Annotated in this window: 44 protein-coding genes, 2 tRNA genes and 1 pseudogene (2 of these 47 cut by a window edge); 7 read left to right on the top strand and 40 right to left on the bottom strand. The window is 71.2% G+C overall.

The window, feature by feature from the left end:
- The 5 genes from ACF08W_RS10195 to proB all read right to left on the bottom strand — a co-directional run.
- A protein-coding gene (locus ACF08W_RS10195) for a hypothetical protein (RefSeq protein WP_392279003.1) crosses the window boundary here: on the bottom strand, positions 1-823 show its 5' portion. 242 nt of this gene lie to the left of the window's left edge; 823 of the gene's 1065 nt are visible here — the first part of the coding sequence; it begins with the start codon at positions 821-823; the stop codon falls past the left edge of the window.
- Between the two features lie 292 nt (positions 824-1115).
- Positions 1116-1700, bottom strand: coding sequence for a hypothetical protein (locus tag ACF08W_RS10200; protein WP_392279004.1), 585 nt, complete (start codon positions 1698-1700; stop codon positions 1116-1118).
- Positions 1701-1767: 67 nt separating this feature from the next.
- Positions 1768-3051, bottom strand: a complete 1284-nt coding sequence (locus tag ACF08W_RS10205) for a glutamate-5-semialdehyde dehydrogenase (protein WP_392279005.1) — start codon at positions 3049-3051, stop codon at positions 1768-1770.
- 82 nt (positions 3052-3133) lie between these two features.
- Positions 3134-3634 carry a hypothetical protein gene (locus ACF08W_RS10210; RefSeq protein ID WP_392279006.1) on the bottom strand — a complete coding sequence of 167 codons (501 nt, stop codon included), beginning with the start codon at positions 3632-3634 and terminating at the stop codon, positions 3134-3136.
- 154 nt (positions 3635-3788) lie between these two features.
- Entirely contained in the window at positions 3789-4922 is a 1134-nt protein-coding gene (gene proB / locus ACF08W_RS10215) for a glutamate 5-kinase (protein WP_352275276.1), read from the bottom strand.
- A gap of 428 nt (positions 4923-5350) precedes the next feature.
- On the opposite strand from proB, the gene ACF08W_RS10220 reads away from it, so the two are divergent.
- Together ACF08W_RS10220 and rfbC are read left to right on the top strand one after the other, a co-directional pair.
- Complete coding sequence (locus ACF08W_RS10220; protein WP_392279007.1) at positions 5351-7390, top strand: glycosyltransferase family 2 protein; 2040 nt, start codon at positions 5351-5353, stop codon at positions 7388-7390.
- Between the two features lie 60 nt (positions 7391-7450).
- Positions 7451-8050 carry a dTDP-4-dehydrorhamnose 3,5-epimerase gene (gene rfbC / locus ACF08W_RS10225; protein WP_366291030.1) on the top strand — a complete coding sequence of 200 codons (600 nt, stop codon included), beginning with the start codon at positions 7451-7453 and terminating at the stop codon, positions 8048-8050.
- Between the two features lie 62 nt (positions 8051-8112).
- Here rfbC and ACF08W_RS10230 read toward each other — a convergent pair whose 3' ends face one another.
- From ACF08W_RS10230 to ACF08W_RS10340, 23 genes and pseudogenes are all read right to left on the bottom strand, one after another.
- Positions 8113-8907: a class I SAM-dependent methyltransferase gene (locus ACF08W_RS10230; RefSeq protein WP_392279008.1), complete on the bottom strand. Its 795-nt coding sequence runs from the start codon at positions 8905-8907 to the stop codon at positions 8113-8115.
- 142 nt (positions 8908-9049) lie between these two features.
- The gene (gene rfbD / locus ACF08W_RS10235) at positions 9050-9898 is read right to left on the bottom strand and encodes a dTDP-4-dehydrorhamnose reductase (RefSeq protein ID WP_385205163.1); all 849 of its coding nucleotides are present in this window, start codon (positions 9896-9898) and stop codon (positions 9050-9052) included.
- Between the two features lie 32 nt (positions 9899-9930).
- Positions 9931-10917 (bottom strand): dTDP-glucose 4,6-dehydratase, encoded by a 987-nt coding sequence (gene rfbB, locus ACF08W_RS10240; RefSeq protein WP_392279009.1) that lies wholly within the window; start codon positions 10915-10917, stop codon positions 9931-9933.
- The gene (locus ACF08W_RS10245; RefSeq protein WP_352275286.1) at positions 10914-11984 is read right to left on the bottom strand and encodes a glucose-1-phosphate thymidylyltransferase; all 1071 of its coding nucleotides are present in this window, start codon (positions 11982-11984) and stop codon (positions 10914-10916) included. The genes rfbB and ACF08W_RS10245 overlap by 4 nt, the downstream gene beginning before the upstream one ends.
- A gap of 135 nt (positions 11985-12119) precedes the next feature.
- Positions 12120-13346: a glycosyltransferase family 2 protein gene (locus ACF08W_RS10250; protein ID WP_385204221.1), complete on the bottom strand. Its 1227-nt coding sequence runs from the start codon at positions 13344-13346 to the stop codon at positions 12120-12122.
- Between the two features lie 142 nt (positions 13347-13488).
- Positions 13489-15519, bottom strand: coding sequence for a hypothetical protein (locus tag ACF08W_RS10255; protein ID WP_392279010.1), 2031 nt, complete (start codon positions 15517-15519; stop codon positions 13489-13491).
- Between the two features lie 150 nt (positions 15520-15669).
- Complete coding sequence (locus ACF08W_RS10260) at positions 15670-17169, bottom strand: bifunctional cytidylyltransferase/SDR family oxidoreductase (protein ID WP_352275289.1); 1500 nt, start codon at positions 17167-17169, stop codon at positions 15670-15672.
- Between the two features lie 329 nt (positions 17170-17498).
- Positions 17499-18935: a GTPase ObgE gene (gene obgE / locus ACF08W_RS10265; protein WP_392279011.1), complete on the bottom strand. Its 1437-nt coding sequence runs from the start codon at positions 18933-18935 to the stop codon at positions 17499-17501.
- A gap of 179 nt (positions 18936-19114) precedes the next feature.
- Positions 19115-19372, bottom strand: a complete 258-nt coding sequence (rpmA, locus tag ACF08W_RS10270) for a 50S ribosomal protein L27 (RefSeq protein ID WP_018103204.1) — start codon at positions 19370-19372, stop codon at positions 19115-19117.
- Positions 19373-19386: 14 nt separating this feature from the next.
- A complete protein-coding gene (gene rplU, locus ACF08W_RS10275; protein ID WP_042812502.1) occupies positions 19387-19707 on the bottom strand; it encodes a 50S ribosomal protein L21 in 321 nt (106 codons plus the stop codon).
- A gap of 394 nt (positions 19708-20101) precedes the next feature.
- Complete coding sequence (locus ACF08W_RS10280; RefSeq protein ID WP_392279012.1) at positions 20102-24013, bottom strand: ribonuclease E/G; 3912 nt, start codon at positions 24011-24013, stop codon at positions 20102-20104.
- Positions 24014-24245: 232 nt separating this feature from the next.
- Positions 24246-25028: a TIGR03936 family radical SAM-associated protein gene (locus tag ACF08W_RS10285; protein ID WP_352275294.1), complete on the bottom strand. Its 783-nt coding sequence runs from the start codon at positions 25026-25028 to the stop codon at positions 24246-24248.
- A gap of 408 nt (positions 25029-25436) precedes the next feature.
- Positions 25437-27362: a TIGR03960 family B12-binding radical SAM protein gene (locus ACF08W_RS10290; RefSeq protein ID WP_352275296.1), complete on the bottom strand. Its 1926-nt coding sequence runs from the start codon at positions 27360-27362 to the stop codon at positions 25437-25439.
- A gap of 51 nt (positions 27363-27413) precedes the next feature.
- Positions 27414-28307 (bottom strand): annotated as a pseudogene (locus ACF08W_RS10295) (CHAD domain-containing protein); the annotation flags it as partial.
- Positions 28308-28386: 79 nt separating this feature from the next.
- Positions 28387-29577, bottom strand: a complete 1191-nt coding sequence (gene rodA, locus ACF08W_RS10300; protein ID WP_352275297.1) for a rod shape-determining protein RodA — start codon at positions 29575-29577, stop codon at positions 28387-28389.
- Positions 29577-31742 (bottom strand): penicillin-binding protein 2, encoded by a 2166-nt coding sequence (mrdA, locus tag ACF08W_RS10305; RefSeq protein WP_392279013.1) that lies wholly within the window; start codon positions 31740-31742, stop codon positions 29577-29579. Before mrdA ends, rodA begins: the two co-directional genes overlap by 1 nt.
- Positions 31739-32401 carry a rod shape-determining protein MreD gene (gene mreD / locus ACF08W_RS10310; protein WP_352275300.1) on the bottom strand — a complete coding sequence of 221 codons (663 nt, stop codon included), beginning with the start codon at positions 32399-32401 and terminating at the stop codon, positions 31739-31741. Before mreD ends, mrdA begins: the two co-directional genes overlap by 4 nt.
- Before the next feature lie 11 nt (positions 32402-32412).
- The gene (gene mreC / locus ACF08W_RS10315) at positions 32413-33444 is read right to left on the bottom strand and encodes a rod shape-determining protein MreC (RefSeq protein ID WP_352275301.1); all 1032 of its coding nucleotides are present in this window, start codon (positions 33442-33444) and stop codon (positions 32413-32415) included.
- Positions 33445-33542: 98 nt separating this feature from the next.
- On the bottom strand, positions 33543-34562 hold the full coding sequence (locus ACF08W_RS10320) for a rod shape-determining protein (RefSeq protein WP_352275303.1): 1020 nt from the start codon (positions 34560-34562) through the stop codon (positions 33543-33545).
- Positions 34563-34851: 289 nt separating this feature from the next.
- Positions 34852-35265 (bottom strand): nucleoside-diphosphate kinase, encoded by a 414-nt coding sequence (ndk, locus tag ACF08W_RS10325; protein WP_352275304.1) that lies wholly within the window; start codon positions 35263-35265, stop codon positions 34852-34854.
- Positions 35266-35367: 102 nt separating this feature from the next.
- Positions 35368-35721 (bottom strand): DUF4233 domain-containing protein, encoded by a 354-nt coding sequence (locus ACF08W_RS10330; RefSeq protein ID WP_352275306.1) that lies wholly within the window; start codon positions 35719-35721, stop codon positions 35368-35370.
- 3 nt (positions 35722-35724) lie between these two features.
- Entirely contained in the window at positions 35725-37257 is a 1533-nt protein-coding gene (locus ACF08W_RS10335) for a bifunctional folylpolyglutamate synthase/dihydrofolate synthase (RefSeq protein ID WP_385204201.1), read from the bottom strand.
- 112 nt (positions 37258-37369) lie between these two features.
- Entirely contained in the window at positions 37370-39991 is a 2622-nt protein-coding gene (locus ACF08W_RS10340) for a valine--tRNA ligase (protein WP_385204198.1), read from the bottom strand.
- A gap of 152 nt (positions 39992-40143) precedes the next feature.
- Here ACF08W_RS10340 and ACF08W_RS10345 point away from each other — a divergent pair, with 152 nt between their 5' ends.
- Entirely contained in the window at positions 40144-41139 is a 996-nt protein-coding gene (locus ACF08W_RS10345; protein ID WP_385204195.1) for a hypothetical protein, read from the top strand.
- A 72-nt stretch (positions 41140-41211) separates the two neighbouring features.
- Here the strand turns inward: ACF08W_RS10345 and clpX are convergent, their stop codons facing one another.
- From clpX to ACF08W_RS10370, 5 genes are all read right to left on the bottom strand, one after another.
- Entirely contained in the window at positions 41212-42510 is a 1299-nt protein-coding gene (clpX, locus tag ACF08W_RS10350; protein ID WP_352275312.1) for an ATP-dependent Clp protease ATP-binding subunit ClpX, read from the bottom strand.
- Positions 42511-42668: 158 nt separating this feature from the next.
- A complete protein-coding gene (locus ACF08W_RS10355; RefSeq protein WP_352275313.1) occupies positions 42669-43349 on the bottom strand; it encodes an ATP-dependent Clp protease proteolytic subunit in 681 nt (226 codons plus the stop codon).
- A 79-nt stretch (positions 43350-43428) separates the two neighbouring features.
- Positions 43429-44034, bottom strand: a complete 606-nt coding sequence (locus ACF08W_RS10360) for an ATP-dependent Clp protease proteolytic subunit (protein WP_392279066.1) — start codon at positions 44032-44034, stop codon at positions 43429-43431.
- A gap of 268 nt (positions 44035-44302) precedes the next feature.
- A complete protein-coding gene (gene tig, locus ACF08W_RS10365; protein WP_352275314.1) occupies positions 44303-45694 on the bottom strand; it encodes a trigger factor in 1392 nt (463 codons plus the stop codon).
- A 248-nt stretch (positions 45695-45942) separates the two neighbouring features.
- Positions 45943-46019: transfer RNA gene (locus ACF08W_RS10370), tRNA-Pro, on the bottom strand.
- Positions 46020-46197: 178 nt separating this feature from the next.
- Here ACF08W_RS10370 and ACF08W_RS10375 point away from each other — a divergent pair.
- Positions 46198-46271: transfer RNA gene (locus ACF08W_RS10375), tRNA-Gly, on the top strand.
- A 143-nt stretch (positions 46272-46414) separates the two neighbouring features.
- Here ACF08W_RS10375 and ACF08W_RS10380 read toward each other — a convergent pair.
- Positions 46415-46609: a hypothetical protein gene (locus ACF08W_RS10380; protein WP_352275316.1), complete on the bottom strand. Its 195-nt coding sequence runs from the start codon at positions 46607-46609 to the stop codon at positions 46415-46417.
- Between the two features lie 470 nt (positions 46610-47079).
- Between ACF08W_RS10380 and ACF08W_RS10385 the strand changes: the two genes are divergently transcribed.
- Positions 47080-48252, top strand: a complete 1173-nt coding sequence (locus ACF08W_RS10385; RefSeq protein ID WP_385204190.1) for an acyltransferase family protein — start codon at positions 47080-47082, stop codon at positions 48250-48252.
- A gap of 37 nt (positions 48253-48289) precedes the next feature.
- Here ACF08W_RS10385 and ACF08W_RS10390 read toward each other — a convergent pair whose 3' ends face one another.
- From ACF08W_RS10390 to ACF08W_RS10400, 3 genes are read right to left on the bottom strand one after another with little or no spacing between them, the layout of a single operon-like run.
- The gene (locus ACF08W_RS10390; protein WP_392279014.1) at positions 48290-48796 is read right to left on the bottom strand and encodes an HD domain-containing protein; all 507 of its coding nucleotides are present in this window, start codon (positions 48794-48796) and stop codon (positions 48290-48292) included.
- 9 nt (positions 48797-48805) lie between these two features.
- Complete coding sequence (locus ACF08W_RS10395) at positions 48806-51280, bottom strand: FtsX-like permease family protein (protein ID WP_392279015.1); 2475 nt, start codon at positions 51278-51280, stop codon at positions 48806-48808.
- On the bottom strand, positions 51280-52179 hold the full coding sequence (locus ACF08W_RS10400; protein ID WP_392279016.1) for an ABC transporter ATP-binding protein: 900 nt from the start codon (positions 52177-52179) through the stop codon (positions 51280-51282). The genes ACF08W_RS10395 and ACF08W_RS10400 overlap by 1 nt, the downstream gene beginning before the upstream one ends.
- Positions 52180-52553: 374 nt before the next feature.
- On the opposite strand from ACF08W_RS10400, the gene ACF08W_RS10405 reads away from it, so the two are divergent.
- The gene (locus ACF08W_RS10405) at positions 52554-53765 is read left to right on the top strand and encodes a cation:proton antiporter (RefSeq protein WP_392279017.1); all 1212 of its coding nucleotides are present in this window, start codon (positions 52554-52556) and stop codon (positions 53763-53765) included.
- A 199-nt stretch (positions 53766-53964) separates the two neighbouring features.
- Here the strand turns inward: ACF08W_RS10405 and ACF08W_RS10410 are convergent, their stop codons facing one another.
- Positions 53965-55110 (bottom strand): PP2C family protein-serine/threonine phosphatase, encoded by a 1146-nt coding sequence (locus ACF08W_RS10410; RefSeq protein ID WP_392279018.1) that lies wholly within the window; start codon positions 55108-55110, stop codon positions 53965-53967.
- Between the two features lie 104 nt (positions 55111-55214).
- Between ACF08W_RS10410 and ACF08W_RS10415 the strand changes: the two genes are divergently transcribed.
- Positions 55215-56447, top strand: coding sequence for a GNAT family N-acetyltransferase (locus ACF08W_RS10415; protein WP_392279019.1), 1233 nt, complete (start codon positions 55215-55217; stop codon positions 56445-56447).
- On the opposite strand, the gene ACF08W_RS10420 is transcribed toward ACF08W_RS10415, so the two are convergent.
- Together ACF08W_RS10420 and ACF08W_RS10425 are read right to left on the bottom strand one after the other, a co-directional pair.
- Positions 56444-57253: a DNA-formamidopyrimidine glycosylase family protein gene (locus ACF08W_RS10420; RefSeq protein WP_352275328.1), complete on the bottom strand. Its 810-nt coding sequence runs from the start codon at positions 57251-57253 to the stop codon at positions 56444-56446. The two genes, ACF08W_RS10415 and ACF08W_RS10420, sit on opposite strands and share 4 nt — an antisense overlap.
- A gap of 90 nt (positions 57254-57343) precedes the next feature.
- Positions 57344-57671: the 3' portion of a ribose-5-phosphate isomerase gene (locus tag ACF08W_RS10425; protein WP_352275330.1), read on the bottom strand. The gene runs 161 nt beyond the window's last position; only the last 328 of its 489 coding nucleotides appear in the window; the start codon falls outside the window, past its right edge; its stop codon occupies positions 57344-57346.

Raw genomic sequence — 57671 nt, forward strand, 5'->3', positions numbered from 1 at the left:
TGAAGAGGGAGGCGTCACCCGTCCGGTGGGGGCCTCCGGCGGCCGGGCGCAGGGTGTAGGTGAAGGTGTGGTCCGAGGTCACCTGCAGCGTGTTGGCTCCCTCCTCCCGGTACTTCAGCGTTCCCCGGACCTTCACGTCCGGAGCGGCCAGCGCCACCTTCGCGGGGTCGAACCGCACCAGCCACCCGGCGGTGGCGTGCGCGCCGTCGTCCTTCGGCCGGTCCACGCTCCGCTCGAACTGGGCGGTCTGGCTCGGGTCCAGCAGCATCTCCACGGGGCGCACCTGGGCTCCGGTGAGGACGTCGGGGTCGAGCGAGGAGGCGACGAGGTACTCCTTGGCGGTGTTCAGGGCCGCCATCACCTGGCTCTCGGAGAAGTTGTCCGTCGGGCCGGCCGGAGGCAGGTTGATGCCGTCGGCGCCGGTGTCGAACTGCGCGGCGGGGCTCCTGGCGAGGAGCGCGGCGGGGGTGCCGCCCGGCACCGTGCCCCGGGGCGCGAGGGGGATCACGGTCGATCTGAGCGGCTCGGCCGGGCGGGCGGAGGATGCCTGGTAGGGCCTGCTCAGCCCCATGAAGACGGCGGTGCCGAAGGCCAGCGCGATCAGGAGGACCAGGACGACGGCGGCCCTGGGGCCGGTACGCCAGCGCCGGGACGGCAGGCTGCGCACGGCGGGAGCGTGGTCCTCCATGCGTTCCTGGGCGGAGAACTCGCGCAGCCGGGCGGCGCGGACGAACGACTCGTCGAAGACCAGTGACCGGTACTCGTCGTCACCGCCTCCCGCAGGGTTGCCGGGCCCATCCGGTGGTTCTCCGCGGTCTGCCATGACTTCTCCCGACTCCACGTCACCGACCACGGCCGGAACGCTTCGCTCCGCCCCGGCCGAGCGGCCTCGGACAGGGCCTGCCCGTCATGAATGCGCATGGCGCCGCCCGGCTACGCGTACGACGGACGGCTGAGGAGCCCTCTCGGTGAAAGGGGTCACACTTTCAGGGTAGGTCGATCGGGGCCTGGGTAAACGCCCGGTCGCCGAGGAACCACGGAGGACCCTGAAGAACCACGGGCGAGCGTGGGGAACGGTGGAGGCGGGCCGGACCGCGGACGGCCGCCGGTGCGGCTCAGCTGTTCCCCGGGGCCACGGACGCCGTGGGGCGCGGATAGTCCGGCGAACTCCGCGGGGCGGTACCCGGAGCGGTGTCCACCCCCGTCGTGGCGGGTGGCGGGGCGGGGTCCTGGCGGCCGCCCGAGTTGTTCCGGTAGACGGCGCCGAAGGCCAGCGCGACCATCCCGATGCCCATCAGCACCGCGAGCAGCCAGGCCACCGGCCGGTGCCAGCGTGCGGCGCCCCGGTACGGCCGCAGACCGCCGCCGTGCCGCCCGTAGGGGCCGTCGTCGTACCCGTCGTCGTCGAGCTCCGGGGGGTCGCCCTTGGGATGGCGCGCGTACCCGCCGGAGCCGTACCCCTCGTCGGGGAGGTCGTCGTCCAGGGGGCCGCCGCGCGACGCGGCGCGGGCGGCCTCGGCCTCGGCGCGCGCCTGGGCCGCCGCGAGCAGTCGCTCGACGGCGGTCGGCTCATGGATCTCGGCGGCCCGTACGAAGTCCTCGTCGAACACCACGGAGGCGAAGTCCTCGTCCGCGCCCCCGCGGTCGTCGTCGGGCTCCCAGCCGTCCGGGAACGGCCCGCCCCCCACGTCGTCCGGCACGTCTCCAGACTAGACCCGCCGGGTCGTTCTGGGCAGGGAGCCCGCGACATTCACCGTGCCCGGATCGTCACCGCACGTGTCCGTCGCCGGTGACGATGTACTTGGTCGAGGTGAGCTCCGGCAGCCCCATCGGGCCCCTGGCGTGCAGCTTCTGCGTGGAGATGCCGATCTCGGCGCCGAAGCCGAACTGGCCGCCGTCGGTGAAGCGGGTGGAGGCGTTGACCGCCACCGTCGTGGAGTCGACCAACTGGGTGAAGCGGCGGGCCGCGGCCTGGGAGGTGGTCACGATGGCCTCGGTGTGGCCGGAGGACCAGAGCCGGATGTGCGCGACGGCGGCGTCCAGCGAGTCGACGACGGCGGCGGCGATGTCGTACGAGAGGTACTCGGTCTCCCAGTCCTCCGGCACCGCCTCCACCACCGTGGCCTTGGAGCCCTCGGCGTGGGCACGGACCCGCGCGTCGGCGTGGACCGTCACTCCGGCGTCGGCCAGCGCGTCCAGGGCGCGGGGCAGGAACCGGTCGGCGATGTCCTGGTGGACCAGGAGCGTCTCGGCGGCGTTGCAGACGCTCGGGCGCTGCGCCTTGGAGTTGATCAGGATGTCCACGGCCATGTCGAGGTCGGCCTCGGCGTCCACGTAGACGTGGCAGTTGCCGGTGCCGGTCTCGATGACCGGAACGGTGGACTCCTCGACGACGGTGCGGATCAGCGAGGCGCCGCCGCGCGGGATGAGGACGTCGACGAGACCGCGGGCGCGCATCAGCTCCCGCACCGATTCGCGGCTCTCGCCCGGGACCAGCTGCACCGCGTCGGCCGGGAGCCCGGCGCCGCCGACCGCGTCGCGCAGTACCCGGACGAGGGCGGTGTTGGAGGAGTACGCGGAGGAGGAACCCCGCAGCAGGACCGCGTTGCCGGACTTCAGGCAGAGCGCGGCGGCATCGACCGTCACATTGGGCCGGGCCTCGTAGATGATGCCGACCACGCCGAGCGGTACCCGCACCTGCCGCAGGTCGATGCCGTTGGGGAGGGTCGAGCCGCGGACGACCTCGCCGACCGGGTCGGGCAGCGCCGCCACGTGGCGCACGTCGGCGGCGATGGCGCGGATGCGCTCCGGGGTGAGGGTGAGCCGGTCGATGATCGACTCGCTGGTGCCGGTCTCGCGGGCGCGGGCGACGTCCTCGGCGTTGGCCTCGACGATCTCGGCGGTCCGCACCTCCAGCGCGTCCGCGATCGCGAGCAGTGCGTCGTCCTTCGCCGCGCGCGGCAGTGGCGCGATGTCGGCGGCGGCGGCGCGGGCCCGGTAGGCGGCCTGGGCGACCGGGGACATGTTGTCGTACGGCGAGAGCGTGGTCATGCCCGCAGGGTAGTGCGCCCACTGCGGGCATCCGGCGCGTATCCCGTGATGCGAGACGACTCTCCGCCGACGGCCCCGGCGCTCAGTAGGGATGCACGCCGACCGGGGCGGCCGGGGGCGGCCCGTACCCCTCGGCGACGCGCTGGTGGTACGTCTCGCGGTCGATGACCTCCAGGCCGACGATCTTCCAGGGCGGGAGTCTCGCCGTGGAGCGGTGCTCGCCCCACAGCCGCAGGGCCACGGCCGCCGCGTCGTGCAGGTCCCGGGCCTCCTCCCAGTAGCGGATCTCCGCGTGGTCGTCGGCGTACCTGCTGGTCAGCAGGAAGGGGTGGTCGTGCGCGAGCTGTTCGAGTCCGCGCCTGACCTCCTTCAGCGGCGTGGCGTCCCCCGAGACGCTGAGCGTGATGTGCCACAGCTTCGACGGGGTGCGCTCCTCCCGCGCCGTCTGCTCGGGCGCGGTGGCCCGGCCGTCGCCGGCCCGGTCCGCCGTCCGGCTCCCGTCGCAGTCGGCCCCCGTTCCGACGCTGGTCAGGGCCCGGCCACTCGTTCCTCGGGGCGCCGCCCCCGGGCGCGCTCGTCTCACCGGCGGCCTCCTGTGAATGCGTTCGCTGTGCTGTAACCCCGCTGTTCCCCACTACAGAGTTGACCAGTCCGCGGCGGGAAATGGGGCGGTTTTCGTGAAGGTCTCCGTCCCGAGGCTGGACTTTCAGCCGATTCAGGGTGTCTCCGGGCGGACTTCAGCGGTCCAGGACGACCAGATCGTCCCTGTGTACGATCTCGCGTTCGTAGGCCGGGCCGAGCTCCCGCGCCAGATCGCGGGTGGAGCGGCCGAGCAGCTGCGGGATCTCCTTGGCGTCGAAGTTGACGAGCCCGCGGGCCACCGGACGGCCTTCGAGGTCGCGCAGCTCCACCGGGTCGCCGGCGGTGAACTCGCCCTCGACGGAGGCGATCCCCGCAGGCAGCAGCGAGCTGTGGCGCTCGACGACCGCGGCCACGGCGCCGTCGTCCAGGGTCAGCGAGCCCTGCGGGGTGGAGGCGTGGGCGAGCCAGAGGAGCCGGTCGGCCGAGCGGCGTCCGGTGCGGTGGAAGTACGTACCGGTGTCGCGGCCCGCGAGGGCGTCGGCGGCCCGGCTGGCCGAGGTGAGGACGACGGGGACCCCGGCGGCCGTGGCGATCCGGGCGGCCTCGACCTTGGTGACCATGCCTCCGGTGCCGACCCCCGCCTTCCCGGCGCTGCCGATGACGACGCCCGCCAGGTCCTCGGGGCCGGCCACCTCGGCGATCCGCGAGGTGCCCGGGGTGCTGGGGTCGCCGTCGTAGAGGCCGTCCACGTCGGAGAGGAGGACCAGTAGGTCGGCGCGGACGAGGTGGGCGACGAGCGCGGCGAGCCGGTCGTTGTCGCCGAACCGGATCTCGTCCGTGGCCACGGTGTCGTTCTCGTTGACGACCGGGAGCGCGCCCATGTCCAGGAGCTGGTCGAGGGTGCGGCAGGCGTTGCGGTAGTGGGCGCGGCGGCTGGTGTCGTTGCTGGTGAGGAGCACCTGGCCGACCCGTACGCCGTACCGCGCGAAGGAGGCGGTGTAGCGGGCCACGAGCAGCCCCTGGCCGACGCTGGCGGCGGCCTGCTGCCTGGCCAGGTCCTTGGGGCGGCGCAGCAGGCCGAGCGGGGCGAGCCCGGCCGCGATGGCGCCGCTGGAGACCAGCACGATCTCGCGTTCCCCGCCGCTGCGCACCTTGGCCAGTACGTCGACGAGCGCGTCGACGCGGTCGGCGTCGAGGCCGCCCGCCGCGGTGGTGAGGGAGGAGGAACCGACCTTGACCACGATCCTGCGGGCCTCCGTGACGCCCTGCCTTGCCCCTGACACGTCCATCCCCAAATGTTTCGGCCGCTCCGGCCCACGCAATCTACGCGAGCCGGGGCGGGGGCGCTCGGGTGTTCCGCCCCCTGGACCCCTCCCGTCGGCCCGGGTCCCACCAGCGGGCCGCCCCGTCCACCCTCTCCGCACGCGGACGTACCGGACGGGCACATCGTTGCCCCGCCGATGCGAAGGAATCGTGAATATCAAAATACCTGTTCTTAACCTGCCCCGGCGCCGGACGGCTGCCCGGCGAACATCTGTTGGACGCCGGTTCACATATGGCCAAATCACAACTGTCCGTACAGGCAACCATTGGGGCGTCCGGATCATCTAACAGCCGATAGGGTGCACGGCGGGCGACGCGCCATGCCCGTTTCCAGCGGCATGGACCCCGTATCGAACGCCGCCAGAGGGACTTCTACAGACATGGGACCGCAGCAATGCCAGTCAAAGTAAGTGTCGTCATTCCTGTGTACAACCCGGGGGAATACATCACCCCCTGCATCGACTCGCTTCTGCGGCAGACCCTCCCGGCGGAGGAATTCGAAGTCCTCTTCGTCAACGACGGCTCGACCGACGACACGCGTGAGCGGCTGGAGAAGCTGGCCGGGGAGCACCCTCATTTCCGCGTCATCACCATCCCGAATTCCGGCTGGCCGGGGAAGCCCCGCAACATCGGCGTGGGCGAGGCCAAGGGCGAGTACATCCAGTTCGTCGACCAGGACGACCACCTCGCCCCCGACGCCCTGCGGCGGCTGTACGAGATGGGGCGGCGCAACGGCTCCGACATCGTCATCGGCAAGGTGGCCAGCAACTTCCGCGGCGTCCCGCACGGGGTGTTCAAGCAGAACCGCGAGAAGTGCACGCTGCACGACGCGCCGCTGTACGACAGCCTCACCCCGCACAAGATGTTCCGCACGGAGTTCCTCCGGAAGAACGGCATCGCCTACCCCGAGGGGAAGCGCCGCCTGGAGGACCAGCTCTACATGATGGAGGCGTACTTCCCGGCGGAGGTCGTCTCCATCCTGGGCGACTACACCTGCTACTACTACTCCCGCCGCGACGACGGCAAGAACGCGGGCTCCGCCCGGATCGTCCCGGACGCCTACTACGGGAACCTCCGCGAGGTCCTGGACGTGGTGGTCGCCAACACCGAGCCGGGCGACTTCCGCGACCTGCTGCTGCGCCGCTTCTACCGGGTCGAGATGCTCGGCAGGCTCAGCGAGCCCGCGGTGGTCAAGTACGACCCCGAGTTCCTCGACCAGATGTGCGAGGCGATCCGGCCGCTGGCCCTGGACTTCATGGGCGACGGGGTGCACGACGGGCTCGGCCCGCTGCTGCGGCTCCGCTCCGACCTGCTGCGCGCCGACGACCGGGAGGGGCTGCTGCGGATCGCCCGGTTCGCCGGCTCCGTCAAGGCCGCGGCCCGGCTGGAGGAGTTCGCCTGGCAGCCGGACGGCAGCGCCACCCTCACCGTCACCGCCCGGCTGGTCCGGGGCGAGGACGAGGAGCCGGTGAAGCTGCTGCGCCGGGGCGACCGCTACTTCCTGCACCCGGACAACGAGGGCGCGCAGGCGGCCGGGGCCGAGCTCCTCGACGTCACCGACGACCTCGGCTCCTTCTCCGCCGAGATGTCCGTGCGCAACCGTGAGACGGCCGTCGAGTGGCCGTGCCCGTCGACGTTCACCCGGCGGATCGAGGATCTCGGCGACGGGGCCTGCGAAGTGGTCCTGCACGGCAGCGGCCGGGTCTCCCCGGAGGCGGTCAAGGGCCGCGGCCGGCTCGGGCGCGGCTTCTGGGACATCTGGGTGCCGCTGCGCGGCCTCGGTCTGGTCCGCAAGGCCCGGCTGGGCGCCGACCGCGCTCCGGAGGTGGACGCCGCCTGCCTGCCCGCCTCGCTGGGCTCACCGGCCCGCGCCGTCATCCCGTACTTCACCGATCCGTTCGGCAACCTCACGCTCGATGTCGCCCGGCGCAGCAAGACGCTCGCCACCTACCTGGCCGACCGGCCGGTGATGCGGGCCGCCGGGCGCGGCAACGAGCTCCGGCTGGACCTGCTCACCACCGCGGCGACCGCCGCCTCCGACGTCGAGCTGGTCCTGAGCCCCGCCGACGGCTCCGGCGCGGCGGCGCACACGCTGCGGACCTCGCTGCGCCCCACCGGGGGCCGGGCCCACATCGACGTACCCGGCCGCGCGCCCGGCGTGACGGCGGGGTCCTGGAAGCTCGCCGTCCGGCTGGACGGCGAGAAGCGCCCCGCGCTCGACCTCTGTGCCGTCACCGTCACCGGGGACGGCCGGCTCAAGGTGGACCCGGGGCTGCCCGAGATCCCCGCGGCCCTCATGGCGGACGTGGCCGCCAAGCGCCGCAAGGCCGCCCTGCGCCGCGCGCTGCGCGCCGTCGGCGGCCCGGTCGTGCGCCGGCTCCCCCCGGCGGGGCGCAAGAAGGTCCGGCGGCTGGCCGCCCGGTTCACCGGCTGAGCGCCGCCCCTCCCCCGTACCCCACATCAGCACCAGAACACAGAACAAGGACGTGATCGCATGCGGCAGCTCTCCATCGACGGAGCCTGGGTGCATGAGCCCAAGGTCTTCCCGGACAGCCGCGGCAGCTTCCACGAGTGGTTCAAGGCCGCGGAGCTGGAGGAGGCCGTCGGGCACACGCTGCGGCTGGCGCAGGCCAACTTCTCCGTCTCCAGCCGGGGCACGCTGCGCGGGGTGCACTTCGCCGACGTGCCGCCGAGCCAGGCGAAGTACGTCAAGTGCGTGCGCGGTGCGGTGCTCGACGTCATCGTGGACATCCGGGTCGGCTCCCCCACGTACAAGCGGTGGGAGGCCGTCCGGCTCGACGACGTCGACCACCGCTCCGTCTACCTCGCCGAGGGGCTCGGCCACGCCTTCATGGCGCTGACCGACGACGCCTCGGTGGCCTATCTCTGCTCCGAGGGCTACGCGCCCACCCGCGAGCACGGCCTCCACCCGCTCGACCCCGACCTGGGCATCGAATGGCCGTCGGACATCACCCCGCTCCTGTCCGACAAGGACGCGGCGGCCCCCTCGCTGGCCGAGGCCGAGCGGACGGGCCTGCTGCCCACGTACGCGACCTGCCAGGAGTACTACGCGCTGCTGCGCGCCCGCGGCTGAGCCCCGGACGGTACGCCGAAGCCCCGCGGGCCGTCCCGCGGGGCTTCGGCGTACGGCCGGTGTCAGCCGGTCACCCGCTCGATGCGCGGGCGCAGGGAGGTGAACGCGGAGCGCGGGCGGCGCAGATCGCGGGCCCGGACGAGGGCCGGCCAGAATTCGGCGCGGAGCAGCGCCTCGGGCCGTACGGCGCTCTTCCGGCCCAGCACCTCCTCGGGCACGTCCTGCGGGTCGGGGACGACGTACTCGTCGACGATCCGGTCGTACGCGTTCCTCAGGGTGGTGTCCGCCGGGTCGGCGCCGAACACGACGACCACGCCGGTCGGCTCCGTGTCCACCTCGACGACCAGCAGATCGGGCCGGTGGCGGCGCAGCACCCGCACCAGCTTGTACACGTCGCCGGTCCAGTACTTGGTGTGCCGCTCGCGGGCGGCCTCGTCGACGTCGCGCGGCAGCATGTCGTCCAGCACGATCACGCTCGACCAGCGGGAGTGCCGCTCGACGTTCATGAAATCGCGCAGGGCGTATTCGAAGAGGTGTATCCCGTCGATGAACGACAGTTCCACCTTCGGGTCCCCGCCGAACAGACCGAACGCGTCGCGACGGGCGAGGGCGCGGAACGGGTTGCGGCCGATGCGCAGATGAATCAACGGATCCGCGCGGGCGAAGAAGTCGTCGCTCGTCGCCCTGATCAGGTGGACGTCGCAACTGATGGCGGTCACCACCCGGAAAGCGGGGTCGACGGCGACGGAAGGAACCCGTGAAAGGGCCAGGCTTCTGCCGTCGTTGACCCCGATCTCCAGATAGTTCCGGGGGCGGTAGACACGGTGCAGCTGACGAAGGAAGTCATGGCGGTTCACGTGGAGCGGCCCTTCGCAGAAACCAAAATGACTTGGTGTCCCGCGAAGTTATCTCATGACCACTTCACGACCTGAGCATTCGTCAATAGGTAAATCCGTGTTGTGTCTCTTTCGTGTGGGCCGGTCGGTCGATGCTCCGCACTCAGGGGCGTTCCGCCGCGAGCAGCGCCGGGAACGCCTCCGTCAGCGCCTCCCGCCAGTCCCGGACCGGTTCGATTCCGGCCGCGGCCCAGCGGTCGTGGCCCAGCACGCTGTACGCGGGCCGGGGCGCCGGCCGGACGAAGGCAGCGCTGGTGGTGGGGCGGACCCGTTCCGGGTCGGTGCCGAGCAGTCGGAAGATCTCCCGGGTGAAGCCGAACCAGGTCGTCTCGCCGCCGCTGGTGCCGTGGTAGACGCCGGCGGGCGCGGTGCCCGCGAGGGCGGCCTGCCCGAGCCGGACCAGCCGGTCGGCCAGGTCGACCGTCCAGGTGGGCTGGCCGCGCTGGTCGTCCACCACGTCGAGGGTCTGCTTGACGCCCTCCAGCCTGATCATCGTCCGGACGAAGTTGCCGCCGCCCGCGCCGTACAGCCAGGCCGTGCGGACCACGTAGCCGGTCTCCGGCAGGGTGCCGAGCACGGCCCGCTCGCCGGCGAGCTTGGTGCGGCCGTAGGCGCCGCGCGGTCCGGTCGGGTCGTCCTCGGCGTACGGCTTGTCGGCGTCGCCGGCGAAGACGTAGTCGGTGGAGACCTGGAGGAGTACGGCGCCGTGCTCGCGGCAGGCCCGGGCGAGGACCTCGGGGCCCGTGCCGTTGACCCGCAGCGCGGCCTCCTCCTGGGACTCCGCGTCGTCGACCGCGGTCCAGGCGGCGCAGTTCACCACGACGGCGGGGCGGTGCTCCTCGAAGGCGGCCCGCACCGCGTCCGCGTCCGCGACGTCCAGCGCCGCGCGGTCCGCGGCGACCGCGGTCACGTCCTCCGCGGCGAGCCGGGCCAGGACGTCCCGGCCCAGCATCCCGGCGGCGCCGGTGACCAGCCAGACGGCGCTCACAGGGCGGCCCTCTCCTTCAGCGGCTCCCACCAGGCGCGGTTGTCGCGGTACCACTGGACCGTCTCGGCGAGGCCGGTGCGGAAGTCCTTGCGGGGCTCGTAGCCCAGCTCCGCGCGGATCTTGGTGCAGTCGACCGAGTAACGGCGGTCGTGGCCCTTGCGGTCCTCGACGTAGGTGACGCTGGTGTTCCAGTCGGCGCCGCAGGCGTCCAGCAGCAGCTGGGTGAGCTCCTTGTTGGAGAGCTCGGTGCCGCCGCCGATGTTGTAGACCTCGCCGGCCCGGCCCCGGGTGCGGACCAGCTCGATGCCCTGGACGTGGTCGTCGATGTGCAGCCAGTCGCGGACGTTGGCGCCGTCGCCGTAGAGCGGGACCGTCTTCCCGTCCAGCAGGTTGGTGACGAAGAGCGGGATGACCTTCTCGGGGAAGTGGTGGTGCCCGTAGTTGTTGGAGCAGCGGGTCACCCGCACGTCGAGGCCGTGGGTGCGGTGGTAGGAGAGCGCGATCAGGTCGCTGGACGCCTTGGCCGCGGAGTACGGCGAGTTCGGCGCCAGCGGGTGGGTCTCGGGCCAGGAGCCCTCGTCGATCGAGCCGTACACCTCGTCGGTGGAGATGTGCACGAAGGTCCGGATGCCCGCCAGGTGCGCGGCGTGGATCAGGGTGTGCGTGCCCACGACGTTGGTGCGGACGAACTCGGCGCCGCCGTCGATGGAGCGGTCCACGTGCGACTCGGCGGCGAAGTGCACCACCTGGTCGTGCTCGGCCATTAGCTTGGCGACCAGCCCGGCGTCGCAGATGTCGCCCTGCACGAACCGGAAGCCGGGATGCTCGCGCACCTCGTCGAGGTTGGCCGGATTTCCCGCGTAGGTGAGCTTGTCGAGCACGGTGACCGCGACGTCCCCGGGGCCCTCGGGGCCGAGCACCGTACGGACGTAGTGCGAGCCGATGAAGCCGGCACCGCCGGTCACCAGGATGTTCGTGGTCATGAGGAGATCTGCACCTTGCTGTGGTCGCCGAGCACGAGTCGGTGGGCGGACGGGGAACGGGGGGCGGGGGTCACTTCGACGTCATGGCCGATGAGCGATGCCTCGACGCGGCGGACACCGACGATGGAGGCGCCCCGCAGGACGATGGAGTACTCGATCTCGCTGTCCTCGATGCGGACGTTCTCCGAGACCGAGGTGAAGGGGCCGACATAGGCGCCGCTGATCACCGAACCGGCGCCGATGATCGCGGGGCCGACGATCCGGCTGCCGCTGACCCGGGCGCCCGGCTCGATCCGCACCCGGCCGATGATCTCACTGTCCGCGTCGACCTCGGCGCCCTCGTGGGTGGGCTCGACGGTCTCCAGGACCGTCCGGTTGACCTCCAGCATGTCGGTGACGTTGCCGGTGTCCTTCCAGTAGCCGTGGATCGTGGTGGAGCGCACGTCGCGCTTCTGGTCGATCAGCCACTGGATGGCGTGGGTGATCTCCAGCTCGCCGCGCCAGGACGGCTCGATGGCGCGGACCGCCTCGTGGATCACGGGGGTGAAGAGGTAGACGCCGACGAGCGCCAGATCGCTCTTGGGCTCCTTCGGCTTCTCCTCCAGCGCCACCACCCGGCCCGCGGCGTCCAGCTCCGCGACACCGAAGGAGGTCGGGTTGGGCACCCGCGTCAGGAGGATCTGCGCGTCCGGCCGGTCCGAGCGGAACTCCTCCACCAGGCCGGTGATCCCGCCGACGATGAAGTTGTCACCCAGGTACATGACGAAGTCGTCGTCGCCCAGGAAGTCGCGGGCGATCAGCACCGCGTGGGCCAGCCCGAGCGGCTCCTCCTGCGGGATGTACGTGACCTCGATGCCGAGCGCGGAACCGTCGCCGACGGCTTCCCGGATCTCCGCGGCCGTGTCGCCCACGATGATGCCGACCTCGGTGATCCCGGCTTCCGCGATGGCCTCCAGCCCGTAGAACAGCACGGGCTTGTTCGCCACCGGCACCAACTGCTTGGCCGAGGTGTGGGTGATGGGACGCAGGCGGGTGCCGGCCCCTCCGGACAGTACGAGAGCCTTCACTTGACCAGTCCCCATGGTGATCTGTCGGACCCGTCGCATGCGCGACGTCCGATCGACTTTACTGAGATTCGATGTGTTATTCGGGGAATCCGCCGCACTCACCCCCCAGAAACGCGCACCCTTTACAAGGGGTCATTACCCCACATTCAGGCGCCTCTTCCAGCGCTTCGCGTCGCGCCGCATCCGGCGCGCCACCCTCCTGGACAGCGAGGCACGACGGGCGGCGGCCCGCGGGCTCTCGACGCGCTCGCCACCGCGCCAGTCGGGCACGGTGACCTCGTACAGGAAGTCGGGCAGCGCGGCCGCCCGGTCGCGGAAGCGGGGGTACGCGAGGTAGAGCGTCCTGCCGTCGGGCGAGCAGACCAGGTCCGGCACCTTCTTCGCCCGGACGTACCGGACCACCTCGACCAGCAGGTCCGGGCTGCCGTACGCCACGCAGGCGAGCCGCAGCCGCTCCGGGACCTTGATCAGCCGGGCCACGCCGCTGTGCCAGTACGCGTCCATCAGCGGACGCGCCAGTTCCATCTTGTGCCGCCGGACCTCTTCGGAATCCCGCAGCACGACGGGGCCGAACTGCTGGAGCATCCCGACCGTGAAGGGGCGGACCATCAGGAAATCCCGTTTGGGCCCCGGCGGTTCGATGCGATGAATGAGCTCCATCATGGCGCGCACCGAGTCGAAGCGCCATTCATAGGTGCCGCTCTTCGTGACGTGCTTTCCGTCGTCGCGGCCCACCAGGTAATAGCAGACGTAATCGGCGACGACCGAGACGCCGGACCCCCGCAGATACGCCTCCATCGTGAAGAGGGCGTCCTCACCGGTCCTGAGATTCTCGTCGAACCTCAAGGAGAGCCGTTCCAGGAGTTCGCGCCGGAAGAGCTTCTGCGCGCTCAGGGTGTAGATGACCTTGGAGTTGTAGACGTCGACGCGCTCCGCGGTGGCGCCCCACATCGACTGCGGCGCTCCCCTGTTCACGCCGACCACCCTGCCGAGCACCACATCGGTTCCGGCCTTGTCCGCCATGGCCACCATGCGGGCCAGGGCCTCCTCGCCGAAGTAGTCGTCCGCGTCCAGGAAGAACACGTAGCGACCGCGCGCGAGACCGAGCCCCACATTCCGCGGCCCACTGGGGCCACCGGAGTTCTTCTGCCGGACGACCCTGGTGCGGACTTTCGATCTCGCTGCGAATTCCTCCAGATACTCACCGGTGCCATCGGTGGAACCGTCGTCGACCGCGACGATTTCAATCCGGTCGGCGCCGATCGTCTGCGCCTCCACCGATTCGAGGCAACGCACGAGGTAGGGCATCGCCTCATACGCACCGACGACCACGGTCACGTCCGGAATTCGGGTCTGGCTCACGTAAAAAGAAGACAGTCGACCGTCTCCATCGGTTGTCTTCCGTGACATGAATACATGGTGACACTCATCACAAAGGCCCGGTACAACCTTTTGCGGGTTGTACCGGGCCTTCTGCGATCACGTAATGCGAATGGCCGATCCCTCAGCCGCCCACGGGCTCCCCGAGGCTCTTGGCGACCCCGGTGTTCCGGGCCTCGGACTTGGCCGAGAGCGCCTTGACCGCGTTGTCGAACTGCACGATCGAGGTGGGCTCGTCCGGGCCGAGCAGGTAGTTCTTGAGCTCGCGCCGGCCCTCCGCACGGGTGTCCGCGGCCGGGTCCGTCACCGCGGCGAGCAGCTCGTCCAGCTCGGCCGCCGAGTTGGACAGGATCACGGCGGCACGGACCGCCGTGTTCTGCCGACGGAACTCCTCCTCGCCCAGCTCGGCGGAGTCGGTGACCGCGTACGGCTTGCCGCTCGCGATGAAGTCGGAGACCACGCTGGAGATGTCCGAGACCATCGCGTCCGACTCGTTGAAGCAGTCGTACAGCCGCATCCGGGCACCGGTGATGACCCGGTGCTCCCACCAGCCCTGCGCACGCCAGGACGCCGCGTTCCACTCGTCCTTGAGCCGCGCCGTCTCGGCCTCGCGCGCCGGGTCGGCCAGCGAGTCGCGGGACGTCTCCGCCTCGTCGCGGCCGGCGCCCGCGCCGCCCTCCAGCTCGGCCAGCCGGGCCTCGATACGGGCCAGCTCGGCCCGCGCCGCGGCCTGGTCGCCCTTGAGCGCCGCGGCCTGCTCCGCCCAGCGGGGATCGGTGGCGCGCTCGGTGGCGGCCTGCTCGATCATCGCGGTGATGCGCAGATGGACGGCCTTCGCCTTGGCACTGCGGGTGCCGGTGAAGGGGTGCGGCTTGTAGAGCAGCCGGACCGGCCGCTCGGCCTCCAGCAGCCGCCGGACGATGTTCTCGCCGGCCAGCAGCAGGGAGGTGTTGCCCGGGTTGTCGTCCCAGCCCTCCCAGGTGGGGGCGTACAGCACGGTCGGGATCGGGTTCTTCTGCGTACCGGTCCACGTCTGGATGGAGGCCAGCTGCGGCCGGCCCACCTCCACGATGTCCTCGTCGCGCACTCCGACGTCGGCCAGCGCGTAACGGTCGCGGCCGGCCCGGCCCGCGGTCCACACCTCGTCGTAGACCTTGCTGAACGGGTTGACGCTGGCGAGCTTGTCGCTGTCGCCGTGGCCGATGAAGACGTGCTTCATCGTCGGCACCCGGAGCAGGTGGATGTTCTTGCCGACGTTGGCCGCGTAGAGCGCGACCCGCACCGACGAGAGGTCCAGGTTCATCAGGTGCACACCACCGGGCACGCAGAGCACCGGCACCGAGGTGGTGGCGAGCTGCGGCAGGATGTTGCGCTCACGCAGCAGGATCATCGGCCGACCGCCGAGCTGCGCCATCGTCTCCAGCCACATGTTGGCCTGGTAGGCGGACTCCTTGGAGCCGGAGAAGTACAGCACCACGGTCGGCCGGTACTCGGCGAGCCACTCGCCCACCGCGTTGAGGACCTTGGTCTCCGGCGGCACGAGCCGGCTCGGGCGGACGTACGGCAGCAGTGCCACCAGATAGGCGACCGCGAGCACGAGCGTCAGGCCGAGGCCGACGTAGGCGACGGCCTCCTTGCCGGTCTCGATCGCGATCAGCACGCCCACCATCGCGAAGACGTCCAGGTGCAGCATCTTCTCCGCGGGCCGGCTCATCAGGAGCGGCTTCGGGGCGTCGGCGATCCGTACCGCCGACAGGTCGATGTTGCGGGTGGCCACCGGAAGCTTGCGGCGCAGCCGGATCATGGTGACCATCGCGCTCTGCGGCGCCTGGAGCCCGTAGAACGCCAGCAGGCAGGCGACCGTCACGTAGAACAGCGTCTCCTCGCCGTACCCCATGCGGGACAGCAGCAGGATCAGCAGCAGCTGACGGACGAGGAAGCGGATCGAGAGTCCCGCCCGGACCGCGGCGAGGCGGTTGACCAGGTAGCTGCCGCAGTGGTGCAGATGCCGGTCGGCGAGATAGGTCGCCGCGGTGGCCACGGCGAAGAACCAGAGATTGGGGATTATCGCCGCGAGCATTATGCACGGGAACCCCACAGCCACCAGGAGCGCGGCGGCCAGCTCCGAACCGCTGCCCACCCGAGCCAAACGCATGGCTTTCGAAATCACGAAGTACCGCTCCCGAGGGTGCCGACTTGCTTTACGTTACGAGGGGATTGTGAAGCCAGAGCTTCACGAATTCGGACCCCTGCCGTTCGCACGCGCGCGAACGGCAGGGGTCCGAAAGATGATTGTCAATAATTATTACACATCGGACTGACGGTCGAGGACGGCGGCAAGGGCCTGCTCGAAGCCGGACGCCTCGGACGCGCCCTTGGTCGGGTCCTGCTGGCGTACGTCGATGACATGGCCGGTCAGCTCGGAGAGCAGGACGTCGAGCGAGGTCCTGGCGACCGCCTCGGAGGAGAGCAGCGTGCCCGCCGGCTCCTGGCCGAACGCCTTGGTGCGCATCGGGGTGGCGGTGCGCTCGGGGTTCACGCAGTTCACCCGCACACCGTCGGCCGCCCACTCGTCCGAGAGCGCCTGGGTGAGGTTCACCATGGCGGCCTTGGTCGAGGAGTAGAGGCTGTACTCGGCGCGGCCCCGGGTGTAGCTGCTGGAGGTGTAGAGCAGCAGCTGGCCCTTGGTCTCGGCGAGGTACTTGTACGAGGCGCGGGCGATCTGCACGGGGGCCAGGTAGTTGACGTTGAGCGCTTCCTGAATGGTCGCGCTGTCGGTCTCGGCGAGCTTGCCGATGCGGAGCACCCCGGCGGTGTTGATCACGTAGTCGACCCGGCCGGTCTCGGAGTACGCCTTGGAGAGCGCCTCGTCGACGTGGGCCGGGTTCTCCACGTGGGTGCCGGTGGTCGAGCGGCCCAGGGCGTAGACGGTGGCGCCGTAGGACTCGGCGAGCGCGGCGATGTCCGCGCCGATGCCGTACGAACCGCCGAAGACGACCAGGGTCTTGCCAGTGAGCAGCTCGCGGTAGGCGGCGTCGTCGGCGGGCTGCGGAGCCGCCGTGGAGGCCAGCTGGAACAGCTTGTCCGCGATGAAGACGTCGACCGGCTGCGTGACCTTCATGTTGTACTCGTCGCCGGCCACGACGTAGATCGGGACGTCGGGAAGGTACTTCAGGACGACCGAGCAGTCGTCGGTCGCCTGGAAGTTCGGGTCGCCCGAGGCGACCTCGTAGGCCCGGCGGATCGTGGACAGCTTGAACGCCTGCGGCGTCTGGCCCCGGCGCAGCCGGGAGCGGTCCGGCACGTCGGTGATGAACTCGCCGTCGTCGCCGTGGGTGCGGGTCACGATGATCGTGTCCGCGGACGGGATGGCGACGTCGACCGCCTGGTAGCGGTCGAGGGCGTCGACGCAGTCCTTGATGACGCGCTGCGAGAGCAGCGGGCGCACGGCGTCGTGGAAGAGGACGTTGCGGTCCTCGCCCTCGGCCAGGCCCTCGCCGAGGGCCTCGATGGCGCGCTCGGTGGTCTCGTTGCGGGTCGAGCCGCCCTCGATCACCTTGACGACCTTGGTGAGGCCGGCCTTGGCGACGATCTTCTCCACGTCGGGGACGTAGCCCGGCGCCATCAGCACGATGATGTCGTCGATGGAGTCGGCCTGCTGGAAGATCGACAGCGTGTGCTCGATGACGGCCTTGCCAGCGATCTTCAGCAGCTGCTTGGGAATGGACAGACCCACGCGCTGGCCGGTGCCGCCGGCGAGCACGACTGCTGTGGTTCGGGCTTTGGCTATGTGCTGAGCAGACACAGACGACCTACCTTGCGAGGCTGGGAGATACAGCGATGGTTGCACTCTCCGTTACCGTCTCGCAAGGTGGACGACGGCCCCCGCACGCCCCGGCGAAACCTCTTGTTCCCTTGCGATCAGGGCGAATACCGGAATCAGCCCCTCAGGAGCAGGTGATCGACACCACACGACTGAGCGGCGCGAATCACCCCTGAGCAGGTTTGGTTCCCTCGGACGTGTGACAAGAGGAACGCGTTCCGACCGGTCACACCGGGCCGTACGGTGCGTACGCGCCATAGGCGACGCACGGCACCATACGGGATGCGCGACCGGCCGGACGGGCGTCCGGATCAGAACGGGTTGAACCCCTCGTAGTCCTGCTGCGCCTCGTCGCGCTCCGCCTCGCGGTCGCGACGGCGCTGCGCGGCCGGGCGCGGCGCCTCGAAGCGGTGGTCCTCGCCGCGGCGGCCGAGCATCTCCGCGCCGGCGGACATCGACGGCTCCCAGTCGAAGACGACCGCGTTGTCCTCGGCGCCGATCGCGACGCCGTCGCCGGACCGGGCCCCGGCCTTGAGCAGCGCGTCCTCGACCCCGAGGCGGTTGAGCCGGTCGGCCAGGTAGCCGACGGCCTCGTCGTTGTTGAAGTCGGTCTGGCGCACCCAGCGTTCCGGCTTCTCGCCGCGCACCCGGTAGAGGCCGTCCTCCTCCTGCGTGACGGTGAAGCCCGCGTCGTCGACGGCCTTCGGGCGGATGACGATCCGGGTCGCCACCTCGACCGGCTTGGCCGCGCGCGCCTCGGCGACGATCCCGGCGAGCGCGTAGGAGAGCTCCTTCAGGCCGGTGCGGGCGACCGCGGAGACCTCGAAGACGCGGTAGCCGCGCTCCTCCAGGTCCGGGCGGATCATGTCGGCGAGGTCCTGGCCGTCCGGGATGTCGATCTTGTTGAGGACGACGATGCGGGGCCGGTCCTCCAGCCCGCCGTACTGCTTCAGCTCCTCCTCGATGATGTCGAGGTCGGAGACCGGGTCGCGGTCGGACTCCAGCGTCGCGGTGTCCAGCACGTGCACCAGGACCGAGCAGCGCTCGACGTGGCGCAGGAACTCCAGGCCGAGGCCCCGGCCCTGGCTGGCGCCCGGGATCAGACCGGGGACGTCGGCGACGGTGTAGACCGTGCTGCCCGCGGTGACCACGCCGAGGTTCGGGACGAGGGTGGTGAAGGGGTAGTCGGCGATCTTCGGCTTGGCCGCGGAGAGGACCGAGATCAGCGAGGACTTGCCCGCGCTCGGGTAGCCGACCAGCGCGACGTCGGCGACGGTCTTCAGCTCCAGGACGATGTCCCGGGCCTCGCCGGGCTCGCCGAGCAGCGCGAAACCGGGGGCCTTGCGCCGGGCGGACGCCAGCGCGGCGTTGCCGAGGCCGCCCCGGCCGCCCTGGCCGGCGACGAACGTGGTGCCCTGGCCGACCAGGTCGGCGAGGACCTTGCCGTTCCGGTCGAGGACGACCGTGCCGTCGGGGACCAGCAGGACCAGGTCCTGGCCGTCCTTGCCGGAGCGGTGGTCGCCCGCGCCGGGCTGGCCGTTGGTGGCCTTGCGGTGGGGGTGGTGGTGGTAGTCGAGGAGCGTGGTGACCGCCTGGTCGACGACCAGGGTCACATCGCCGCCACGGCCGCCGTTGCCGCCGTCCGGGCCGCCGAGCGGCTTGAACTTCTCGCGGTGTACGGAGGCACAGCCGTGGCCTCCGTTACCCGCGGCGACATGCAGTTCGACGCGGTCCACGAAGGTGGTCATGGGTGGAACCTCCAGTTACATCCGTACAGAAATGTCTCACTCGTGCCGCCCCCTCCCCGCGTGCGTGACGGCCGGGGGACGGCGTTCCTCATCGGAGGAACACGCGAAAGGCGGACCCGCTTCCCGTAACGGGAAGTGAGGTCCGCCTCCGCAGGAACCGCTCGACGAGCGCCGGGGTGTCAGCCGGCGATCGGAACGATGTTCACGACCTTGCGGCCACGGTGCGTGCCGAACTCGACCGCACCCGCGGCGAGCGCGAACAGCGTGTCGTCGCCGCCACGGCCGACGCCCGTGCCCGGGTGGAAGTGGGTGCCGCGCTGGCGGACCAGGATCTCACCGGCGTTGACGGCCTGGCCGCCGAAGCGCTTCACGCCGAGCCGCTGAGCATTGGAATCGCGCCCGTTCCGGGTGGACGATGCGCCCTTCTTGTGTGCCATGTCTCCTCAGTCCCTTACTTCGCAGCCGCGGGGATACCGGTGACCTTGATCGCCGTGTACTGCTGACGGTGACCCTGGCGACGGCGGTAGCCGGTCTTGTTCTTGTAGCGAAGGATGTCGATCTTCGCGCCCTTGTGGTGGTCCACGACCTCGGCCTGGACCTTGATGCCGGCCAGCACCCACGGGTCGCTGGTCACGGCGTCGCCGTCGACCACGAGCAGGGTCGAGAGCTCGACCGTGTCGCCCACCTTGGCGGTGGAAATCTTGTCAACCTCGACGATGTCACCGACAGCAACCTTGTGCTGGCGGCCACCGCTGCGCACGATGGCGTACACGCGGATCTCTCTCTCGCTCGGAACGGAACCCCTGATGCCAGCCACTCACCCGGGCCGGGGCCCGGAATGATCCGAATGGACGAGCGGCCTCTCCCGGCGGACGGAGCCACCAGGAGGAATGTGCTCAGGGGAAGGCGCGCATAGGAAACACGCCGATGGGCAAGATTACGGGGCTGCCCGCAGCCGGTCAAACCGGGCCTCCCCGCACGGGGGCGGGGCAGGCTGCGGCGGGTACCCGGGAGGAGTTTTCCCACGCCGCCCAGGAACCCCGTAGAGCCCGTTCCCGGGGGCCGAGCGCCCAGGAACCCGCCCCGGGGCCGTCGGGCGCCCCACGAAGCGCGGAGGGGGCGCGGACCGATGGTCCGCGCCCCCTCCGTCGTGTTCCGGCCGCCAGTCAGCTCTCGGCGTCGGCGGGGGCGGCGGCCTTCGCCGCCTTCTCCGCCGTGGCGGTCTTCTTCGTCGCCGCCTTCTTGGCCGTCGTCTTCTTCGCGGCGGTCTTCTTGGCGGCCGTCTTCTTCGTGGCCGCCTTCTTGGCCGTGGCCTTCTTGGCGGTCTTGCGGGCCGCCTTCTTGGCCGGGGCCGCCGTCTCGGCCTCCGCGTCCGCCGTCGCCTCGGGCTCGGGCTCGGGCTCGGACGAGGCGGTCACCACGACGACCTCGGCACCCTCTCCACCGGCGGGCGACCCCGCGGGGGCGGTGACCTTGCGGGTCACCCGGCGACGCGCACGCGGCGGGGCGGCCTCGGCGGGCGCCTCCTCGGGTGCGGCCTCCGGAGCGGCGGGCCGCTCGGCCGGAGCCGGCTCGGGCTCGGCGGGCTCCGCCGGGGCGGCCGCCTCGACGGGTGCCGCCTCGGCCGGGGCCTCCTCGGACGGGGCCGGGGAGCCGGCCGGTGCGGTCGCCTTGCGGGTCGCCCGGCGGCGGGTACGGGCCTTGGGGGCCTCGGCCGCGGGGGTCTCCTCGGCCACCGGGGCGGGGGCCTCGGCCACCGGCTCCGGAACCACGACCGGCTCGGCCTCGGGCTCGGCGGGCTCGGCGGCCACGACGGGCTCCGGCTCGACGGCCTTCGGGGCACCGGCCGGGGCCGTCGCCTTGCGGGTCGCCCGACGGCGGCCACGGCCGCGGGACACCGCCGCCTCGGCCTCGGCCGCGCTGCTGTACAGCTCCTCGTCCGGGGCGAACTCCGGCTCGGGCAGCGCCACCGGGGCGGCCGCCTCGGCGGCGACCTCCGCCTCGGTCTCGGCCTCGACCTCGGTCTCCGTCACGGCCTCGGCCACGTGCTCGTGGTCCGCACCGCCCCGGCCGCGCTTCTTGGAACGCTTGCCGCCGCCACCGACCGACGTCGGCTGCTCCATGTGGACGATCACACCGCGCCCGTTGCAGTGGACACAGGTCTCGGAGAAGGACTCCAGCAGCCCCTGGCCCACCCGCTTGCGGGTCATCTGGACCAGGCCCAGCGACGTGACCTCGGCGACCTGGTGCTTCGTACGGTCCCGGCCCAGGCACTCCAGCAGGCGCCGCAGCACCAGGTCCCGGTTGGACTCCAGCACCATGTCGATGAAGTCGACGACGACGATGCCACCGAGGTCGCGCAGCCGCAGCTGGCGCACGATCTCCTCGGCCGCCTCCAGGTTGTTCTTGGTGACGGTCTCCTCGAGGTTGCCGCCCTGGCCGGTGAACTTGCCGGTGTTGACGTCGACGACGACCATCGCCTCGGTCTTGTCGATCACCAGCGAGCCGCCGCTCGGCAGGTAGACCTTCCGGTCCAGCGCCTTCATCAGCTGCTCGTCGATCCGGTACGTCGCGAAGATGTCGACCTCGGAGGTCCAGCGCGACAGGCGGTCCGCCAGGTCCGGCGCCACCTGCGAGACGTAGCCGTGGATGGTCTCCCACGCGTCGTCGCCGCTGACGATGACCTTGGAGAAGTCCTCGTTGAAGATGTCGCGGACGACCCGGACGGTCATGTCCGGCTCGCCGTAGAGCAGGGTCGGCGCGTTGGAGCTGCCGGTGCTCTTCGACTTCTTCTGGATCTCCTCCCACTGCTGCTGGAGCCGCTCGACGTCGCGGCGCAGCTCGTCCTCGCTCGCGCCCTCCGCGGCGGTACGGACGATGACGCCCGCGTCCTCGGGAACGATCTTCTTGAGGATGGTCTTCAGCCGGGCCCGCTCGGTGTCGGGCAGCTTGCGGCTGATACCGGTCATCGAGCCCTCGGGCACGTAGACCAGGTAGCGGCCGGGCAGCGAGACCTGGCTGGTCAGGCGGGCGCCCTTGTGGCCGATCGGGTCCTTGGTGACCTGCACGAGGACGGACTGGCCGGACTTGAGGGCGGTCTCGATGCGGCGCGGGCCGTGGGCCATGCCGAGCGCCTCGAAGTTGACCTCACCGGCGTAGAGCACGGCGTTGCGGCCCTTGCCGATGTCGACGAAGGCGGCCTCCATGGACGGCAGGACGTTCTGCACCTTGCCCAGGTAGACGTTGCCGACGTAGCTGGTGGCCTGCTCCTTGTTGACGTAGTGCTCGACGAGCACGTTGTCCTCAAGGACGCCGATCTGGGTGCGGTCGCCGTTCTGGCGGACGACCATGACCCGCTCGACGGCCTCGCGGCGGGCCAGGAACTCGGCCTCGGTGATGATCGGGACGCGGCGGCGGCCCTGCTCGCGGCCCTCGCGACGGCGCTGCTTCTTGGCCTCCATGCGCGTCGAGCCCTTGATGGACTGGACCTCGTCGAAGCCGGTGCCGGGCTCGCGCTCCTCCTTGCGGCGGGGCTCGCGGACCTTGACGACCGTGCGCTCCGGGTCGTCCGCGCCGCCCTCGGCATCGGCCGAGGCGTCCCCGCTACGGCGACGACGGCGACGACGGCGACGGCTGCTGCTGGAACCCGAGGCCGCCTCGTGCTCCTCGTCCTCCTCGTCGGAGTCCGCGGCGTGCTCCGCCTCGTCCTCGGCGTGGTCGGCGGCGGCCTCGTCGGCGGACTGCTCCGCGGCCTCCTCGCCCTCGTGGGCCTCGCCACGGCGGCGGCGACGGCCCCCGCGACGGCGGCGGCGCGAGGGGCGGTCCCCGTACTCGTCGGTCTCCTCGCCCTCGCCCTCGTGCTCGGCCTCGGGCTCGGCGGGCTCCTCCTCGGCCGGCTCCTCCACGACGGGGGCGGCGGCCTGCTCGGGCTCGGCGGCCTCACCGCGACGGCGGCGACGGCGGCGCGGACCGGACTGCGGCTCGGCCTCGACGGCGGACACCGTCTCCTCGACGGCCGCGGGCTCCTCCTCGGCCACGTTCTCCGCCTCACGCGAGGCGGCAGCGGCGGCGGCCGCCGTCTCCGGGGTCTGGAACATCGGCTCGGCGAAGACCGGCGCCTGGAACACGGCCACGGCGGGACGGGTGGCGCGGCGGCTCTTGCGGGCCGGCTCCTCGGTCCGGGCCGTGAACTCCGGCCGGCCGGCGGCGGCAGTGGCCCGGCGGCGCTGACGTCCGCGCGGCGCGGCTTCCTCGGCCTCCGGCTCGGCGGCCGGGGTCTCGGCGACCGGCTCGGGCTCGACGACGGCCGGGGCCTCCGCCACGACCTCCACGACCTCGGCGCTCTTCGGCGCACCGGCCGGGGACGTCGCCTTGCGCACCGCACGACGACGCGGACGGGCCGGAGCCGCCTCCACGACCTCGGCGACCGGCTCGACGGCCTCCGCTTCCTCTTCCTCGTCCTCCTCCACCGCGACGACGGCCTCGGCCACCGGCTCGGCGAACTGCGGCGCGCCGGCCGGAGCCGATGCCCGGCGGCGGGTCCGGCCACGCGGCGCGGCGGGCTCGGCGGCCGGGGTCTCTGCGACCGGCTCGGGCTCGACGACGGCCGGGGCCTCCGCCACGACCTCCACGACCTCGGCGGCCTCGGCGCTCTTCGGCGCACCCGCCGGGGACGTCGCCTTGCGCACCGCACGACGACGCGGACGGGCCGGGGCCGCCTCCTCCATCGGAGCGGCGGCCTCGGCGGCCACCGGCTCGGCGGCCGCGACGGGCTCGGTGGCCTCGGCGGCCTTCGGCGCACCGGCCGGGGACGTCGCCTTGCGCACCGCACGACGACGCGGACGGGCGGGGGCCGCCTCCTCCGCCGGAGCGGCGGTCTCGGCGGGCTTGCTGTCGGACACTCCGGCGTCAACGGCCGGTATGGCCGGCGCGGCGGCCTCGGCGGCCCGCTCCTCCGTCACCGGCGGACCGGCCGGCCGGGACGCGGCGCGGCGCCTGCGGCGCGGCGGCAGCTTGTCGCCGGGAGCGTTGTTCTCTTCGTTGTTCCCGGTCGTGCCGGGTTCAGTGGACTGGGGCATGCGGGCGGTTCTCCCGTCAGGCTCCCGGGCGCCGCGCCTGGTTCCGGTCCGGCAGGGTCCGCGTGGGATACGCGGCTTGGCCGTCCGGGGCGCGGGCGCCGCACAGGAGCTCAGTGTCTGGCTCGCCGGTTCCGTACGCGCGGGGCGGACGGCCTGGCGAAAGTCTTATTGGGTCATCGCGCGGCCCGCTCCGGATGGTTCCGGGGCCGAAGGCCGCGCCGCAACGACCGCCTTACGCGGAACCTGCACCTTCCGGCGCCGTCGCGGCGGCGGTCCCGGTGGCCGTGGGTGGAGCGGCCGGGGCTGCCTCGCGGTCGGGCGCGAGCGGGTCGGTCACCGTGCCGGAATCCTCGTCGAGGAGCCCCTGCGCCAGCCTGGTCACCGCTGCGGGGACCGGCGGCGCCAGGTCGGCCACCACGTGAAGACCGGACAGGACGTCGTCGGGTCGCACGGCAGGTGTCACGTGCCGAACAACCAGCCGCAGTATCGCACAGGGCCTGTCCCCCGGCCTATCAGCCGACGGATCGACGACCCGCAGGTCGACGACGGCGGCCCGGGCGTCGAAGGTGCGCATCCCGTTCTTCGCCCGGCGCTGGACCTCCACGGTCTCCGCCCGGTTGAAGGCGTCCACCGCCGCGGCCGCCGCGGCGCTCTCCACGCCCTCCAGCCGCAGCTCCCAGACGGAGGCGGTCAGCCGGTCGGCGAGGCCGGAGGTGTGGGCCTCCACGGCGTCGACGATGTCGAGGCCGTCCGGCAGCGAGTCGTCGAGCAGTGCCCGCAGGACCGCCGGATCGCGGGCCTCGGTGAGGGCGATCTCCAGGAACTCGGCCTCGCTGCCCGTGCCGGTCGGGGCCGCGTTGGCGTAGGAGACCTTGGGGTGCGGGGTGAAGCCCGCCGAGTAGGCCATGGGCACCTCGGAGCGGCGCAGGGCCCGCTCGAAGGCGCGCTGGAAGTCACGGTGACTGGTGAACCGGAGGCGGCCGCGCTTGGTGTAACGCAGTCGGATGCGCTGCACCGCGGGTGCGGGCGGCGGGCCTTCGGGCTGTCGCTTGCCCAGTGGTTCTTCTCCTCGATGCGGAGCGGACGCGGTGGCACGCCGCCCTCGAAATGTCAGGTGGCCCGGGGTGTCCGGTCCGGCTCACCCCCGCCGTTCCGGGCGGGGAGATCTCTGGTTCGGGCGCCGCGCTGGGCACAGTCGTTGTACTACCCAGAGTACGCGCAAGGCGCCTCCCCGGTTCCCCGGGCCGCCGCGCCCCTGGTCAGCGGGGTGATGCCCGGCATGCGCGGGGCCCGGTCCGGGTGTCTCCGGCCGGGCCCCGGCACCCGGCGGCGGTCCGGGCGTGGCGGTTCTCCCGGCGGTCACGCGCGGACCCCCGTGCTCCGGCCGGAGTACGGGGGTCCGTCCGCCTCTCGGCGGTCGCTTCTACTTCACGACCGACAGCGGCAGCAGCTTCTTGCCGGTCGGGCCGATCTGGATGCTCGTGTCCATCTGCGGGCAGACGCCGCAGTCGAAGCACGGGGTCCAGCGGCAGTCCTCGACCTCGGTCTCGTCGAGCGCGTCCTGCCAGTCCTCCCAGAGCCAGTCCTTGTCCAGGCCGGAGTCCAGGTGGTCCCAGGGCAGGACCTCCTCGTAGCTGCGCTCGCGGGTGGTGTACCAGTCGACGTCCACCCCGTAGCCGGGCAGGGTCTTCTCGGCGGCGGTCATCCAGCGGTCGTAGCTGAAGTGCTCGCGCCAGCCGTCGAAACGGCCGCCGGACTCGTAGACCGCGCGGATGACGGAGCCGACGCGGCGGTCGCCGCGGGAGAGCAGGCCCTCGACGATGCCGGGCTTGCCGTCGTGGTAGCGGAAGCCGATGGAGCGGCCGTACTTCTTGTCGCCGCGGATCTTGTCGCGGAGCTTGGCCAGCCGCTCGTCGGTCTCCTCGGCGCTCAGCTGCGGGGCCCACTGGAAGGGCGTGTGCGGCTTGGGCACGAAGCCGCCGATGGAGACGGTGCAGCGGATGTCGTTCTGGCCGGAGACCTCGCGGCCCTTGGCGATCACGTTGACCGCCATGTCGCCGATCTGGAGGACGTCCTCGTCGGTCTCGGTGGGCAGGCCGCACATGAAGTACAGCTTCACCTGGCGCCAGCCGTTGCCGTACGCGGTGGCCACCGTGCGGATGAGGTCCTCCTCCGAGACCATCTTGTTGATGACCTTGCGCATCCGCTCGGAGCCGCCCTCGGGGGCGAAGGTGAGGCCGGAGCGGCGGCCGTTGCGGGTCAGCTCGTTGGCCAGGTCCACGTTGAACGCGTCGACGCGGGTGGAGGGCAGCGAGAGACCGATCTTGTCCTCGGTGTACCGGTCGGCGAGGCCCTTGGCGATCTCACCGATCTCGGTGTGGTCCGCGGAGGAGAGCGAGAGCAGGCCGACCTCCTCGAAGCCGGTCGCCTTGAGGCCCTTGTCGACCATCTCGCCGATGCCGGTGATGCTTCGCTCCCGCACGGGGCGCGTGATCATGCCGGCCTGGCAGAAACGGCAGCCGCGGGTGCAGCCGCGGAAGATCTCGACGGACATCCGCTCGTGGACGGTCTCGGCGAGCGGGACGAGCGGCTGCTTCGGGTACGGCCACTCGTCGAGGTCCATCACGGTGTGCTTGGAGACCCGCCACGGCACGCCCGAACGGTTGGGCACGACGCGGCCGATGCGGCCGTCGGGGAGGTACTCGACGTCGTAGAAGCCCGGTACGTAGACGCCGCCGGTCTTCGCGAGGCGCAGCAGCACCTCCTCGCGGCCACCGGGGCGGCCTTCGGCCTTCCAGGCGCGGACGGTCTCGGTGATCTCCAGGACGGCCTGCTCGCCGTCGCCGATGACCGCGCAGTCGATGAACTCGGCGATCGGCTCGGGGTTGAACGCGGCGTGGCCGCCGGCCAGCACGATCGGGTCGTCCAGCGTGCGGTCCGCGGCGTTCAGCGGGATGCCCGCGAGGTCGAGCGCGGTGAGCATGTTGGTGTAGCCGAGCTCGGTGGAGAAGCTCAGCCCGAAGACGTCGAACGCCTTGACCGGGCGGTGGCTGTCCACGGTGAACTGCGGGACGCCGTGCTCGCGCATCAGCGCTTCCAGGTCCGGCCACACGCTGTAGGTGCGCTCGGCGAGGACGCCCTGCCGCTCGTTGAGTACCTCGTAGAGGATCATGACGCCCTGGTTGGGGAGCCCGACCTCGTACGCGTCCGGGTACATCAGGGCCCAGCGGACGTCGCATTCGTCCCAGGGCTTGACGGTGGAGTTCAGCTCACCGCCGACGTACTGGATGGGCTTCTGCACATGCGGGAGCAGAGCTTCGAGCTGTGGGAAGACCGAGTCGACAGACATCGCGCACTTTCGAGAGCGGGCAAGGGGTGACCATCAAGCGTACCCCGATGCTCAGCCTTCCAGCGCCGCCCGCAGTCCGGGCCGCGAGGCCCGCTTCCATACGCGGACGAGTTCCCGCTCCCGGGCCGCGGCGGCGGCCTCCTCCCGTCCGTACAGCAGTCCCCAGGTGAAGGCCGACTCGCCCGCGGCGTGGGCGCGGGCGGCCAGCAGGCGCAGCTCCTCGCGGGCGACCACGCTGTCGTGGTGGTCGCCGAGGAGGCTCTGTACGGCCTTCATCCGCTTGGCGAACCTCTTTGCCGGGCGGCCGAGGGCGGGGCGGGCGGCGTCCGCCGCGTACCGGGCGCGTTTGGCGGCCTTGCGGGCCTCGTGCAGGGCGAGGTCCCGGTCGGGTCCGGGCGGGAGTTGCAGGGCGCGGGTGATCCGGGCGGCGAGGCGGCGGTACTCCCGCAGCACCGCGCGGGGCAGTTCCCGGGCGGGGTCGCGGGCGGCGGCGGGGAGCAGCGGCGGGTCGGTGAGAAGGGCGTCGAGGGCGTCGAGGAGGGCTCGGTAGCGGTCCCCGTCGAGTACGGCGACGGTACGGCGGCGGGAGCCGCCGCGCCGGTCCGCCGACCGGATCCGCAGCCGGGCGCGGACCGGGCCGAGGACCAGGGTGCCGGGCAGTTCGTCGAGGCGGGCGAGGAGCCGGGCGTCGAGCACTTCCTGGTCGCGGTCGGTGCCGAGTTCGGCGGCGAGCCACTTCAGCTCGCGGGCGAGCGGGCCGGTGGCGTCCCGGTAGAGGAGCCTGCGGTGGGACCGCAGGGCGCTGCGCAGGCTGCGGGTGGCGACCCGCATCCGGTGCACGGCGTCGGGCCGGTCGCGGCGGACGGCCGGTCCGAGGGCGGCGATGGCCCCGGCCTGCTCGCGCACGTAGGCGAGGACGTGGTCGCCCGCGGTGACCGGCTCCTCGCCGCCGGCGCACCGCGGCCGTCCGTGCCGCGTCTTCGCCATACCCCGAATCTACGGCGATCCGGGTGTTTCCGGCGGATCAGGCACTTATCGGGCGCTGCACCTTGATCGACTGGAGCAGCCCGACCGCCACCCAGACGGCGAACATCGAGGAGCCGCCGTACGAGACGAAGGGCAGCGGGAGCCCGGCCACCGGCATGATGCCGAGCGTCATCCCGATGTTCTCGAAGGACTGGAAGGCGAACCAGGCGATGATCCCGGCGGCGACGACCGTGCCGTAGAGCTCGGTGGTCTCGCGGGCGATCCGGCAGGCCCGCCAGAGGACGACCCCGAGCAGGACGATGATCAGCCCGGCACCGACGAAGCCGAGTTCCTCGCCCGCGACGGTGAAGACGAAGTCGGTCTGTTGTTCGGGGACGAACTGGCCGGTGGTCTGGGTGCCGTGGAAGAGGCCGGTCCCGGTGAGACCGCCGGAGCCGATGGCGATCCGGGCCTGGTTGGTGTTGTAGCCGACACCCGCCGGGTCGAGCGCGGGGTTGGCGAAGGCGGCGAAGCGGGCGATCTGGTACTCGTCGAGCAGGCCGAGCTGCCAGATCGCGACGGCCCCGGCCACGCCCGTGCCGAGGAGTCCGAGGATCCAGCGGTTCGAGGCCCCGGAGGCGAGCAGCGCGCCGAGCACGATGACGACCATGACCATCACCGAGCCGAGGTCGGGCATCCCCATCACGATGATCATCGGGACGGCGGCCAGGCCGAGGGCCTTGGCGACCGTCCGGTGGTCGGGGTGGAGCTGGTCGCCCGCGTCGACGCGCTCGGCAAGGAGCATCGCCATGATCAGGATGATGGTGATCTTGGTGAACTCGGACGGCTGGAGCGAGAAGCCGCCGCCGATGATGATCCACGCGTGGGCGCCGTTGACGGTGGCGCCGAGCGGGGTGAGCACCGCCAGCACCAGGAGCACCGAGACGCCGTACAGGATCGGGACGGCGCCGCGCAGGGTGCGGTGGCCGAGCCAGATCGTGCCGATCATCAGGGCGAGCCCGATGCCGGTATTGAGGGCGTGCCGGAAGAGGAAGTAGTACGGGTCGCCGTGGGTGAGCGAATCGCGCCCCCGGGTCGCCGAGTAGACCAGCAGCGAGCCGATGAAGGAGAGCGCGAGGGCGGACCCGAGCATCGGCCAGTCGAGCCTGCGGACCACCGAGTCGCGGGCGACGAGCCTGGCCCAGGTGGTGCGCTCGGGCGCGTACCGCTGTACGGAGAAGCCGGCCATCAGTCGCGCCTCCCCACGATCGCGGCGAGCGTCTGGCTCTCCGGGGTCTGCTGCGAGCTCGGGTCGTAGGGCTTGATCGACGGGGAGTCGATCGAACCGTCCGACTGGATCTTCGGCAGGGACTTCTGCGGGGCGGGCAGCAGCGCCTTCTTCAGGTCCTGGTTGCCGGACTTGTCGAGCCCGTAGATCGCGTCGTAGATGTTGCGCACGGCGGGCCCGGAGGCGCCGGAGCCCGTACCGCCCTGGGAGATCGTCATGACGATCGAGTAGTCCTTGGTGTACGTGGCGAACCAGGAGGTCGTCTGCTTGCCGTAGACCTCGGCCGTACCCGTCTTGGCGTGCATCGGGATCTTGTCCTGCGGCCAGCCGCCGAACCGCCAGGCGGCCGAACCGACGGTCGCGACGCCCGCGAGTGCCTTGTCTATGTCGTTGCGGGTCTTGCGGGTGAAGGGCAGCTTGCCGTGCGACGTCGGCCTGATCTTCTGGATCTCCTTGCCGTCACCGCTGACGATCGCCTTGCCCACGGTCGGGTCGTAGAGCGTGCCGCCGTTGGAGATGGCGGCGTAGATGGTGGCCATCTGGATCGGGGTGACGAGCGTGTCGCCCTGGCCGATCGAGTAGTTGACGGAGTCACCGGCGCGCATCTTGTCGCCCTCGAGGCAGTTCTCGTAGGCGATCCGCTCGACGTACGTGCCGTCCTTCTTGCCCTGCTTGCACCAGGCGTCCTTGTTGGCGTCGAAGAACTTCTGCTTCCACTCGCGGTCGGGGACGCGGCCGCTGACCTCGTTGGGGAGGTCGATGCCGGTCTCCTTGCCGAGGCCGAACTGGTGGGCGGTCTTGAAGAACCAGTCCTTGGGGTGCTTCTTCGGGTTCATGCCGCCGTCCTTCAGCCACTCCTTGTGCGCGAGGCCGTAGTAGACGGTGTCGCAGGAGACCTCCAGGGCGCGGCCGATGGTGATGTCGCCGTATCCCTGGGACTCGTAGTTGGTGAAGGTCTGGCCGCCGATGCTGTACGCGCTGGGGCAGGGGTAGTGGCCGTCGAAGGGGTACCCGGCGTTGACCGCGGCGGTCGAGGAGATGACCTTGAAGATCGAGCCGGGGGCGGCCTGGCCCTGGATGGCCCGGTTCAGCAGCGGGAAGTTGGAGTTCTTGCCGGTGAGCTTGGCGTAGTCCTTGGCGGAGATGCCGCCGACCCAGGCGTTGGGGTCGTAGTTGGGCAGCGAGGCCATCGCGACGACCCGGCCGGTCTTCGCCTCCATGACGACGACGGCGCCGGAGTCGGCCTTGTAGTTCTCGCCGGTGTTCTTGTCGAAGGCCTTGCGGGCCTCCTTCATCGCCCCGTCCAGCTCGTACTCGGCGACGGCCTGGACCCGGGCGTCGATGGAGGTGACGACGGAGGAGCCGGGCTCCGCCTTGTCGTTCTTGGCCTGGCCGATGACCCGGCCGAGGTTGTCGACCTCGTAGCGGGTGACCCCGGCCTTGCCGCGCAGCTCCTTGTCGTACGTGCGCTCCAGGCCGGAGCGGCCGACCTGGTCGGAGCGGAGGTACGGCGAGTCGGTGTCCTGGGCCTTGGTGATCTCCTCGTCGGTGACCGGCGAGAGGTAGCCGAGGACCTGCGCGGTGTTGGCCTTGCCGGGGGCCGGGTAGCGGCGTACGGCGGTGGGTTCGGCGGTGATCCCGGGGAAGTCCTCGGCGCGCTCGCGGATCGTCAGGGCCTGCTGGGTGGTGGCCTCGTCGGTGACCGGGATCGGCTGGTAGGGCGAGCCGTTCCAGCAGGGCTGCGGCGTCTTCGCGTCGCAGAGCCGGACCTTGTCGAGGACGTCCTTCGGCTTCATGTCGAGGACCCCGGCGAGCCGGGTCAGCACGCTCTTGCCGTCGTCCTTCATCTTCAGCAGCTCGGTACGGCTGGCGGAGACCACCAGCCGGGTCTCGTTGTCGGCGAGCGGCACCCCGCGCGCGTCGAGGATCGAGCCGCGGACGGCGGGCTGGACGACCTGCTGGACGTGGTTGTTCTTCGCCTCGTCGCTGTACTCCTGGCCGTTGCGGATCTGGAGGTACCAGAGCCGCCCGCCGAGGGTGAGCAGCAGGGAGAGGACCAGGATCTGGATGACGACGAGGCGGATCTGGACCCGCGGGGTCCGGCCGGTCTCGGGAATGTTGGTCACAGGCGCTTGACCCCCTTGATGCGTCCGGCGCGGGCCGCGCGGTTACGGGCGGCCTTGACGCGCAGTCCGCCGCGCTGGCTGCCGATCCTCAGACCGGTGCCGGTGGCGAGCCAGCCGGCCGCCACGTCCCCGCCGCCACCGGTGTCGACGAGCGGGTCGCCCACCGTGCGTCTGGCGGCGGCCATGACGAGCGGGACGACGAAGGGCGCGAGCAGCAGGTCGTAGAGGGCCGCGGTGAACAGCAGGCTGCCGAGACCCACGTGGCGGGCCGCGGTGTCCCCGACGAGCGCGCCGACCATCGCGTACAGCAGGGTCGAGCCGATCGCCGCGGCGACCACGCCGGTCATCGGGACCAGTGCCGACTTCAGCTGCCCGGTCTCGGGCTTGACCAGCCCGGCGAGGTAGCCGATGACGCAGAGGACCAGCGCGTACCGCCCGGCCGCGTGGTCGGCGGGCGGAGCCAGGTCCGCCAGGAGCCCCGCGCCGAAGCCGATGAGGGCGCCGCTGACGTGCCCGTACACGAAGGCGAGACCGAGCACGACGAGCAGCAGCAGGTCGGGGACGGCGCCGGGGAGCTGGAGGCGGGCGAGGACGGAGACCTGGACGACCAGGGCGACGACGACCAGGACGGTGGAGAGCAGAATCCGGTTCAGGCGCATGGGAATCAGCTCTACCTCTGCTCGTCGACCGCGTTCGAAGTGCCGTTCGGATCCGGGCTCCTGCCGGCGTCCGGGCTCTCGTGGATGTTCCCGACGACGTTCCCCCCGGTGTCGACGATGTCGCCGTTGGGCGAGATCGTGACCGTGACGGTCGGCGTCGGCTTCGGCTTGGCGGGCTTGGCCGGCTGCTTGGGCAGCACCATGTCCCGGGGGTCCTCGCGCGGCGCCTGGACCACGACGCCGACGATGTCGAGCTTGGTGAACCCGACGTACGGACGGACGTAGACCGTACGGGTCAGGCCGCCGCCGGACGGGTCGACGCGGACGACCTCGCCGACCGGGACCCCGGGTACGAACGGCTTGTCCTTGCTGGAGCCGAAGGTGACCAGCCGGTCGCCCTTCTTCACCTTGGCCTTGCCGTTGAGGAACTGGACGGACAGCGGCTGGGACCCCTGGCCGGTGGCGAAGCCCAGCTCGTCGGTCTTCTCCATCCGGGTGCCGACGGTGAAGTCGGGGTCGTTGGCGAGGAGCACCGTGGCGGTGTCCGGGCCGACGGTGGTGACCCGGCCCACCAGACCGTCACCGTTGATGACGGTCATGTCGCGCTTGACGCCGTCCTTGGAACCCGCGTCGATGGTGATCGTCCAGGAGAAGCCCTGGGCCGCTCCTATGGCGATGACCTCGGCACCCTTGATGCCGTACTGCCCGGTGGCCGACTTCTTCAGCATCCGGTCCAGCTCGCGGACCCGGCTGCGGTTGCGGTCGTCGCTGCCCAGTTCCGTGCGGAGCTTGGCGTTCTCCTGCTCCAGCTGGGCGATCCGGGTGTGCCGCGCCCCCGATTCGCGTACCGCCCCTATGGCGTTGCCCACCGGGTCGACGGCGGCCGCGACGCCGTTCTCCACCGGCCCGAAGGCCGCCGCGGCGGCCTTCCGGGCGCCGTCCACCGGCGACTCCTCGCCTCCGCGGATATCCACCGTGATCAAAGCGAACGCGATGGCGATCAGCAGCACCAGGAGCAGCCGGCTCTCTCGTGTGTCCCTCACGTGCGGCGGCCGTGCCTTCCTCGTCGGAATATTCGTGCCTGTATGTCAACGACCGGCCGTACGGAACAGTGGCGCTCCGTACGGCCGACCGGGGTTGTTCACCTGCGGGGCTGGGCGTCCAGCACCTGCTGGAGCGCCTCGAACTCCTCGACGCACTTGCCGGAGCCGAGGGCCACCGAGTCCAGCGGGTCCTCCGCGATGTGGATCGGCATGCCGGTCTCGCGGCGCAGCCGCTCGTCGAGCCCGCGCAGCAGCGCGCCGCCGCCGGTGAGGACGATGCCGCGGTCCATGATGTCGCCGGAGAGCTCCGGCGGGCACTTGTCGAGCGTGGTCTTCACCGCGTCGACGATCGCGTTGACCGGCTCCTCGATGGCCTTGCGGACCTCGGCGGCGGAGATGACCACGGTCTTGGGCAGCCCGGAGACCAGGTCGCGGCCGCGGATCTCGGTGTGCTCGTCCTTGTCCATGTCGTACGCCGAACCGATGGTGATCTTGATCTGCTCGGAGGTGCGCTCGCCGAGGAGGAGCGAGTACTCCTTCTTGACGTGCTGGATGATCGCGTTGTCCAGCTCGTCACCGGCGACCCGGATCGACTGGGCAGTGACGATTCCGCCCAGCGAGATGACCGCGACCTCGGTGGTGCCGCCGCCGATGTCGACGACCATGTTGCCGGTGGCCTCGTGGACCGGCAGCCCGGAGCCGATGGCGGCGGCCATGGGCTCCTCGATGATGTGCACCTGGCGGGCACCGGCCTGGGTCGACGCCTCGATGACGGCGCGTCGCTCGACCCCGGTGATGCCGGAGGGCACGCAGACCACGACCCGCGGACGGGCCAGGTAGCGGCGCTTGTGGATCTTCAGGATGAAGTAGCGGAGCATCCGCTCGGTGATCTCGAAGTCGGCGATCACGCCGTCCTTCAGGGGCCGTACGGCGACGATGTTGCCGGGCGTACGGCCGATCATCTTCTTGGCCTCGGAGCCGACCGCCAGGATGCCGCCGGTGTTGGTGTTGATGGCCACGACGGACGGCTCGTTCAGAACGATGCCGCGCCCCCTGACGTACACCAGCGTGTTGGCAGTCCCGAGGTCGATAGCCATGTCACGACCGATGAACGACATTGAGTTCCCCTTGTTCCTCATTGAGGATGCGTCGGGCCTTCAGAGAAAGCATGGTGGCTTGTTCTGGATGGCGGGCTGAGCGCGGCGGGCGTGGAGGATTCCATCGTAGTGGCGTACCGACGGACACCGCGCGAGGGTGCTTCGCCTTCGCGAGTGGAACGGAAGACCGTTCCCCTCATGGTGACGTTACGTCGGAGGGATGCGTTCCCGCGATCCAGGACCCTATACCGAAGGGCGACCGAATTAATTCGGTCGCCCCAGGGTTGAGCGCTGTTCGGCTGATCCGCGATCAGGCGAGGCCCGGGAAGAACAGCTTCAGCTCGCGCTCCGCGGACTCCTCGGAGTCCGAGGCGTGGATGAGGTTCTCCCGGGTGATGGTGCCGAAGTCACCCCGGATGGAGCCGGGCGCGGCGGCGATCGGGTCGGTGGGGCCGGCCAGCGTACGGACGCCCTCGATGATCCGCTCGCCCTCGGCGACCAGCGCCACGATCGGGCCGGACTGCATGAACTCCACCAGCGGCTCGTAGAACGGGCGGCCGACGTGCTCGGCGTAGTGCTGCTCCAGCGTGGCACGGTCGAGGGTGCGCAGCTCCAGCGCGGTGATCCGCCAGCCGGCCTTGCGCTCGATCCGCCCGACGATCTCGCCGACCAGTCCGCGCCGGACAGCGTCGGGCTTGAGGAGAACGAGGGTGCGCTGGGTCATGGTGTGCGGCTCCTTGCAGGCATGCGGGTGCGGTGGATCGAGGCTACAGGGGTACGGAGCCGGGCCCGCGCCCGGGTTTGGCCGCGGGACGCGCTCCGTCGGTCAGGCCGCGGCCTCGGCCGCTTCCTGTGCCGCCGCCCAGCGGGCCTTCGCCTCGTCGATCTTCCGACCGTAGTGGACCGAGGCCCACCACAGCCCGGCGAAGACCACCCCGAGGATGAACATCGTCGGAACGAAGAATCCACCGAGCACCAGGGCGATCTGGAGCACCCAGCCGAGCTGGACACCACCGGGACGAGTGATCATCCCGCAGAGCAGCACGGAGAGCACCATGCCGATGCCGCAGACCGTCCAGACCGTGCCATTGCTCAGATCGTCGGACTTCATCGCGACGAGACCGGCGAAACCGATCACGAAGAATTCACCGATGAGCGTGGATGCACAGAGCGTACGCATGGGTCAGCGCCTTCCCAGAAGCAGCCGGGCCTCGCCGACCGTGATCACGGAACCGGTCACCAGCACACCGGCCCCCGCGTATTCGTCCTCCTCCTCGGCGAGGGTGATCGCCGCCTCCAGCGCGTCGTCCAGCCGCGGCTCCACCTGCACCCGGTCCTCGCCGAAGACCTCCACGGCGATGGCGGCCAGCGCGTCCGCGTCCATCGCGCGGGGGGTGGAGTTCTGAGTGACGACGACCTCGGCGAAGATCGGCTCGAAGGCTTCGAGGAGGCCCCTGACGTCCTTGTCGGCGCTGGTGCCGACGACGCCGATCAGCCGGGAGAAGCCGAACGCCTCGGAGATCCCCTCGGCGGTGGCGCGGGCGCCCCCGGGGTTGTGCGCGGCGTCCAGGACGACGGTGGGGCTGGAGCGGACGACCTCCAGGCGGCCCGGGGAGACCACCGAGGCGAACGCCTGACGGACCGTGTCGGCGTCGAGCGAGCCGGGACGCTCCGCCCCGACCCCGAAGAACGCCTCCACCGCGGCGAGCGCCACCGCGGCGTTGTGCGCCTGGTGGGCCCCGTAGAGCGGGAGGAAGATCTCGGTGTACTCGTTGCCCTCGCCGCCCAGGCCGCGCAGGGTCAGCAGCTGCCCGCCGACCGCGACCTCCCGGGAGACGACGCCGAACTCCATCCCCTCGCGGGCGACCGTGGCGTCGACCTCGACGGCCTTCTTGAGCATCACCTGCGCGGCGTCCACCGGCTGCTGCGCCAGGATGACCGTGGCGCCCTGCTTGATGATCCCGGACTTCTCCGCGGCGATCTCGGCGGGCGTGGAGCCCAGCCGGTCGGTGTGGTCCAGCGAGATGGGGGTGACGACGGCGACCGAGCCGTCGATCACGTTCGTCGCGTCCCAGCTGCCGCCCATGCCGACCTCGACGACGGCGACGTCGACCGGGGCGTCGGCGAAGGCCGCGTAGGCCATCCCGGTCAGCACCTCGAAGAAGGAGAGCCGGTACGGCTGCTGGCTGTCGACCATCTCCACGTACGGCTTGATGTCCTGGTACGTCTCGACGAACCGCTCGGGGGCGATCGGGGCGCCGTCCAGGCTGATCCGCTCGGTGATCGACTGGACGTGCGGCGAGGTGTAGCGGCCGGTGCGCAGGTCGAAGGCGCCGAACAGCGCCTCGATCATGCGGGCCGTGCTCGTCTTGCCGTTGGTCCCGGTGATGTGGATCGAGGGGTAGGCGCGCTGCGGCTCGCCGAGCACGTCCATCAGCGCGGCGATGCGGGTGACGGACGGCTCCAGCTTGGTCTCGCCCCAGCGGCCGGCGAGCTCCTGCTCCACCTCGCGCAGCGCCTTGTCCACCTCGGGGTCGGCGGGGCGGGCCGGAAGCTCCGCACCCTGCGGCGGGCCGGAGCGGGTGCGCAGCGTACGGCTCCCGGCCTCGATCACCGCCAGGTCGGGGTCGCGCTGGGTCTCTTCGTCGACGATCTCCGCGAAGGCGTCGTCGGAGTCGGAGTTGTCGGGCCGGTCGGAAGGGCGGGGCTCACTCACACGAGCCAGTCTACGGATGGGCACCGACAACGCGCGCGGCGCATGGTGCGGACGGAACGAAGCCCCCGTCCCCCTGGTCGGTCAGGGGGACGGGGGCTCCGTGCTCAGGTGATCAGCTCTGCGGCAGTTTCGCCAGCTGACCGGTGATCCGCTCGATGTCGGCCTCGGCCTTGGCGAGCCGGCCGCGGATCTTGTCGACGACCTGGTCGGGCGCCTTGGCGAGGAACGCCTCGTTGCCGAGCTTCCCGGTCGCCTGCGCCTTCTCCTTCTCGGCGGCGGCCAGATCCTTCGTCAGGCGCTTGCGCTCCGCCTCGACGTCGATGGTGCCGGAGAGGTCCAGGGCGACCGTGACGCCCGCGACGGGCAGCGAGGCGGTGGCGTGGAAGCCCTCTCCGGCGGGCTGGAGCCGCAGGAGCTGGCGGACGGCCGCCTCGTGCGGCGCGAGCGCCGTACCGGCCAGGGTGAGCTCGGCCGGGACCTTCTGGCCGGGCTGGAGGCCCTGGTCGGAGCGGAACCGGCGGACCTCGGTGACGAGCTGCTGGACGAGCTCGATCTCCCGCTCGGCCGCCTCGTCACGGAAACCGGAGTCCTTCGGCCAGTCGGCGACGACGACGGACTCCCGGCCGGTGAGCGCCGTCCACAGCGTCTCGGTGACGAACGGGACGACGGGGTGGAGCAGACGGAGCATCACGTCCAGGACCTCGCCGAGGACCCGGCCGGAGACCCGGGCCTGCTCGCCGCCCGCGAAGAACGTGGTCTTGGACAGCTCGACGTACCAGTCGAAGACCTCGTCCCAGGCGAAGTGGAACAGGGCGTCGCTGAGCTTGGCGAACTGGAAGTCGTCGTAGAGGGCGTCCACCTCGGCGACGGTCTTGTTCAGCCGCGACAGGATCCAGCGGTCGACCGAGGACATCGACTCGGCCGGGGGCAGCTCGCCCTCGATCGTGGCGCCGTTCATCAGCGCGAAGCGCGTGGCGTTCCAGATCTTGTTGGCGAAGTTGCGCGAGCCCTGGACCCAGTCCTCGCCGATCGGGACGTCGACGCCGGGGTTGGCGCCGCGGGCCAGCGTGAAGCGGAGCGCGTCGGAGCCGTACTTGTCCATCCAGTCGATCGGGTTGACCGCGTTGCCGAAGGACTTCGACATCTTCTTGCCGAACTGGTCGCGGACCATGCCGTGCAGGGCGATGGTGTGGAACGGCGGGGTGCCGTCCATCGCGTACAGGCCGAACATCATCATCCGGGCGACCCAGAAGAAGAGGATGTCGTAGCCGGTGACCAGGACGGAGTTCGGGTAGAACTTCGCGAGGCTGTCGGTCTGCTCGGGCCAGCCGAGGGTGGAGAACGGCCACAGGCCGGAGGAGAACCAGGTGTCCAGGACGTCGGTCTCCTGGTGCCAGCCCTCGCCGGTCGGCGGCTCCTCGCCGGGGCCGACGCAGACGATCTCGCCGTTCGGGCCGTACCAGACGGGGATGCGGTGGCCCCACCAGAGCTGGCGCGAGATGCACCAGTCGTGGAGGTTGTCGACCCAGTCGAAGTACCGCTTCTCCATCTCCTGCGGGTGGATCTTGACCCTGCCGTCGCGGACGGCGTCACCGGCGGCCTGCGCGAGCGGGCCGACCTTGACCCACCACTGCATCGACAGGCGCGGCTCGACGGTCGTCTTGCAGCGCGAGCAGTGGCCGACGGAGTGGACGTACGGGCGCTTCTCGGCGACGATCCGGCCCTCGGCGCGCAGGGCGGCGACGATGGCGGAGCGGGCCTCCAGCCGGTCCAGTCCCTCGAAGGGGCCGGGGACGGTGATGACCGCGCGCTCGTTCATGACGGCGATCGAGGGCAGGTCGTGGCGCCGGCCGATCTCGAAGTCGTTCGGGTCGTGGGCGGGCGTCACCTTGACGGCGCCGGTGCCGAATTCGGGGTCGACGTGGGTGTCCGCGACGACCGGGATCGTACGGTCGGTGAGCGGCAGCTTGATCTGCTTGCCGACCAGGTGGCGGTAGCGCTCGTCGTCGGGGTGGACGGCGACGGCGGTGTCGCCGAGCATCGTCTCGGCGCGGGTGGTGGCGACGACGATGGTCTCCTCGCCCTCGCCGTACGTCATGGAGACGAGCTCGCCGTCGTCGTCCTGGTACTCCACCTCGATGTCCGAGATGGCCGTCAGACAGCGCGGGCACCAGTTGATGATGCGCTCGGCGCGGTAGATCAGCTCGTCGTCGTAGAGCTTCTTGAAGATGGTCTGGACGGCCTGGGAGAGGCCCTCGTCCATGGTGAACCGCTCACGGGACCAGGCGACGCCGTCGCCGAGGCGGCGCATCTGGCCGGAGATCTGGCCACCGGACTCGTTCTTCCACTTCCAGACGCGCTCGACGAACGCCTCGCGGCCCAGGTCGTGGCGGGACTTGCCCTCCTTGGCCAGCTCGCGCTCGACGACGTTCTGCGTGGCGATGCCCGCGTGGTCCATGCCGGGCTGCCAGAGCGTCTCGTACCCCTGCATCCGGGCGCGCCGGGTCAGCGCGTCGATCAGCGTGTGTTCGAAGGCGTGGCCCAGGTGGAGGCTGCCCGTGACGTTCGGCGGCGGGATGACGACGGTGAACGGGGGCTTCTCGCTGTGCTCGTCGGCCTCGAAGTAACCGCGCTCCACCCAGCGCTCGTACAGCTTCCCCTCTACCTCGGCCGGCGCGTACTGGGTCGGCAGTTCGGGGGTGCTGGCTGGCGTCTGCTGAGTCTTCTCGGTCACGGGGGACAGTTTAGGGCCGTCACAGTCGTGCACTGAAACCGGTTTGTTCAGTAACGGTGCGGGTCCCGGTGCCCCATCCGGGTGGACCTTCCGCCAGGATGTCTAAAACACATAAACACTTCGATGAGCACTTCCGAACAGGGGAACCGCAGATGAGCTACAACCAGCCGGGCCCGTACGGCGGCCAGCCTCCGCAGGGCCAGCCCGGTCCGTACGGTGGTCAGCCGCCCCAGGGTCAGCCCGGCCCCTACGGCCAGCAGCCGGGCCCGTACGGCCAGCAGCCCCCGCAGGGCCAGCCCGGCTACGGCTACCCCCAGCAGGCCCCCCAGGGCGTCCCCCCGCAGGGCCAGCCGGGCTACGGCTACCCGCAGCAGCAGCCCCAGCAGCCCGGCCCGTACGGCCAGCAGCCGCCCGCTCCCCCGTACGGCGGCCAGCCGGCCTACGGCGGCCAGATGCCGATGCCCCCGGCCCAGCCGAAGAAGAAGACCGGCCTGGTCGTCGGCGGTGTCATCGTGGCCCTGGCGGTCATCGGCGGCGGCATCTACTTCCTGACCGGCGGGGGCGGCGGTGGGCTCAGCGACGACGGTCCGCACACACTGACGACCCCGGCGACGGTGCTGGGCGACTACAAGCGCCTGAGCAAGGACGCCGCGAGCCAGAAGCAGAGCGACGCCGACACCAAGGAACTGACCCAGACCGGCATCCAGGACCCGAAGACCGCCGCCGGAATCTACTCGACCGCGGACGTCACCAAGTTCGACCCCAACAATCCCAACGACCCGAAGATGCTGACCGCGAAGACCATCACCCTCGCCGGCGCGTACGGCAAGATCAGCGATCCGGCCAAGACGCTGGACGCGTTCTTCGCCTCCATGCAGAAGAGCGCGTCCGAGAGCAAGAGCGGCAAGCTCGTCGGCAGCCCGGAGGAGGTCTCCCCCGCCGGGTTCGACAACGGCATCATGAAGTGCCAGGGCACCGAGGGCACGAACCCCCAGACCCAGAAGCCGAAGAGCGACTGGTTCTGCGCCTGGGCGGACTACAGCACCCTGGCGATGGTCTCCCCCGGCGACATGACGGGAAGCGTGGACAAGGACACCGCGGCCAAGATTGCGGCGGACCTCCGCAAGGAGATCCGCGTCAAGAAGTGATCGCCGCAACGCGGAAGGGGCGCCCGCCAGTTCACCTGGCCGGGCGCCCCTTCCGTCTATGTGCGGCCGCGGCTACGCGGACTTCTCGTGCCGGCCGCCGTCGCCCTTGCCGATCGTGCGCGGCTCGCGCGGGACCAGGGTGGGGTTCACGTTGTTGCGGACGACGTCCGGGGTGATGACGACGCGGGCGACGTCCTTGCGGGACGGGACCTCGTACATCACGGACTGGAGGACTTCCTCCATGATGGCGCGCAGCCCGCGCGCGCCGGTCTGGCGGAGGATCGCCTGGTCGGCGATGGCTTCCAGCGCCCCGCGTTCGAAGTCCAGCTCCACACCGTCGAGTTCGAAGAGGCGCTGGTACTGCTTCACCAGCGCGTTGCGCGGCTCGACGAGGATCTGGAGCAGCGCCTCGCGGTCGAGGTTGTGGACCGAGGTGAGGACGGGGAGGCGGCCGATGAACTCCGGGATCATCCCGAACTTCACCAGGTCCTCCGGCATGACCTCCTGGAACTGGTCGCTCGCCTCGATCTCCCGCTTGGAACGGATCGTGGCGCCGAAGCCGATGCCCTTGGCGCCCGCCCGGGACTCGATGATCCGCTCCAGGCCGGAGAAGGCGCCGCCGACGATGAAGAGCACGTTCGTCGTGTCGATCTGGATGAATTCCTGGTGCGGGTGCTTCCGGCCGCCCTGCGGCGGTACGGAGGCGGTGGTGCCCTCCAGGATCTTCAGCAGGGCCTGCTGGACGCCCTCGCCGGAGACGTCGCGGGTGATCGACGGGTTCTCGCTCTTGCGGGCGACCTTGTCGATCTCGTCGATGTAGATGATCCCGGTCTCGGCCTTCTTGACGTCGTAGTCCGCGGCCTGGATCAGCTTCAGCAGGATGTTCTCGACGTCCTCGCCGACGTAGCCGGCCTCCGTCAGCGCCGTCGCGTCGGCGATGGCGAACGGGACGTTGAGCATGCGGGCCAGGGTCTGCGCGAGCAGCGTCTTGCCGGAGCCCGTGGGGCCCAGCAGCAGGATGTTGGACTTGGCCAGCTCGATGGCGTCGTCCCGGCCCTGGGCGCCGCCGTTCTCACCCGCCTGGACCCGCTTGTAGTGGTTGTACACCGCGACCGAGAGGGCCTTCTTCGCGGGCTCCTGCCCGACGACGTACCCCTCGAGGAACTCGTAGATCTCGCGCGGCTTGGGGAGTTCCTCCCAGCGCACCTCGGAGGTCTCGGCGAGCTCCTCCTCGATGATCTCGTTGCAGAGATCGATGCACTCGTCGCAGATGTACACACCGGGTCCCGCGATGAGCTTCTTCACCTGCTTCTGGCTCTTTCCGCAGAACGAGCACTTGAGCAGGTCGCCGCCATCACCGATGCGTGCCACGAGGTGCTTCCCCTTCGCCTGGGAGCAGCTTGGTTCAGCGGCTCCTGGTGCCTCTATCCGACGGTACCTTGCCTGGCCCCCCGTTCGGGCCCCCCTTGGCACGGTTCACGCGGCCGGAGCCGGGCGAACACGGTGTGCCAAGGGGCTGAAGACCGGCGTCAGACGGCCGAGGCCGCCTGCTTGCGGGTCGACACGATCTGGTCGACGAGACCGTAGGCGAGGGCTTCCTCGGCGGTCAGGATCTTGTCGCGCTCGATGTCGTCGCGGACCTTCTCCAGCGGGGTGGTGGAGTGCTTGGCCAGCAGCTCCTCCAGCTGGGTGCGCATCCGCAGGATCTCGTTGGCCGCGATCTCCAGGTCGGAGAGCTGCTCGCGGCCGGTCTGCGAGGACGGCTGGTGGATCAGCACGCGGGCGTTGGGCAGCGCCATGCGCTTGCCGGGGGTGCCCGCGGCGAGCAGCACGGCCGCGGCGGAGGCCGCCTGGCCCATGCAGACCGTCTGGATGTCCGGCTTCACGAACTGCATCGTGTCGTAGATCGCGGTGAGCGCGGTGAACGAGCCGCCGGGGCTGTTGATGTAGATCGAGATGTCCCGGTCCGGGTCCATCGACTCCAGGCAGAGGAGCTGCGCCATGACGTCGTTGGCGGAGGCGTCGTCGATCTGCACGCCGAGGAAGATCACGCGCTCCTCGAAGAGCTTCGCGTACGGGTCGTACTCGCGCACGCCCTGCGAGGTGCGCTCCACGAAGCGCGGGACGATGTAGCGGTTGTCCACCTGCGGGCCGGTGTAGAGGCCGCTCGCGGAGGCGCCGGGGAAGTTGTTCATAGGGGTGTTCACCATCCTGGTGGCGTTCTGTGGCTGGATGTCTCGGCGTACGAGAGGTGCGCGGGGCGGTGGCGCCGGTCCGGTGGGAGCCGGATCAGGCGCCGGTGCCGCCGCCGCCCGGAACGCCCGATGCGACCGAGATGATCTCGTCGATGAGGCCGTACTCCTTGGCCTCCTCCGCGGTGTACCAACGGTCGCGGTCGCCGTCGCGGATGATCGTCTCGACGGTCTGGCCGGAGTGGCGGGCGGTGATCTCCGCCATCCGCTGCTTGGTGCGCAGCAGGTACTGGGCCTGGATCTTGATGTCCGAGGCCGTACCGCCGATGCCGGCCGAACCCTGGTGCATGAGGATGTCGGTGTTCGGGAGCGCGAAGCGCTTGCCCGCGGTGCCGCCGGTGAGCAGGAACTGGCCCATGGAGGCCGCCATGCCCATCCCGATCGTCACCACGTCGTTGGGGATGTACTGCATGGTGTCGTAGACCGCCATGCCGGCCGTCACCGAACCGCCGGGGCTGTTGATGTAGAGGTAGATGTCCTTCTCGGGCTCCGCGGCGAGAAGAAGGAGCTGCGCGGTGATCTTGTTGGCGATCTCGTCGTCGACCTGCTGGCCGAGGAAGATGATGCGCTCGCCGAGCAGCCGGCTGTAGACCTGGTCACCGAGGCCTCCACCGAGGGACGGCTCTCCGGCGGCGTAGGGCATCAGATTCGTCACGTATCCACCTGCTCGTCTCTGACGGCTCCGGCCGTCTCAGCGTCTTCGTACCGGGGTGGGCGGGGAGCTTCCCCACCCTTCCTCTTCATGGACCCTAACGCGCAGGTGGGACAACGCCATCCCGCTTCCGCAACTGTTCGCTGGGAGCGCAAGCTCCGCAGTCCGCACAAGGGTTGTGGGGCACCGTACGCCCTACGGCGACGGGCCCCGGACGCGGGTGCGTCCGGAGCCCGTCGTACGGGGGTCAGCGCGAGGCTCAGGCCTCGTTCTTCGCCTCGGTGGCCTCGGCGGTGTCGGTGCCCTCCGCGGCCTCGACGGCCTCGGTGGACTCGTCCTCCTCGTCCTCCAGGTCGATGACCTCACCGTTGGTGTCGACGACCTTGGCGGCCTCGACGACCACGGCCAGCGCCTTGCCGCGGGCGACCTCGCCGACGAGCATCGGCACCTGGCCGCCCTCGACGACGGCCTGGGCGAACTGGTCCGGGCTCATGCCGGAGGAGGCGGCACGCCGCATGAGGTGCTCGGTGAGCTCCTCCTGGTTGACGTTGAGCTTCTCCTTGTTGACGATCTCGTCCAGGATGAACTGGGTCTTGATGCCCTTGATCGCCTGCTCGGAGGTCTCGGTGTCGAACTCCTCGGCGGTCTTGCCCTGGATCTCGAGGTACTTGTCGAGGGTCAGGCCCATCTGGCCGAGCTGGTGGTGCTCCAGGTTGTGCTTGCGGGTCTGGATCTCGTCCGCGAGCAGCTTCTCCGGGATCGGGACCTCGGCGAGCTTGAGCAGCTCGTCCAGGACACGCTCCTGGGCCTGGGTGGCCTGGTCGTACTGCTTGGTGTTCTCCAGGCGCTTGCGGCTGTCGGCCTTCAGCTCGTCGAGGGTGTCGAACTCGCTGGCCATCTGGGCGAACTCGTCGTCCAGCTCGGGCAGCTCGCGGGCGGCGACGGCGGTGACCTTGACGGTGACCTCGGCCTCCTTGCCCGCGGCGGAGCCGCCCTTCAGCTCGGAGGTGAAGGTGGCCTCGCCACCCGCCTCCAGGCCGGTCACGGCGGCGTCGATGCCGTCGAGCAGCTCGCCGGAGCCGATGGTGTACGAGACACCGTCGGCCACGCCGTCCTCCAGGACCTCGCCGTCGACCTTGGCCTGCAGGTCGATCGTCACGACGTCGCCCTCGGCGGCGGCACGCTCGACCGGGTTGGTGGAGGCGAAGCGCTCACGGAGCTGCTCCACGGCCTTCTCGATGTCCTCGTCGCTGACCTCGAGGGCGTCGACGGTGACCTCGATGCCGGAGTAGTCCGGAATCTCGATCTCGGGGCGTACGTCAACCTCGGCGGTGAAGGCCAGCAGCTCGCCGTCCTTCAGCTCGGTGATGTCGACCTCCGGCTGGCCGAGGACGTTGAGCTCGCCCTCGTTGACGGCCTCGGTGTAGAACTTCGGGAGGGCGTCGTTGACGGCCTCCTCCAGCACCGCACCGCGGCCGAAGCGCTGGTCGATGACCCGGGCAGGGATCTTGCCCTTGCGGAAGCCCTTCACCGTGACCTGCTGGTTGATCTTCTTGTACGCCGCGTCGAGGCTGTCCTTGAGCTCCTCGAAGGGCACCTCGACAGTGAGCCGAACCCGGGTCGGGTTCAGGGTCTCCACGGCGCTCTTCACGGTTCGGTCTCCTTGTGGCTGACTTCTTGGGGTTCTGCTCCGCCGCACGGTTCGGCGGCTTCGCGGACCGAGCCCGGTACATCAGACACACGGGCACGCATTTTGCATAGTAACGGCAAGGAGTCGGACTCCCGCAACGCGCTCCGCCCTCGGCCGACGCATCGTGCGACCTGCCCCGGCGCGAGGTCCCGGGCGGTCCTGGTCCCGCTCCGCGGTACCGCCGCGCGGTGGTTCCTGGTCGTGCCGGTTGGTCGGGGTGGCCGGATTCGAACCGACGACCTTCCGCTCCCAAAGCGGACGCGCTACCAAGCTGCGCCACACCCCGTCGGTGCGACACGTAGGGTACATGCAGCGGGGCGGTGCGTCGGCCGCTTTGCGCGGGCCGCACCGGAGCCGTCGCCGACGGCGGTGCCGGGTCTCCGGCCGAGGGGTGTGCGCGCGGCGTCCACGACCCGCTACGATGCTCCACGTGCCACCGGCCTCCGGGCCTGCGGCGCGGCTGTGCGGGCGTAGCTCAATGGTAGAGCCCTAGTCTTCCAAACTAGCTACGCGGGTTCGATTCCCGTCGCCCGCTCCATGACAGGGCCCGGTCCGGCGAATTCCTCGCCGGACCGGGCCTTTCGCGTTCCCTCGTAGGCACAGAAGGACCGCACACGAAAGAACCGGGCGCTCACGGGCCGTTGCCCGTGAGCCCGGTTCGCGCGGGCCGCAGGGGTGGCGTCAGAAGGAGAGCTGGCTGACGGTCTGCGCTATCGAGTCCAGGAACCGCTGGATCGACGGCGCCATGCCGCTGGACGCCAGGAAGAAGCCGAAGAGCACGGCGACGACCGCCGGTCCGGCCTTGAGGGAACCGCCTCTGATCAGCACGACCAGGATGATCGCCAACATCAACACCACAGACAGCGAAATCGCCACGCCTGATCACACCTTCGGTCGGTCCGCCTTGCCGGCCCGGAGAGATGCGACGCGGCACCCCTCCGTCCGGTCCATCGTGCCACCAACTCCCCGTGGATCGCTGCCGGGTGACGGTTCGAAGTGACCGGTTCTCGCCATTCCCCGCGCCCCGCGCGCACCAGGGGCGCACCGCTGCACGAGAGGGGCGCGCAGCCCCCTCCGCCGTCCCGCGCGAACGGCCGGCCAGGAGGTTTCGACGGACTTCCATTGTGACGATTTCCATACCCGCACACTTCATTCACAGGCAATTCCAAGATTCAAGTGCGATTAGATTCAGGTCGCACAGAACCTTGCCGATATGCCCCATTTAAGTGGGATGAATCGGTGCATATCGGTCGGTAAATGGCGGTTTCCCTTTCGAAGGGACGGCGACAGATCAATATCCCCGAGCGGTTTTACGAATTCCGATCCCGGCGTCTAAGGTGACTGGAATGTTCCACGCTCCGAACGTATTCCAGCGGGCCCAGATCCCACCGGCGCACCAAGGGTCGGAGCCCGGAGGCAGAGGTGCGGCGACCGCCGTCGCGACATCCCCCACGCAGGCGAGACCGTCCGGAACGGTGGCGAACGAGCCTCCGGCGGGCGCACCGGCGAAACGGCGCGAGGCCTACTTCGACAACGTGAAATACCTGGCCATCGTGCTGGTCGCGGTGGCCCACTCGTGGGAACCGGTGATGGACGGCAGCCGGACCGCCCGCGCGCTGTACATGGTCGCGTACACCTTCCACATGCCGGCGTTCATCATCGTCTCCGGCTACTTCTCCCGTTCCTTCGACATGTCCGCGGCCAAGGTGAAGCGCCTGGTCACCGGCGTCGCCCTGCCCTACATCGTGTTCGAGACGGCGTACTCCCTGTTCCGGTGGTACGCGGGCGACACCGGCGACATGGAGATCAGCCTGCTCGACCCCTGGTACCTCACCTGGTTCCTGATCGCGCTCTTCATCTGGCGGATCACCACCCCGATCTGGCAGGCGCTGCGCCATCCGCTGCCGGTGGCGCTGGTGATCGCCGTGCTCGCCTCCCTCTCCCCCTCGATCGGCGACGACCTGGACCTCCAGCGGGTCCTGCAGTTCCTGCCGTTCTTCGTGCTGGGGCTCCGGCTGCGCCCCGAGCACTTCCGGCTGGTGCACCGGCGCGAGGTGCGGATGTTCGCCGTCCCGCTCTTCGCCGGGGCCGTGGCCCTCGCGTACTGGGCGGCGCCCCGGATGCAGCTGGGCTGGTTCTACCGCAGCAACAGCGCCCAGGAGATGGACGCGCCCTGGTGGTCGGGGGCGGTGATGACGCTGCTGATGTTCTGCGCCGCGCTGCTGCTCACCATCGGGTTCCTGGCCTGGGTGCCGCGCCGCCGCATGTGGTTCACGGTGCTCGGTGCCGGGACGATCTGCGGCTACCTGCTGCACGGCTTCCTGATCAAGGGCGCCGGGTACGCGGGCGTGTTCGACGCCCACGACTGGCTGGCGGAGCCCGCCGGGCTGGTCCTGGTCTCGGTGGTCGCCGCCGTGGCGGTGACGCTGATGTGCACGCCGCCGGTGCGGCGGGCGCTGCGGCCGGTGACGGAACCGGACCTGGACCTGGCCTTCCGGAAGGACCCCGCCCGGCGCTGAACCGGTCGGCCGGGGCCGGGCGGTTCGGCGCCGAGGGTCAGGACTTCGCCGTGTTGGCTTGATCCGATCGGTCGATGGGCGATTCGTCCGGGGTGAGACCGAGCAGTCTCCGCACCCGTGCGTATTTCTCGGTCAGCCGGGTACGGGTCGCCGGTTCCAGTGCCGCGAGGCGGGCCGGGTCCGCGTTGTGGGCCAGGTCCGCCTCCTTGACCAGCAGGGCTCCCGGGGTCTCCAGGATGCGCCGGGTGTACGCGGAGAGGTCCTCGCCGTCCCGTTTGGAGACGGCGAGGACCATGTCCTTCACCCGCTGCGGCAGGGCCGCTTCGGCCAGCCAGCGTTCCGACAGCGCGTCGTCCTCGACCGCGTCGTGCAGCCAGGCCGCGGCGATCTGTTCGTCGCTGCCGCCCCGGGCCCGTACCCCCTCCGCGACGGCGGCGAGGTGCTCGGTGTACGGGCGGCCCGCCTTGTCGCGCTGGTGGGCGTGGGCCTCGCGGGCGATCGCCTCGACCTCGGCCAGGGTCAGCTGGGGATGCGATGGGGTCATGCCCGGACTCTACGGCCGGGCGTCCGCCGTCCGCAGGGCCGCCCGGGCCGGGAGCAGCATGGCGGCGAGGCCGAGGCCGATCGTCGCGGCGACGAAGGTCCCGTACAGGAGCGGCGGAATGTACGGGTCCTCGCCGGTGAGGCCCCTCATCATCGGGAAGAGCGTGGCCAGCGCGATGGCCGTGCCGAGGACGGCGCCGGCCACGGTGACCAGCAGCGCCTCCCAGCGGACCATGCCCAGGACCTGGCGGCGGGTGGTGCCGATCAGGCGCAGGACGGTCAGTTCGCGGCGGCGGTCGAGGATGGTCATCACCAGGGTGTTCACGGCGGCGACGGCGGCGAATCCGCCGAGCACGGCGGCCATGACGGTGTTGGCCCAGGCGTTCAGTTCGCGGGCCTCGTCCTGCGCGGCGGCGTAGCCGGTGGCGTCGGTGACGGTGCCGAGCGCGGCGAGCCCCTTCGCGCCGGCCGGGGTGGCTCGGACCAGGACCTCGGAGGCGTACGGCGCGGTCACGCGGTCGGCGAGGTCGGCGGCGGGGAAGGTGAGGAGGCTGGTGCCGAGGCCGCGTCCGTAGACCGCGACGACCTGCGGCCGCGCCGGGGTGCCGTCCGGGAGGCGCAGGGCCAGCCGGTCGCCGGTGCGGACGCCCGCGGAGTCGGCGAGCGTGGTGTCGACGGCGACGGTCCCGGGCCGCAGGGCCGTGAGGGAGCCGGTCCGGATGTCGAGGTCCTGGACCTTCGTGAGCTGTGCGCCGGTGCCGATGACGCCCTGCGCGGAGGCGGCCTGGAGCTGTGGTCCGGGGTCGGTGGAGACCAGTACGGAGGTGCGGAGCAGGCCGACGGCGGTGGTGACGCCGGGGGTGGCGGCGGCCCGTGCGGTGGCGTCGGAAGTGAGTCCGGCGGGTCCGGTGACGATGTGGTCGGCGGTGATCGCGTCGCGCTGCTGGTGGGCGGTGGCGCGCTCCTGGCTGGTCTGCATGAAGACGAGCGTGGACGCGAAGGCCATGGCGAGGACGATCGGGGTGATCGCGGAGGCCAGCCGGCGGGAGTTGGTGCGGGAGTTGGCGGCGGCCAGCGAGCCGGGGGCGCCGGCGGCGCGCAGCGCGAGTCCGAGGACGGCGGCGCAGCCCCGGGCGATGACCGGGCCGAGCAGCCCGACCGCGAGCATGAAGAGCATGACGACGCCGAGGGCCGCGTTGGCGGAGTCGTCGCCGGAGGTGCTGGCGGCGACCCCGGCGAGGGACCCGCCGCCGATCAGGGCGAGGACGCCGAGGGGGGTGCGGACCGGGCCGAACGCGGAGCGCTCCACGGCGGTCTCGGCGAGGGCGAGTCCGGGCTTCATCCGGGCGGGGCGCCGGGCGGCGAGGAATCCGGCACCCACCGCGGTGAGCAGCGACAGCACGACGGCGGCGGCGAACGGCATCCAGGAGATCTTCAGGCCGACGGAGTCGAGGACGGCGCCCCGGTCCTGGAGCTGGCCGAACCACCAGCCGGCCAGGGCCGTTCCGGGGAGGCAGCCGAGCGCTCCGGCGAGCGGGGCGACGAGGAGCGCCTCCGTGGCGATGGTGCGGCGCAGCTGGCGCGGGGTGGCGCCGATGGCACGGAGCAGGGCGTACTCGCGGCCGCGCTGGCCGACGGCGAGGGCGACGGTGCCGGCCGCGGTCATGACGGCGACCAGGGTGGCGACGGCGCCGAAGGAGACGCTGAGCCCGAAGAGGAGTTCCTTGGTGGAGGCGAGGGCCGGGGTCTCGACGGCGCCCCGGTCGTCGCCGGTGTGGACCTGGACGGTGGCGGTGCGGCCCACGGACGCGCGTACCTGGTCGGCGAGGGCGGCGGTGGCGGTGCCGGGGGCGGCGAACACGGCGACGGCGTCGACCCGGCCGGGGTGGCCGGAGAGCCGGACGGCCTGAGGGTCGGTGAACCAGACGGTGCCGGGGGCGGCGGCCGTGCCGGAGACCCGGAACGCGCGGGGGCCGGCGGGGGTGTCGAGGGTGACGCGGTCGCCGGTGCGGGCCTTGCCGCCGGCGGGGAGGACGACCTCGCCGGTGCGGGGCGCGGCGCCGTCGGCGAGCGTGGCGCCGGTGAGGACGGCGGAGCCCCAGCCGTGGGCGGTGAGGGGGGTGCCGTCCTGGCGTACGGGGTAGGTGACGTCGCCGATCGCCCCGGCCGCGCCGGGGGTGTGCGCGGCCTTGGCGACCAGGGTCTCGGGCAGCCGGGCGGTGTCCGGGATCAGGACGTCGGTGGTCTCCTCGCTCTCGCCCTGGCCGACCTTCAGGTGGATCTGCTGGTCGGCGGCGACCACCACGGGGGCCTTGGCGTAGCGGTCGGCCGGGACCGAGGCGCGCAGGCCGGTCTCCAGCAGGATGCCGCAGGCGGAGGCGATGGCGGCGGCCAGCAGGAGCGCGACGAAGGTCCCGACGAACGAGGAGGGTTTGAACCGGACGGCGGCGCGGGCGAGACCGTTCGGGGCGTGCGGGGTGAGCATCAGGCAGCCGCTCCTGCGGGGCCGGGGGCGGTACGGGCGGTCAGTCCGGTCATCCGGGCGGCGATCCGGTCGGCGCCGGAGCGCGGCAGGCGGTCGGCGATCGCGCCGTCGGCGAGGAAGAGGACCTGGTCGGCGCAGGACGCGGCGACGGGGTCGTGGGTGACCATGACGACGGTGGCGCCGAGCTGGTCCACCGCGTTGCGGAGCAGGGCGAGGATCTCGGCGGCCGTGGTGGTGTCGAGGGCGCCGGTCGGCTCGTCGGCGAAGACCACGTCGGGCCGGGTGACCAGGGCGCGGGCGACGGCGACGCGCTGCTGCTGGCCGCCGGAGAGCTGGGCGGGGCGGCGGCCGCCCTTGTCGCCGAGGCCGACCCGGGCGAGGATCTCGGCGGCCTCGCGGCGGCCGCGTGCGGAGCGGGTGCGCTGTCCGGCCAGGCGCATGGGCAGGACGACGTTCTGCTCGACCGTCAGCGACGGCAGCAGGTTGAAGGACTGGAAGACGAAGCCGAGGCGGGTGCGGCGCAGTTCGGTGAGCCGGTTCTCGCTCATGCCGGTGATCTCGGTGCCGCCGAGGCGTACGGAGCCCTCGGTGGGGCGGTCGAGTCCGGCCGCGCACTGGAGGAAGGTCGACTTCCCGGAGCCGGAGGGGCCCATCACGGCGGTGAAGGAGGCGCGCGGGAGGGCGAGGTCGATGCCGCGCAGCGCGTGGACGATGGCGCCACCCCGGCCGTACTGGCGGCGTACACCGCGCAGTTCGACGGCGAGGTCGGCGGCGCGGGCCCCGGCGCGGGGGTCCTGGACGCCGACGGGCCCCCATGCGTCCGTGGTGCCGGTCCCGTGGTGGAGGTCCGTCGGGTACCGCCCGTCCTGCCCGCGCCGCCTGGTGGCTCGCAGCCCCATGTCGTCCGCCTTCCGTTGATCGTGCGCTCGTCGGCCGAGCGGCCGTTTCGTCGGCCCCTTCGGCCGTGTTCCGAACCTATGGAGCGGAGGCGGTCGCGGGACATGGCGGCTGCTGGCGGATCCGGGGTGGGGAAAACCCCAGCCCGCGTCGGGGGAAGACCGAAAGGGCGAGGTGGGAACGGGGTCCGCGGCACCGGAGGGCAGGGCGGGAGCACCGGGGGTCCGCGAGGGATCGGGGAGCGGTCGAGCGGAGTTTTGGCCAGGGGATACTTGCAACGTCAATCGTTCGGTAAACTAATTACTGACGCTTTCTTGACACTCTCTTGACCAAGTGAAGGATCGGGCTCATCGGACACGCAGACACGCTCATCGCCATGGGCGGCGCCTTCCTGGCCGCCGCTGTTCTCGCCCGCGTCGGCAGCCGCATCGGACTGCCGACCATCCCCCTCTTCATCCTGGCCGGGATCCTGCTCGGCCCGCACACCCCCGGCATCGTCCTCGTCGCCGACCCGCACGAGCTGGAGATGCTCTCCGCGCTCGGCCTGGTGCTGCTGCTCTTCTACCTCGGTCTCGAATTCCATCTCGACGACCTCAAGACCGGCGGCCGCAAGATGGCGATCGCCGGTGGCACCTATCTCGCCCTGAACGTCGGCGCCGGGCTCGGCTTCGGCTTCGCGCTGGGCTGGGGCACCTCCGAGGCGCTGGTCCTCGCCGGGGTGCTCGGCATCTCCTCGTCGGCGATCGTCACCAAGGTCCTGGTCGACCTGGGCCGGATCGGCAACCCCGAGACCAAGCCGATCCTCGGCATCATCGTGGTCGAGGACGTCTTCCTCGCCCTGTACCTGGCCGCCCTCCAGCCCATCCTGTCCGGCGCCGACAGCCTCTCCTCCGCGGCGGTCGACGGCGGCAAGGCCTTCGGGTTCCTGCTACTGCTCGCGCTCGCCGCCCGCTTCGGCACCCGGGTCATCGGCAAGCTGATCAACACCCGGGACGACGAACTGCTGGTCATCTCCTTCCTCGGCGTCGCCGTGCTGGTGGCGGGGGTCTCGGAGTGGTTCGGGGTCGCGGACGCGATCGGCGCCTTCATGGTCGGCCTGATGCTCGGCAGCACCACCTCCGGCGAACGCATCCTGAAGCTGGTCCATCCGCTGCGGGACGCCTTCGGCGCCATCTTCTTCTTCGCCTTCGGGCTCTCCATCGACCCCGGCGACCTGCCGGTCGTGTTCTGGCCGGTGCTGGCCGCCGTCGCGGTGACCCTGCTCATGAACGTCCTGGCCGGTCTCGCCGCCGCGAAGGTCTACTCCTTCGGCCCGCAGGCCACCGCGAACATCTCCACCACGCTGGTGGCGCGCGGCGAGTTCGCCCTGATCCTCGCCACGATGGCGGCGGCCGCCGGGCTGGACGAGCGGCTCTCCCCGTTCATCGCGGGCTATGTGCTGCTGCTCGCCGTACTGGCTCCGCTGGCCGCCGGGCGCTCGCACTGGCTGGCCCGCATCCTGCCGGGCGGCCGTGACCGCGACCGCGACCGGGGCAGCGGGAACGGCGCCGGTGAGGATGCCGCCGAACCACTCGCGGCACGGACCTGAGCCCGCCCGGCGGTCACCCCCGCACCTGCGGCCCGGTCGCGGGCACGGCCCCCAGTGCCGTGTCCGGACCGGGCCGGGTCGTACGCGGGACGGCCCCTGGTCGTACGCGGACCGAGCCGGGTCGTACGCCAGCGGCCCTGGTCGTACGTGCGGCGGTCCTGGTCGTACGCGGGAGACCCCCGGTCGTCCGCGCGGCGGCTCAGGCCCGGCGCGACAGGAGGAGCAGCGCCCGGTCGTCGTTGACGTCCTTGGCGCAGGCCTCGATCAGATGCCAGGCCGCGCCCTCGAAGCCGGTGGCGACGTAGCGGTCGGCCTCGCCGGTCAGCCGGTCGATGCCCTCGGCGATGTCCCGGTCCGACGCCTCGACCAGGCCGTCCGTGAAGAGCATCAGGACGTCGCCGGGGGCCAGCGAGCCCTTCACGGCGTCGAACTCGGCCCCGTCGTACACCCCCAGCAGCGGGCCCTCGGCGGCCATCTCCTCCCACTGGCCGCTGCCCGCGTGGAGCTGGAGGGCGGGCGGGTGGCCGGCCGAGAGGAGTTCGTAGTCGCCCGATTCCAGGTCCAGCACCAGATGGATCGAGGTGGCGAAGCCCTCGTCCCAGTCCTGGCGCAGCAGATAGCCGTTGGCCGCCGGGAGGAAGCCGTGCGGCGGCAGCGAGCCGAGCAGCCCGCCGAAGGCCCCGGAGAGCAGCAGGGCGCGGGAGCCCGCGTCCATGCCCTTGCCGGAGACGTCGGTGAGCACGGCCTCCAGGGTCCGCCCGCCGTTGGTGCGGGCGGCGACGACGAAGTCCCCGGAGAAGGACTGGCCGCCCGCCGGGCGCAGCGCCATCTCGCGGTGCCAGCCCTGTGGCAGCCGGGGCAGGGCGCTCTGGACGCGGATGCGTTCGCGGAGGTCGAAGAGCATGGTGCCCCCGCGCCGCCATGGCACCCCGACCCGGGCCCGGAACTGCGCGAGGACCAGCCCGAACAGGCCGCAGGCGGCGACCACCAGGACGACGCCCGGGGTCACCCGGGCCGCGCCGTCCTTGTAGGGCCCCAGCACGGCCGACTCCACGATCAGGGCCGTGGCGGCGGTCGCGTACAGCCCGAGCAGGCTGGCCGGGCGCAGCAGCAGACCGCCCGCGACGATCGGCAGCACGAGCGCGGACGGGGAGCACCAGAGGGGCTGGAGGAGAGTGGCGACGGTGATCGCGGGGATGGTCAGCATCAGACCGGCCAGGGCGATCCAGTCCGATCCGTCGCCCCGGAAGTAGTCGACCCCGGATCTGCGCAGCGTGACGCGTACCCGGTGCGCCGATTTCCGCAATCGGGCCGGGTACGTCTCTGCTCCTGTGCGTCGTGCCATTGCGGGGACCTTATCCACCCGGCAGCCCGAGGTGGAGGGGTACCCCGTGGCAATGCGTTCGAAATCGGTTCGCTCCGCCGTCGAAGCCCTGGTAGGCATGGCCCATGACTACTGAGCTCCGTGTACTGCGTCCGTCCGAATGGAACCAATGGTTCGAATGCCTGGAGCTGGCGTTCGGAGGCGTTCCGGAGTCGCCGGAGGAGCGTGAGCTGTTCCAGGAGCTGACCGAGCCGGAGCGTTCGCTCGGTGTCTGGGACGGTGACGACGTGGTCGGCACGGCGGGGGCGTTCAGCTTCCGGGTGGCGGTGCCGGGCGGGGCGGTGGTGCCCGCGGCGGGGATCACGATGGTGAGCGTCGCCTCCACGCACCGCAGGCGCGGGCTGCTGACCTCGATGATGCGCCGTCAGCTGGACGACATCCGGGCGCTGGGCGAGCCGTTCGCCGTGCTGACGGCCTCGGAGCCGGTGATCTACGGCCGGTTCGGCTACGGCACGGCCTCGCGGCAGATGTCGCTGACGATCGAGAAGGACCGGGTCCGGCTGGAGGTGCCGCCGGGCACGGAGGCGGTGCGGCTGCGCCACGCGAAGCCGGACGAGGCGCTCGCGGCCTGCGAGGGCGTGTACGCGCGGCTGGTGGCGGGCCGTCCCGGCATCCCGGCCCACGGGCCCGGCTGGGAGCGCAAGCCGATGGTCGATCCGGCCTCCCAGCGGCAGGGCGCCTCGACCCAGCAGTGCGTGCTGGCGGAGCTGGACGGACAGGTCGTCGGCTATGTGAACTACCACCTCCGGCCCGCGTGGGAGCCGTCCGGCCCCAAGGGGACCGTGGAGGTCAACGACCTGCAGGCGCTGGACCCGGCGGCGTACGCGGCGCTGTGGCGGTTCGTCTTCGACATCGACCTGATGACGACGGTCGTGGCCCGCAACCGCCCGGTCGACGACCCGGTCCTGCACCTGGTGTCGGACACCCGGCGGTGCAACGTCCGGGTCCGCGACTGCCTCCACGTCCGGCTGGTGGAGTTGGGGGCGGCGCTGGAGGCACGGACCTACCGGGGCCCGCTGGACGTGGTGTTCGACGTGGAGGACGCGTTCTGCCCGTGGAACGCCGGGCGCTGGCGGCTGACCGCCGACGCGAAGGGCGTCGCGACCTGCCGCCGGACCGAGGACCCGGCCGACCTGGCGCTCTCGGTGCGGGAGCTGGGCTCGGCGTATCTGGGCGGCGAGGCGCTGAGCGCGCTGGCCGGGGCCGGGCGGGTGCGGGAGCTGACCCCGGGCGCGCTGGCGGAGACCTCGGCGGCCTTCCTCTCCGACGTCGCGCCCTGGCTGCCCCGGGGGTTCTAGGCGGCCTGGCAGCCGGGGCACCAGAAGAGGTTGCGGGCGGCGAGGTCGGCGGTGCGGATCTCGCCGCCGCAGATGTGGCAGGACTGACGGGCGCGGCGGTAGACGTACACCTCGCCGCCGTGGTCGTCGACGCGCGGCGGGCGGCCCATCGCCTCGGGCAGGTGCTCGGGGCGGACGGTGTCGATCCGGTTGTTCCGTACGCCCTCGCGCATCAGGGCCACCAGGTCCGCCCAGATCGCGTCCCACTCGGCGCGGGTGAGGTCCTTGCCGGGCCGGTACGGGTCGATGCCGTGCCGGAAGAGCACCTCGGCGCGGTAGACGTTGCCGACGCCCGCGACGACCTTCTGGTCCATCAGCAGGGCGGCGACGGTGATCCGGCTGCGGGAGATCCGCCGCCAGGCCCGCTCGCCGTCCTCGTCGGTGCGCAGCGGGTCCGGGCCGAGGCGGTCGTGTATCGCGCGCTTCTCCGGCTCGGTGAGCAGGGCGCAGGCGGTGGGGCCCCGCAGGTCGGCGTGGTGTTCGTCGTTGAGCAGCCGCAGCCGGACCGTGTCGGTGGGCGGCGGGGCCGGGACGGTGCCGAAGCCGAGCTTGCCGAAGAGGCCCAGGTGGATGTGGACCCAGCCGGTGTCCCCGAAGCCGAGGAAGAGGTGCTTGCCGTGGGCGTCGACCCCGGTGAGGGGCAGCCCGTCGAGCAGCGCGGCACCGGCGGCGAACCGGCCCTGCGGGCTGCTCACCCGCACCGGCCGTCCGGCGAAGCGTTCCTCGTGGTCGGCGGCGAGGCGGTGGATGGTGTGTCCCTCGGGCACGGCGGCGGCTGCTCCTCGGTTCCTTGCGGGGCGGGTACGGAAACGGCTGTGCCGCCGGGGGCGGCCCGGCGGCACAGGAGGTGGGTGGGCTCAGCCCTGCTGCGGGTGGTGGGCCGGGATCGGGGGAAGCTCGCCGGTCGTCTCGTACGCCGTCAGCATCTCGATGCGGCGGGTGTGGCGCTCCTCGTTCGAGTACGGCGTGGCGAGGAAGATCTCGACGAACCTGGTGGACTCCTCCACCGGGTGCATCCGGCCGCCGATGGCGATCACGTTGGCGTTGTTGTGCTCGCGGCCCAGGGCGGCGGTCTGCTCGCTCCAGGCCAGCGCGGCGCGGACGCCCTTGACCTTGTTGGCGGCGATCTGCTCGCCGTTGCCGGAGCCGCCGATCACGATGCCGAGGCTCTCCGGGTCCGCGGCC

Source organism: Streptomyces sp. NPDC015144 (assembly GCF_043079735.1).
Taxonomy (GTDB): Bacteria; Actinomycetota; Actinomycetes; order Streptomycetales; family Streptomycetaceae; genus Streptomyces.

Bases quoted from the DNA above. Each gene is read 5' to 3' on its own strand.
- ACF08W_RS10205 (WP_392279005.1), bottom strand. From the start codon at position 3,051: ATGACCACGCTCTCGCCGTACGACAACATGTCCCCGGTCGCCCAGGCC.
- proB (WP_352275276.1), bottom strand. From the start codon at position 4,922: ATGGACGTGTCAGGGGCAAGGCAGGGCGTCACGGAGGCCCGCAGGATC.
- ACF08W_RS10220 (WP_392279007.1), top strand. From the start codon at position 5,351: ATGCCAGTCAAAGTAAGTGTCGTCATTCCTGTGTACAACCCGGGGGAA.
- rfbC (WP_366291030.1), top strand. From the start codon at position 7,451: ATGCGGCAGCTCTCCATCGACGGAGCCTGGGTGCATGAGCCCAAGGTC.
- rfbD (WP_385205163.1), bottom strand. From the start codon at position 9,898: ATGCTGGGCCGGGACGTCCTGGCCCGGCTCGCCGCGGAGGACGTGACC.
- rfbB (WP_392279009.1), bottom strand. From the start codon at position 10,917: ATGACCACGAACATCCTGGTGACCGGCGGTGCCGGCTTCATCGGCTCG.
- ACF08W_RS10255 (WP_392279010.1), bottom strand. From the start codon at position 15,519: ATGCGTTTGGCTCGGGTGGGCAGCGGTTCGGAGCTGGCCGCCGCGCTC.
- obgE (WP_392279011.1), bottom strand. From the start codon at position 18,935: ATGACCACCTTCGTGGACCGCGTCGAACTGCATGTCGCCGCGGGTAAC.
- rpmA (WP_018103204.1), bottom strand. From the start codon at position 19,372: ATGGCACACAAGAAGGGCGCATCGTCCACCCGGAACGGGCGCGATTCC.
- ACF08W_RS10280 (WP_392279012.1), bottom strand. From the start codon at position 24,013: ATGCCCCAGTCCACTGAACCCGGCACGACCGGGAACAACGAAGAGAAC.
- ACF08W_RS10290 (WP_352275296.1), bottom strand. From the start codon at position 27,362: ATGTCTGTCGACTCGGTCTTCCCACAGCTCGAAGCTCTGCTCCCGCAT.
- rodA (WP_352275297.1), bottom strand. From the start codon at position 29,577: ATGGCCGGCTTCTCCGTACAGCGGTACGCGCCCGAGCGCACCACCTGG.
- mreD (WP_352275300.1), bottom strand. From the start codon at position 32,401: ATGCGCCTGAACCGGATTCTGCTCTCCACCGTCCTGGTCGTCGTCGCC.
- ACF08W_RS10320 (WP_352275303.1), bottom strand. From the start codon at position 34,562: ATGTCGTTCATCGGTCGTGACATGGCTATCGACCTCGGGACTGCCAAC.
- ndk (WP_352275304.1), bottom strand. From the start codon at position 35,265: ATGACCCAGCGCACCCTCGTTCTCCTCAAGCCCGACGCTGTCCGGCGC.
- ACF08W_RS10330 (WP_352275306.1), bottom strand. From the start codon at position 35,721: ATGCGTACGCTCTGTGCATCCACGCTCATCGGTGAATTCTTCGTGATC.
- ACF08W_RS10345 (WP_385204195.1), top strand. From the start codon at position 40,144: ATGAGCTACAACCAGCCGGGCCCGTACGGCGGCCAGCCTCCGCAGGGC.
- ACF08W_RS10355 (WP_352275313.1), bottom strand. From the start codon at position 43,349: ATGGTGAACACCCCTATGAACAACTTCCCCGGCGCCTCCGCGAGCGGC.
- ACF08W_RS10360 (WP_392279066.1), bottom strand. From the start codon at position 44,034: ATGCCCTACGCCGCCGGAGAGCCGTCCCTCGGTGGAGGCCTCGGTGAC.
- ACF08W_RS10385 (WP_385204190.1), top strand. From the start codon at position 47,080: ATGTTCCACGCTCCGAACGTATTCCAGCGGGCCCAGATCCCACCGGCG.
- ACF08W_RS10390 (WP_392279014.1), bottom strand. From the start codon at position 48,796: ATGACCCCATCGCATCCCCAGCTGACCCTGGCCGAGGTCGAGGCGATC.
- ACF08W_RS10395 (WP_392279015.1), bottom strand. From the start codon at position 51,280: ATGCTCACCCCGCACGCCCCGAACGGTCTCGCCCGCGCCGCCGTCCGG.
- ACF08W_RS10400 (WP_392279016.1), bottom strand. From the start codon at position 52,179: ATGGGGCTGCGAGCCACCAGGCGGCGCGGGCAGGACGGGCGGTACCCG.
- ACF08W_RS10405 (WP_392279017.1), top strand. From the start codon at position 52,554: ATGGGCGGCGCCTTCCTGGCCGCCGCTGTTCTCGCCCGCGTCGGCAGC.
- ACF08W_RS10410 (WP_392279018.1), bottom strand. From the start codon at position 55,110: ATGGCACGACGCACAGGAGCAGAGACGTACCCGGCCCGATTGCGGAAA.
- ACF08W_RS10415 (WP_392279019.1), top strand. From the start codon at position 55,215: ATGACTACTGAGCTCCGTGTACTGCGTCCGTCCGAATGGAACCAATGG.